Genomic DNA, 56,780 nt, shown 5'->3' with positions numbered 1-56,780 from the left:
TCCTGGCGACAGCACCTGCCGCCGACGCGGTCCGCGAGTCGCCCACCTCCCCATCTCACCCCCGAAATCGCGCTGATCACTGTTGACCAGAGCAGTAGATGGGAATAATAATTACACGCATCGTGTGGATATGTCCATATAGTTTTGATGCCTATCCGTGCATGGAGGTGCAGAACAATGCCGGACGGCGAGGCGGTACTGAAATGGGGTGTGGAGCGCCGACTCGAGTTCATCGAATTCCGCCTTTACTGGGAAGGCGGCGTGAATCGTTCGGATATTGTCGAAGCGTTCGACGTGTCCGTGCCACAGGCGTCGAAGGATTTGACGCTGTACCAGGAGCGCGCGCCGCGTAACGCCATCTACGATAAGAGCGCCAAGCGCTACATCGCGAGCACTGAGTTTCAGCCCTGTTTCCTAAAACCAGACGCCGGACAATATCTCAACCAGATTCGCTCCGTCGCCGAAGGCATTTTGGCCTCATCCGAATCCTGGATTGCTCATTCCCCTCCCTATGCAGGACCGCCCGTGCCAGCCCGCGGCGTCAACAACGATACATTGCGAACGGTACTTGCGGCGATCCGTCAAAACCAGGCGATCGAGATCAAATATCAGTCGCTCTCCAGTGATGACCCACACTGGCGATGGATCGCGCCGCATGCACTCGGCTTTGACGGATTTCGATGGCATACCCGAGCCTTCTGTGAGGTCAGCAAGTCGTTCAAGGACTTCTTGCTGTCACGGACCATCGAGGTCAGGTCAATTCGTACGAGCGTAGTGTCGCCAAAGGATGATGACGACTGGAACGAACTAGTCACGCTGGAAATAGGGCCGCATCCGGAGCTTTCAGAAAGCCAGAAACGGATCATTGCGCTTGATTACGGCATGCGAGGAGGGCGCGCGCGCATCCATGTCCGAAAAGCGCTTCGCTACTACGCTCTAAGGCGGTTGGGGCTAGACATCGACCCTGATGCGCGCAAACCGCAAGATCAACAGATAGTCCTACTCGCGGAATCTGCAACCGCGCGGGACAAATTGCAGAATGCGAAGGGGGAGATCTGATGCTCGGCCTGAATCTAAGGCAGGAATTCAAGGGGCGGCGCCTCAGAGGAACGGCGATAGAGCTTTCCAACGAGGCGAACACAGGTGCGACGCAGGTTTCTGCACAAGACTTCCTGGAGATTACGTACCCGACGCACGACCTTTTGAAAGGCATAGAGGCGGTAGGGCCGAACCAAGGCCGGCCAGTCGTCGTGATTGGCGAGCGTGGCCTCGGTAAGTCGCATTTGATGGCGACGCTGTTTCATGCTGTCCACGATCCCGCTTCGACTGGCGCATGGCTGAAGAATTGGTCGAGCACGCTTGGTGACCCAGCTATCGGAGGCATCCAGCTTCGGAGCGGCATGCTGGTCATCGGCGAAAGCCTTCATCGCCAGCGGTACAAGTTTCTATGGGACCTGCTTTTCGAGCAGCATCCTCACGGCACGTACATCAAGGGCAAATGGGAGGGCATGGGTGCGGCTAAGACCGACATTCCATCGGATCAGCTCGTCCTTGAGCTGCTACGCCACACGCCGACTATGCTGCTGCTGGACGAGTTCCAGACTTGGTACGATGGCTTGACAAACACTAAGCAGTATCCTTGGAAAAACTGGGCCTTCAATTTCATTCAGATCCTGTCTGAAATCGCCAAGGAGCACCCTGACCTGCTGGTGCTGGTGGTCTCGGTCCGCAACGGCGATACCGATGCATACCAGCAAATCCACCGCGTCAATCCCGTTCAGATCGACTTCAAGGCGGGCGGCAGCCCGGAGCGTATCCAGAATGACAGACGGCGCATGCTGCTCCATCGCCTGTTCGAGAATAGGCTTCAGATAGCCTCATCGTCGGTTGACAGCGTGGTTGCGCAGCATGTGTCGGAATACTTCCGTCTGGTGGGCACGCCCGCAGCGGAACAGGATCGAAAGCGGCGAGAGTTTACTGAGGCGTGGCCTTTTGCGCCGCACTTGCTCCAGTTGCTCGAAGACCAGGTGCTCATCGCCACCGATGCGCAAGAGACGCGCGACCTGATCCGGATTCTCGCAAACCTCTTCAAGAGCCGTGGCGAGAATGCGTGCATTTTGACCTCGGCTGATTTTCGACTCAACGACGATGCGTCGGGCATTGGCGCCTTACTGGACTCGGTGGCGAACCAACAGCACCGCACTCTCCGGGAAAAGGCGCTTCGGAACGTGACCTCGGTCGTCGAGGCTGTTCCCGATCACGTCACTAAGGTTCCACACCTGCAGGAAATCATGGGAGCGCTGTGGCTTCGTTCGATTGCCGTCGGCAATCTGGCGGGAGCGGAGCCCGCAGTGCTTCAGGTTGATGTCACGCAGGGCAAGGTCGTTGACGACAATGCCTTTCAGGTCGAGCTGGCGACCATCATCGAAAACAGTTTCAACATTCACCAGGACGGTGCGCGGCTCGTCTTCAGAGAGGAAGAGAACCCCCAGGCCAAAGTGATGGCCTCAGCGCGGAATGACAAACTCTTCACCGACGGCTCTGACCTTGCGCAGCTCGCCAAGGAGGTCCGCTATGTGATCGGCGGCTCCGAAGAGGTCGCCAAGACATTTCGCGTCATTGCGCTGCCGCGTTCGTGGATGAGTGAGCCGTGGGCCGGGCTCGATGAGAGCGAGCAACTGGAAAGGTGGGACGAGCGCCTGCCCATTCTCGTCCTGCCGGAAGAACCGGATCGCTTGAACGAGCAGCTCGGCAGATGGCTGAAGGATCACCTTCAGAAGCGCCGAAACACGGTTCGCTTCCTGCTGCCACGGGCGGGAACGTCAAACGCCTTCTATGATCGCGACCTGTTGATTCTGGCGCGTGCTGAAATGAAGGCGCAGGAATGGGGAGCGCAGAGTGCCGAGTATAGAAAGCTCCAGACCAAGTACCAGAACGAACTGCGGGACCTCCTGAAAAAACGATTCGACAGGTTCGCCGTATTGCACCGCTGGAACTTTTCTGAGCCGTCGAAATGCGAGTTCCATGTCGAAGCTCTGAAAGAACAGGGTGCAAAAATTCCGGAGGCGATCGAGCAGGCGTTGATCAACGACCTATTCGTTCCCGAGGATTTCCAGGACCTCGTGTTGGAAGCCGCCGCCGAAAATGCCTCCGTCGGCAAACTGCTTCGCGAGCTTCAGGAGCCCCGCCCCTCGGGACAGGATTGCATCCCCTGGCTTGGCGAACCCGCGATGAAAGAGCGGATCGTGCGTCTGTGCGCGCGCGGCAAGGTGGCCATCAATCTTCGTGGCCTGGAGTACCTCCAGGCGCAAGCCGGAGAGGATGAGGAGACAGCCTGGAAGCGGTTACGGCCAAAGCTGGCCTTCACGGGAAGGCAGTTGGACGAAGTATTCCTGCTTCCACCTTCGGCTGTCCCCTCGACAGGTGGTGCAGCGCCACCCGTCCCGACTCCCGGCCCCCCTGGTACTGGTGGATTGTTTGGAGGTGGCGTTTCTCCAACGCCACCGGTACCAGGTACAGGCGGCGAATCACCGGCAAACCCGACAGCGCCAGCTGCACAGCCCGGTGGCGGCATCTTTGGTGGCGGCACCGGAAGCGGGCCTCGGACGACGCTATCGAACCCCGCGACCTCGCCCCTGAACCTCATTGGCAAGCTCGAAGGCTGGGGCATCGGCCCGGCGACGCCGGTCAAAGAGGTGACGCTCAAGGTCTCGGCTGCCACGGGCGCCCAGCTCAGGGAGTTGCTCAAGAAGCTGCCCGACGGCATGACGTTCGAGCTGTCGCTCGATAAGGAGGACAGCTGATGGCGCTTGGAAGTGACCAACTGCTTCAGCTGACGACCGCTACGCCGACCGATGCTTGGCGCACAATCGTTGAAAGCACCGTCGCCATTTGTTCGTCACCGCTGTTGGCGAGCAGCGCCTCGGGTGAGGTCACGAAACGTGACCGCGCCGTGGGGACGCTGGATCATTTTCTGTCGTCGAGCGCATGGGACCTTTGGGAAGAGTTCGGAAGCGCCGTTGTGCGGAATGCCGACCGGCTCGCCAGTTGGTGGATGGAGCCCTATAGCGCCAAGGCCATCCTGATTCTTGACGGCTTGAGCCTCCGCGAACTTCCTTGGCTTCTCGAAGGTGCGAGGGATCGAGGTTTCGCCCTTCATAGCGTGACAGCCTATGGCGCAGAGATACCGAGTGAGACGAATGCCTTCGCGCACGCACTCGGCTTCAACAGCAGGAGCCAGCTTCAGAACAATGGCGGCGGATCCTCGCACAGGCTTACGCCCTGCAAGACAGAGTGCGTTGATTTGCCTTGGGTAGATTGCGCCGGCCTCATCGACGCTACCCCTAACTGGGTCTTCTGGCATCAATGGCCGGATGCCAAGCTCCATGATGGATCGGGAGCCGGTCAGGGCCTCGATGCTCTTACCCGCGATGTCGCCGTTCAGCTGACGAGCGATGATTTCTGGGGCTTTGTCGAGCGTCTGGCCACAGGCCGGCGGCTCGTCATCACCTCAGACCACGGCTACGCCGCCACCGGCCTGTTCTTCGATGCCGCGGACGAACAGGCGACCTTTCTTAAAGAGGTCCTGAAGGGCGGTCGGCTCGCGCCGGGCGAACATGACCCTGGCCCATTCGTGCCGCCCGTCGCTTTGCAGGCGACCAGCCCGCACGGCAAGCACCTGCTCGCGATCGGCCGTTGGAAATGGAAGAGCCAGGGTGGCTATCCGACCCTGGCTCATGGTGGGCTCTCGCTACTGGAGATGCTGTCGCCCTTTGTAGAAATAACGAAATAAAGGAAGACCGAACGTGGCGACAAAGAAAGAGCTTATTGCCCAGGAAGTGGCACGCGCGGTCAACGCCGGCAAAGCCGTCGCGCTGGAGACGGTGGACTTCAACGATCCCAATCGGCCGAAGACCTGTCTTGAAGTCGATTTCCCCATTCTGCCCGTCAATCAGGTGGCGGTCATCGAGGGCAACGCGGGCAAGCCGATCTATCAGATGTCCAAGTGGTGGGCTCGGCGCCGGTCGAGCGTCTTTCGCTCCATGCTCATCGCGGCAGCGACGAAGGCCCCGGAGGATCCGGCACTGGCTGCCAAGCTCGTGTGGGACAACTATTACGCCAACCACCAGAAGAAGGGCGCGTACAAGCATCTAAAGGTCGCCGACATTTTCATGGGTGGCGGTACGACGTTGGTCGAGGGATCGCGCCTCGGGATGCAGATGTCGGGTAACGACCTCAACCCCGTTGCGTGGTTCGTGGTCAAGCAGGAATTGGCCGAGGTTAACCTAGAAGAGGTGACGCGGCTTCTGGCCGACATCGAGGCTGAGGTGAAGCCTCAGATCATGCCGTTCTACTACTGCGACGGCCCGAACGGCGAGAAAGGCGCCTGGACCCACAAGCCCACCGGCAAGGTCATGGGGCCGGATTTCGACCCGCTATCCCTCAAGCCAGGGGAGCGGAAGGACTACAGCTACGAAGGACCGGAGATCATCTACACGTTCTGGGCCAAGCACGGCCCGTGTCAGGTGACGGGCTGCGGCCACCGCACGCCAATCATGACCAGCCCCGTCATGGCGGTGAAGACTTTGACAGTGAAGAGCTGGGAGCATGCGTGCGCGTCCTGCGGCACAGCGTTCGATGTTGAGGAAGCCGAGGCCCGGATGGCGCCCGACGTCCCGCTCTATGTCGCGCCCGATGAGAAGCCCTACACCATCCTCGATCCAAAGGGCCGCGTGAACTGCCCCAGCTGCGGCTACACGTCGATGGTCAAGCTTGGCAAAGGGAAGAGCAAGAAGGTAGAGCTAACCCTGCTCTTGCACCCGCAATGGCTGGCTGGCGAAGCAAAGCAAGACGCGAGTGGTCGTCCCTACGGCGGCACGGTGCAGGACGATGTGGCGGCGACCACGCGATGGAATGCAGCACGCGCCAAAAAGATTCGGTTATTGGAGGTACGCGGCGCACTTCCGGGCGCAGTGACCGATCCGGAAACGGGCGCCACGTTTGCGCCCGAGCAGGGCACAGTGCCAAAGCCAGCCAATTTTGCTTGCGCAGCATGTGGTACGGTGCAGCCGCTAGTAGACGCGATTGAGGCAACACAGAAAACTGCACCTTCAAGCATGTATGCGATCCAGGGCTACGCGCCGAAGCGTAATGCAGCGGGCAAGCCTTACAGCGGACGGTTCTTTGCTGAGGCAGGAGTGCCTACTGCCAAACAGTACGACGCCGCGCTCGCAGAGTGGGACAACCGCAAAAATATTGACCTCAAGGACTACTGGCCTCGAAGCTGCATTCCGTTTGGACACATGACTCATCAGAGACAGCCGCTTCCTCGACACGGCTACCTCAACTGGTCGGACATGTTCAATCCTCGCCAGTTGCTAGTCCACGCGCAACTATTGAAGGCGATCGTGACTGTCGGCAGCTACGACTGGAAGACCCGCGAATTTGTGCTCGGTGCGTTCCAGCAATACCTCCGCAATCAAAGTCAGTTCACGCTGTGGAACGTGCAAGGTGACAAGCTTGAGCCACAGTTCGCAAACAACAATTTCCACCCCAAGTCCACTGTTGTCGAGAACTGCGTGTTTCCTATGCTGGGGCGCGGCAATTGGGCTGCCTGCGTGGAAGGGATTGTTGAGGGGCGCGAGTGGACGCTCGCTCCGTGGGAAGCTGTCAGCGTTGAAACGCTGAGGCGGCACGACACGGCGTTGGCCGAGCAGCTTACAGGCAAGAGCGAGAAGGTCTTTCCAGGCGATCCAGTTGGCGAAGTCGATGTGTTCCAAGGGTCATCCACCGATATCACCTACGCTCCGACGGCTAGCCTCGATCTGGTTATCACCGATCCGCCATTCGGCGGCCTGCTGCACTATTCGGAGCTCTCCGATTTCTTCTACGTCTGGCTGCGGCTCGTACTGAAGGACAAGTATCCCGACTATTTCCGAACCGACTATACACCCAAATCGTTAGAAGCGGTTGCCAACCGTGCACGCGAACCAGAAGATCCGGACGGCTTTTACCAGCGGCTGCTTACACAGTGTTGGCGTGAAGCCCATCGCGCGCTCAAGCCCAGTGGCCTTCTGGCCTTCACTTTCCATCACAGCGAGGATGCGCCGTGGGTATCAGTGCTCGAATCCTTGTTCGATGCTGGCTTCTTTCTCGAAGCAACCTATCCGATTCGTTCCGATGAAACGAAAGGCGAAGGGGAGTTTGGCTCGAAGACAATTGAGTACGACATTATCCATGTCTGCCGAAAGCGCACCGAAGAGCCGAAGCCCGTGAGTTGGGGCCGGATGCGGCGCGAGGTCTTGGCGGATGTCCGTCAGCTTCAAGCCATGTTGGAGAACCATGCCCGCGCCGGCCTGCCGGCGGCCGACCTTCAGGTCATTCGGCGGGGCAAGGCGCTGGAGTATTTCTCGCGCCACTACGGCAAAGTCTATGTGGATGAGGGTCGCGCTATCTCGGTGAAAGATGCCCTCGTCGGCATCAACCAACTGATCGATGAAGACGCGAACAAGGCGGCCGAACCGCCGCCAGTGACGGCGGAGCCGATCACCCGTCAATTCCTGCGAATCTTCGATGGCAAGTATGAGCTTGCCCGTGATCAGATGCAGAAGCTCCTGCGCGGCTCGGGCATCGCGCCCGATGAATTCACCAACCGCGGCTGGGCGAGCGAAGAGAAGAAGGTCTTCCATCTGGCCGATCCGCTCACTTTCGCCCGCGACTGGCAGGGTCGCCACAAGCGACGGCTGACGGCCGATTTGGATCAGGCGCTGGTGCTGGTCGGCGCCTGCTTTGACGGCAGCGGCATCAACGCCTCGGATACCCTCAAGAACGAAAACTTCAAACCGCACCCGGCCTTGAAGGGTCTGCTCGAATGGCTGGGCCGGCGTGGTGCGACACAGCAGGTACGGAATGCCGCCTCGAGGGCGCAGACGATCTACAACAACTGGGCCGAGAGCCATAAGGCCGAAGTGGCGCAGCTGTCACTGTTTCAGGAGGAATGAGCATGAAGCGAATGCTCGACAGCGTCTGGCAGCGGCGTGGCGTTAGCTGGGTTTGGGACGACGAAGCCCTGTCCGCCGTCGCCAAGCCTTCGGAGGTCTTCAGCCTGCGCCAGCTCATGCGCGCTGCCAGGGACTGGCCGGACGACCTGCCGAGCAATAGCGGGAATACGCTGGTTGTGGCCGGGCTCGATGCCTGCCTCGATCTCTTGGCTCCTACGGATGCGGATAGCTGGCTGGGCAACGAGCTGAAGTCGGCGATCCTCTCGTTCCAGGATGAGTATTCGGGAGAAGCCGCACTGATCTTCTGGTTGCCCAAAGGCGAACGCCGCTTCCACACGGACATGGCGACCGATGCCGTCCGGTGGCGATGTTCCGCTCCTTATGCAGATCAGCAGATTGAGTTCGGCCGCATTCTCTGGGGCGAGGCTCGTGAGTACCCACAGGAGATCGTCATGTCCGAAGGGGGCAAGCCGGTCGGCTTGTTCCATTTACGGATTACGTGAGACAGCTCGATGGCCGGTGTGACCTTCTCCCCAGGCGAGCGAATAACGCATCCTGAATTCGGTGCGGGCGTGGTGCTCGATGTGCTGCACGATGGTTATCTGCGCGCCTTCTTCAGCATCGGCGAAAGGCGCGTCCCGCTGGCCAACGTCCAGCGGGAGCTTTCCCGCACGGAGCGCATCCTGCGCTCGGTCGAAGGTACACCGGAACGCTTGCGCACCGTCTGGCTCTCCTACGAAGCCCATGCCCTGCCGGTGATGGAGAGCGCCTCAGCGCTCACGTCGGCGCGGATTGACCTGTTGCCGCACCAGGTCGTGCTGACGCACCGCATCGCCACCGCATCGCCACGACGTTTCCTGATCGCGGATGAAGTCGGCCTGGGCAAGACGATCGAGACGGCGCTCATTCTTCGGGAGCTTGCGAGCCGAGGCGAGCTCGCCCGCGCGTTGATGGTCGTCCCGGCGGGTTTAGTAAACAACTGGCACCGGGAACTCAACGAGGTCTTCAATCTCGATTTCGAGGTGTTCGGTTCGGAAGGCGACATCACGGACCGCAAGACCAATGCTTTCGCCAAGCACGACCGGCTAATCGCCAGCATCGACACGTTGAAGCGCCCGGCGCGTATCAAGCGGCTGCTCGAAGCACCGCGCTGGGACTTGGTGGTGTTCGACGAAGCTCACCACCTGACCGCCTACCGGACCGGCGGAAAGGTGCGCAAGACGGAGAACTACAAGCTTGCCGAAGCGCTCAAGGGGCACACGCGCGACCTCATCCTGCTGTCGGCGACGCCGCACCAGGGCAATCACTTCCAGTTCTGGATGCTCGTCCAGCTGCTCAATCCGACCCTCTTCGGCAGTCCGGAAGAGATGGTCGAGAACCGGCATCGCCTGAACACTGTCATGTTCCGCCGCACCAAGGCAGACGCTTGCCGTCCTGACGGCGAGCCCCTCTTCGCGCGCCGCTGGGTGCATACGGAGTCCTTCCTCATGTGCGATGAGGAACGGCGCTTCTACGAGAAGCTCCGGGAGTACCTTGAGGACGGCTTTGACCTGGCCAAGCGACAGGGCAATCAAGGCCGCGCACTCGGCTTCCTGATGGCTATTTTCCAGAAGATTGCCGCGTCAAGCTTCGCCGCGGTCCGCCGGACGCTGAAACGGCGAATGCTCATGCTCACTCTGCATGAAGCCCTGCTGCGCGACCGCGACCTCGACATCGAGGGGCGGGAGCGCCTGTACGATGAAGCCCGCGAGTTGATCCAGACCGAATGGGACCTCGGCCGCGACCCCATCGGTAGGACAGAGGTCGATCGCGTCATGGCGGATCTCAAGTACCGGCTGGCCAAGAAGCTCGACGAAGAGGCTCTCGAATTGGCCGCCGACCCTTACGGCAGCGAGTTTGCGTCATCGCACATAGAAGACGTAGCCTCGGCCGCGGTGGATCTCCACTTGCCGGAAGAACGGCTGCGGATAGCGGATTTGCTGTCGATTTTTCCGGAACGGCGAGAAACCAAAGTCCAGAAGCTGCTTGATGGTCTGGGGACGCTGTGGCGCCAGAACCCCAACGAAAAAATCGTCATCTTCGCGACCTATCTCGGCACCGTCGATTTACTCGCGCGGGAAATCGAACAGGTCTATCCGGGCCAGGGCGTTGTGGTTTTGCGCGGCGGCGATCATGGGGCCAAGGTCGCCGCGGAACGTCGCTTCAAGCTGAAGGACGGCCCACGCGTGCTTGTCTGCACTGCGGCCGGCCGCGAAGGCATCAATCTCCAGTTCGCTAGGATACTGTTCAATTTCGATCTGCCGTGGAACCCGATGGACATGGAACAGCGGATTGGACGCATTCACCGCTATGGCCAGGCACACACGGCACAAGTCTATAACTTGGTCCTGTCGGACACGATCGAGGGGCGCATCTATCTGCTCCTCGATGACAAGCTCACTGAGATCGCTCGAACGCTAGGAAAGGTCGATGATCAGGGAAATGTGGCCGAGGACCTTCGCTCGCAGATTCTGGGACAGCTCTCGGAGCGGCTGAACTACGATCGCCTCTATCAGGAAGCTCTCTCCGACCCTGAGTTGAAGCGAACCGCCGTTGAGCTGGAGGCTGCTCTATCCAATGCCCGTGAGGCGCGGGAGGTGGTCTTCGACCTCTTCCAGGATTTGGACGGCTTCAGCCTCGACGACTACAAGCCGTTCTCCGACATCTCGTCGAGCATGGACAGGTTGGTCGGTTTTCTGTCCGCGGCCGTAAGTAGCCGGAACCAACGGCTCACCAAGGTGAACGATGAGACCTACGAGCTTGTCGGCGCAGACGGCCGACAGAAGAAGCGGTTCACGCTCAACCGCGACATCGCTACCTCGAGCGACAACCTCGATCTTATGGGGCTGGACCATCCCCTCGTCCAAGAGGAGCTCGGCCGGTGGCGCAGTGTTGCACCGGAAAACCTCGGTGCCGCGGCGCAAGGGGGTGGAAGCGGAATTACGCTGTTGTCCTTCTGGCTGGTCGAAATGTCAGTCGGAAATGGCGAAAGGCGCATTGCCGTTCAGCCTATAGCCGTCAACAAGGACGGCACGCGCGTTCCCGTCGTTGAGCGCCAAGCCGCACATTTCTTGCGGGCGGAGTCCAATCACCCCAAGCTATCTCAAGAGGAACGGATTTCGCTATTCGCTACATCTGTAGAACCAACCCTTCAACGGGATCTGAAGCATAAGGGCGGCGCTGCCGGTGACGGAAGCTATTCAGCGGAGTTGATCGGTTATGTTGAAATTGTTTGATGGATACGGCCGTGGGGTCGGGAATGATTTGTTGTTGGAAGACAACGACTCCTTCGCCTCTCTTGTCACGCAATGTGCGGGCATCGATGCGTCGGCCTCCTACGCAGCCAAATAAGAAACTGGGAGGATCGGGGGGATATGAGCGAAGTCGGAGAGGAGCGAAAATTCCAGTTTCTGCGGAACGGCGATGCCGAACCATCGGAACTCGACTGGAACAAGGGGATTGAGAGCGTCCGCCAGGCGATTTCCGAGGCCATGAACGCCAAGAATATCGCGTTCTTGCTCGGCGCCGGCTGTTCCTCCCTGATGAAGGACAAGAAAGAACTCGGCATTGCGACCATGGCGCCCTTGGCCAAGGAGTTTTGCGGAGAAACCCTCGATGCGCGCGCGGCGGGATTCTATGGCGATCCGCCGGTCGTCGGCGCTGCCCCTGCGCCGTGGCGGCTGACCAAGGCTGAACTCGACTATCTCGATGCGCTTGGGATCGACCTGGCGAAGGACTGCAGCCGCAATCTGGAACGCCTGATGGAGGTGCTGTTCGCGCAGCGGTTCGTGCTGCGCCAGAGCGAGAATCCCGATCTTCACCCCTTCCGCGCTATTCTCGGCGGCATCATCAAGAAGGTCCAGGATTTCCTATGGACCCGTGTCACCCAAGGGGCTTTCGCCACGGAGGGCGATACTACCGTGCGCGACCTCTACGAGCGGTTCTACAAGAAGATGGTCCTGCGAGATCGGTCCTTGCCCCGGCCGTGGGTGTTCACGACCAACTACGATCATTTCAGCGAATTGGCGATGGATCGCCTCGGCATTCCCTATGCCAACGGCTTTTCCGGCGTGGTGGAACGTCGCTTCAACCCGGCGATCTTCCGCTATGCCCTGGCCGAGCAACTCGACGTCACCAGCCGCAAGTGGACCGCCGTCGACGCCTTCGTCTATCTTTGCAAATTGCATGGTTCGGTCACTTGGACCGAGGATGATCATGGCCTGTTCCCGATTAAGGAGGTTTGGCCGCTCGAGTCCACGAACCAGATGCTGATCTATCCGACGCCGGCGAAGCAGAATTCTTCGCTCGGCTCGCCCTACGCGGACCTGTTCCGGGAATTTCAATCCCGGATCGTGCGCGAGCAGAGCGTTCTCATCACGGCAGGCTACGCCTTCAGTGATGAGCACCTGAACAACATCATCTACCAGGCGTTGACGATCCCGACGTTCCGTCTGGTGATCTTCGCGGCGCCGGATACGGCCGGTGAGATCGCCAAGCTGCGAGCGCTGCGCGACCCGCGCATTTGGATCATTGGAGGCGATGGTCCTGCCGAGGGAACGAGGGCGCACTACTTCGACATGATCGTCGAGCATTTCATGCCGCAGCGTCCCAGCGACAGGATCGATGACGCCGTTCGCAAGGTGTTGTCCGAACTGGCGCCGAAAAGGGACGACGAGACGAAGGATGGCGAGGCATGAGCCACGACGATCGCAAACGCGCGATCGGCAAGGTGGTCTCGGTCGCGGCCGACCGCTTTGTCGTGGAGATGCACGTCGGCACCGACAACTTTACGGTCGTTGGTTTCGACGGCGTGCATTATGTGGCGCGGCTGGGATCGTTCCTGATGATTCCGTCGCAGTCGGAATATGTCGTGGTCGAGGTCGTCGGCCTGCGTGAGCGCGACGCGAGCACCCCGTCCGAGCGAGGAGACTTCGATCGGGCCGGCTCCTCGAAATATTTGGACGTGGTGCCGGTCGGCATGTTGCCGATGCGCGGCGGCGCGTTCCGTTTCGGTGTGTCCGTTTTCCCGTCTCTGTATGCGGACGCACTCTATGCACTGGATGGCGAACTCGATCGCATCTTTGAGACCGAAGCGGCCGTCGAGCCGTCAGTCGGCCCGGATGGTGGCGCCTGCGAACCCGAAGGGGCCACGCGCTACCGGGTGCTGCCGATCGGCAAATCGGTGGTGTTCGAGGACTACGACATCAAGGTCCGGTTGAATGAGTTTTTCGGCGGCCATGTCGCGGTCCTCGGCAATACCGGCAGCGGTAAATCCTGCACGGTCGCATCGGTCTTACAGTCCCTTTTCAGCAAGCCAAAAGAGCATCACGCCCGCGGCGCGACCTTCGTCGTCTTCGACGTCAATGGCGAGTATCACGCCGCTCTGGCTGCTTCCGCGAAAGAGGGCGCAATCGGGGTCGAGCGCGTCGTCCTCGACGGCACGGCGGCAGGCTTCCGTATGCCGCATTGGTTCCTTGAGATGGCAGAATGGGAACTGCTCTTGCAGGCCAGCGAGCGAACACAACTGCCGGTCCTTCGCACGGCGTTGGGTCTGACAAGTCTCTTTCACGCCAACACGCCAGAAGCTCTGGCGCTGCGCGAGCACTTTGTCGCCACCTGCATCATTGAGTGCTTTCGAGGGGCGGATGGCGACTCGCCCGTATCAAAATTTCAGCGTGTCGTCTCCCTTCTCCAGAAGTATCCGACAAACCACCTGAATATGGCGCTTCTGAACCGCTTTAATCCCAATTTTCAGTATGGAAATTTTTCGGGGAACAACCAATCGGCGTTTCTGGACGAAGTGAGAAAAAAGCTCCGGGAGGACGCGCCCTTACCAGCCTATAATCGGACACCATTCTCTTTTGATGAGCTGCACGAGTGTCTCGACTTCGCGATCCTCTACGAGGAGGCTCACGGAAATCGCCAAATCCGAGACTACTGCTCGTCCATGGTCACGCGGCTCAGATCCCTCCAGGAGAGAACAGAATATGCCTTTCTGCGTCACGAAGGAGCTGACGTTGACGCGGCCGTAAGCGATCTGGAGTTTTTGACCAACATCGTCGGTCTGCAGAGGGCGGCCGGAGAATCGTTCACCAAACGCAATCAGGTCATTATTATTGATCTCAATTCCGTCGAAGATGAAATCGTTGAGCTGGTCAGTGCGGTCATCGCACGCATGCTTTTTCGGTTTCTTCGCCGTGCGGAACCGAGAAACCGCTTCCCGATACACCTGCTGCTCGAAGAGGCTCATAGATATGTCGCCTCTACGCCGTCCCGCTTTTCCATCGACGCCACCAAGATTTTCGAGCGCATCGCCAAGGAAGGACGCAAATACGGCATGTTCGTGCTTCTGGCGTCTCAGCGCCCGAGCGAGCTGTCCAAGACGGTTCTCAGCCAGTGCTCCAACTTCCTGGTTCACCGAATCCAGAATCCCGACGATCTCTCCCAGATTCGCCAGATGACGCCGTTCATCTCAGAGTCGGTCCTGAAGCGGTTGCCGTCATTGCCTCGGCAGCACGCGCTGGTGTTTGGAACGTCGGTCAATCTGCCGACGACCTTCAAGGTCAGGGAGGCATTCCCGCGGCCGCGGAGCGACGATACCGCCGTCGTTGATCTGTGGTTCCACGAAGAAGGTCGAGCCGCTGACATTCGCCTCGCGCCCCGACCGGCCGACGCCGCTGCTGCGGCGGCTGGAGGGGAGCCGATGGCGGTAAACGAAGCGCCGGGCGATGACATCTTCTGACCATCTGGAGACCCTGGCGCAGACACTGGAGGCCACGGGGGATTACCAGGTCATCCGGCGTCTCAAGCCGCGCCCTCGCATCATTCCGCCTGCTGGCACGCCGTTGCGCCTTGGCCTGGTGGTCGATGTGGAGACGACAGGGCTCGATCCTCAGCGCGACGAGATCATCGAACTCGCCATGACGCCATTCAACTACGGCTTGGATGGCACCGTTTTCAACGTGGGCGGCAGCTTCCAAGGGCTGCGCCAGCCGAGCGAGCCTATCGCCCCGGAAATCACCGCGATCACGGGCATCACCAACGAGATGGTGGCCGGCCAGATCATCGATTCCGCCGCAGTGGCCACATTCGCGGCGTCGGCTTCGCTCGTGATCGCGCACAACGCGGCGTTTGACCGCCGCTTCCTTGAACGATTCAGCGACATGTTCTCGACGAAGCCGTGGGCCTGCTCGCTCAGCCAGATCGATTGGGCGGCGGAGGGGTTCGAGGGCACAAAACTCGCCTATCTCGTTCAGGCTGCGGGTTTCTTCTACGACCGTCACCGCGCGATGCACGACTGTCTTGCTACCGTCGAGTTGCTGGCAATGCGGCTGCCCCAATCTGGCGTTACGGGGCTGAGCCGCCTCCTGGACGGCGCTCGTGCCATTTCCTGGCGCATCTGGGCGGAGAACTCGCCTTTCGACCTCAAGGATGTCCTCAAAGCGCGGGGATACCGTTGGAACGGCGATTCCGGCGCGCAGCCGCGCGCATGGTATATCGATGTTCCCGAAGCTCAGCGCGAGGCTGAGCTTCGGTTCTTGAGAACGGAAATCTATCGGTACGAGGCCGACCCTCCAGTTCGGCGGATCGATGCATATGATCGATTCTCAGATAGAATTTGACCTCGCTAGCTAAAGCGAAGCGAGGATGGATGGGCCTGACATGAACGTGGCTCCTCGAAACGAACTGCAACACGATTGTGCGTGAAACCTCGACCCGCATGAGCAGATCTGTGTGATCGATGACACGGTTGCCCAGAACGGTGGTGGACGATCAGAGGCCGCACATCCCCTCGCACTCATTGCCGAAAAGGTCGAGCTGACCGTGATCGGCGGCGGTCGACAGATCGGCAAGGTCGAGTGGCACACACGAGCGATGCAGGAACACATCGCCACGGATGCCGCGCAGACCGGAACGCAGGGCGCGATCCACCTCAACGGCATCGGCCCATGCCTCAGCATCGTGATCACGCATATCGCGCCAGCGCGCATTGTCGTGGAAGGGACAGCCGATGCACGCGCTCTTCGGCGGGATCGGATAGCCATGGCGGCGCAGCCACGCCATGCAATCCTGCCGGCACATGCGTCGCTCAATCAGGGGAAAGCGCTTGATCTGCCAGGCTTCGAAGCTCGGCTTGGCCCGGATGACTTCGTCCGTGCTGATGCCGATCCATTGCTCGACGACAGGGAAGGAGGGCGAGCGCTTACGGGCAAGGCCGGCGAGCTCGCGGACCTTGCGCCGGATCGGAACGATCTTGAACTCCGTCGTGCATTGCCGGCGGATCATGCCGATCGAGATAATGTCGGCCGCACTGCGGCGTTCGCCGATCTCGATCAGCTCGCCCTCGTCGTCGTCGTCGAGGATGGGAATGCGCGTGCCGGCCGGCCGCACCGTGCGGGTGAACGCCGGAATCGATGCCCATCGACGGCCCTCGCCGGCGGCAAGAAGATGGTCGCGGATATTGCCGGCCGACACGACGTGCACGGGAAAGGGCAGGACATTTCCTGACATGAGCCAATCGAGGTGCTCGTAGACGGCGGCAGGCTCCCAGCCGGTATCCGCAAAAATCGCGCAATCCGGCATGGGGCCGATTTCGCCATGGGCTGCGAGCAGCGCCATTGTCGTCGATTGGACGCCGGCGCCGAGCGAGAGCACGCGCAAGCGGATCGGGGAGGGCGAAAGCCCCTCCCCAGAAACAGGCGGAACGTGAAGCATCACGCTGCCTCCCGCGCTGCGGCTTCCGCCGGTTGGAGACCATGCAGGAAGGCGGCGGCGCGCTGCGCGTGTGCGGCGGCCTGGAAGACCGCGCGCTTGTCGCCCTGCAGGACCTGCAGCCACGATTCCACGTAGCTTGCGTGGTCGGGCCGCGGTTCGAGCTCGGGCACGATCCCGAGGTCGGCGCAGATCAGCGCAGATCCGATTTCGGCGACGAGCTCCTCGCGCGCGCGTTCGCTGCGATCCTTCGCATAACGGCTGAGGTCGCGCCCCACGCGGCGCGAATCCGCCGTCCAGTGGACATGCTCGTGGCTCAGCACCGCCACGTACGATGTAGCGTCGCGAAACGTCTCAAATGGCGGCATCTGGATGTGATCGGTCGACGGCGCGTAGAAGGCCCGCGTGCCGCCGTGCCGGATCACCGACCCCGTATTCGCGAAGAAGCGATCGGCATGATCGATCCGCTGGATCGGATCGATCGTCGGCGCCGGCTGCCGGTAGAAGTGGTCGGGCAGTCCGGCGATCTGCTCGACGTTGAAGACCGAATAGGTCTTCAGGAACGGGATGTCGCGCTCGACCTCGCCGCCATTGCCGTCGGTCTCCGTCCGGGTGAAACGGCTTGCATAGATGACGGTCGCACCTGACTCGCCCTTGCGGACATGAGCGTCGAGCTCGATCGCCTGCTTGAACGTCATCCAGGTCGGCGAGGTGAAACCGCGCGCGAGCGCTTCCGACCAGAGCAGCAGCACGTTCATGCCACTGTAAGGTTCGCCGTTGTGGCGCAGCGGCCGCGTGATGCGCCGTCCCGCGTGGCCGGCGCTCCATGGCTGGATCCAGGGCCGAACACCCTTCTCGAGATCTGCGACGATGCGATCGGTGATGCGCGCGTAGACGTCGGCGCGTGAGCCTTCTTTCTTCTCAGTCATTTTCATGAACCTCCGTTTGGAGGTCGCGCCCATCGCGACCTCGTCACGGCGGTCCATGGCCAGGGAATTCAGGGGAGCGGCGCACCCTTGGGCCGCAACGAAGTGGAGGGCGGCGAAGCCGCTGCGCCGGGCCCCGGCCCTGGCAGGACCAAAAGCCGGACGGGCGTCGCGACGCGCACCGCCTCATTTTCTCCATTCCATCTTCTTGAGGAGCGGCCGCATGACGGTCGTCGCCGCCGTCGTGCGCCGCGGCCGCGGCAGCGACACGAAAAAGGGGCCGGCCCATCGGGGCCAGCCCAGCGTCGTGGTATCGAAGACGGGCGAGGCCGAAGCCTCGCCCGGTGCCATCAGCCGAAGGCCGCCAGCTGCATTTCGGCCGCCTTGCGATCGAGCGTGTGGCCGGGATTTTCGACCGGGCGCTCGAAGGGCTTCCAGCGCTCGCCGACGACGTGCTCGTAGGCCGCGACGGCACCCTCGGCCGCCATGCGCAGGGCGTGCGACTGCAAGGCCATGTCAGCGGCGAACTCGCGCTTGCGCTGCGCGGTGCTGTCGAAACCGACGGGACCGTCGAGGTCCTCGTCGCGCAGGTCGTTGGACGCCTTGGCCGTCGCATCGCGGGCCTCGGTCACCGCGCGGCTGTAGAACTGGCCGGCGCCGTGCGCGGAGCCGACATAGGCGCCGACGATCCGCTGCAGATGAATCTGCATCGCTCTCTCGCCGAGGCCTTCGCTCAGGCTGTCGGCCGTCTCGACGATCATGCGCTGATGGAGATCGCGGATCCCGTCGCCGTCGAGAACGGGAAGACCGAAGCTCTCGGAGATGAGCGTCGCCTGGGCGGCGTCGGGGCAGGCAAGCCTGACCATTTCGAGCGTGGTGCTCTTGCGGAGCTGGACGACCTTCGCGGGCTGACGTTGGGTGCGAGCGGCTTTGGTCATGAGAACTTCCTTTCTTTCGGTTCGCCTGAAGGCCCGGATCGGCTCCTGCCGGTCCTCCCTTCGGGTGCGATCGACCGAAACCGGCGGAATGACGGGCGCTTCAGGGTCCGGGGCGGCCGGATCGAGCGCAGTGGGTTTGCGCGCAAGCAGGGCTTCCAGCCCTCGCGCGGCGCGCGGGCCCGCTGTGCCGAGATCGGCAGCTCCGGCCGCAACGCGGCGCGGCACGCGGCCTTGAAGCGACCGGCCGCCGGTTTAAGAGCGCAACAAAACCCGAGGGGAGGACGGCGGGCCGGAACGGCCAACAACAAGCGAAACCGACAGGCAAGGACCTCATGTCCCCCCGCCGCACCCCATCACCAGGCCGCCGGCCGCGACGCATGACACCCGCCGGACCGTCCGGCCGGTTTCGCAACGTCCTGGCACTTCATCGCAGACGGCCGGTTATCTGTCCCGCCTGCGCCTGCGAGCGCGCGTGCGACACCAGCGCCTGTCGTCTCGCCGGGTGCCTGATTGGAGGTTTCCACGAGGCGGATGCATTCCATCATCGGCAAGGTCGCCGCCGGTGTTGGAGCCGCCGGCGTAGGATGTTCTCGGCCGCGGACCAGACGCCGGCGCAGGCCAGTTGATTCCAACCTTGCCCAGGCGTCGACCGGATAGCGTCAGGGAGCGACAGCCCGCGCTCCCTCGTGCGCCGTTGACAATGGCCGGAGCGCGCCGTGCTGGCGGCGTGGGCTCTCTGCTCGACCCGCACGCCGTCGGATGCCGATCACCGTGAGATCGACGCGCCGGTTTCCGGCCACAGCGCCGATGCCGGGCCGGCATCATGATGATCCACCGTCGTGCTGATGCACGCGTGGCGGCCAGCGGGTCGGCCGTCTTCGATACCAAGGCGCCGCCGCAGCGCCTCGATTGCATGCTCCTGCCGCGCGAGCTTTCGCGCCAAGGCGTCGATTTCCGGTTGGCGCTCCGCCGTGAGCGCCGCCAGGCTCGCACGATAGCGCTCGAGAAAAGCACCCGGATCCGGCGGCTTGCCGCGACGATACCCGGACTGCTTGCGGCCGAGCGACGGGATCAGCGCGGTCATCCTCCGCGTGATCTGCCGATCGATCATGTCGAGCTGGCGCTGCGTCTGTCGCCGTGCTTCCTCCATGCGGTGGAGAAGATGACGACGATTGGAGGAGGGGGTCATGCCGCCCTCCCTGGCTGCCAGCCGATAAAGTCCGACTCGCCGCCATAGACGTGGTGGCGAGCGGGATCGACCACGAAGCCGAAGCGGCCGACGCGATATTCGTCCGAGGGCACGAGGAAGCGGCGCTCCTCGGTCCCAAAGCCCCGCTTGCCGCCCGGCGTCGCGACGACCTCGACAAAGCCCGCGACCTGCTTCGACGTGATCGCCGAGATCACGATCCAGTCGTGGGCATGGGCCGCTTCGAAGGCGCGGCGATCCTTCTCGTGCGATTCGCCCGGCATCAGGATCGTGCCGAAGATCGTCTCCCAGGCGTCGGGCCAGCTGTCCTTGATGGTCCGCTCTGCACAGCGACGCTCGAAGGCGGTGAAGAGATGCGGAAAGGTGATCGCGACGATCGCCCATTCGGCATCTTCCTCGTACCATCCGCCGGCCGAGCGCAGCATGCGATGGACCTTGCGGTTTCGCTCGGCCGAGAGCTTGAACCCGCCGTGCCCGGCGGTCGAGTGCGACGTGACGCCCTCGGCGTAGATCGTCGCACCCTGCGAGGTGCCCCACGGCGTGTTGGCACGCGAATATTCCTCGACACGGCCGAGCATCTTGCGCTCACGCTGATGTTCGGCATTTTCGAGCACGCGCGCGCGAAACGCCGCCTCGTCGGCGAGTTCACCGGAGTGCCCGTAGAAATCGCCGCGCGTCCACTCGCCCATCGGACGCGCAAGGCGCCAGGCGGTAACGAGATAGTGCCGATCGTCGCGCGCCAGCGCCATGGCGAACGCCGTGTCGCCGACGAGCGCGACGGGCATGCCGTCGGCGCTTCGGCCGAAAGAAACCCCCGGACATCCGGGGGTCTCGGTCTGAGGACGAGCAGGAGAGGGGGCGTTCATGCCGCGGTCCTCCCCTCGACGATGTCGGCGCCGACCTCGTCGGCCGTCACCTCCTGGAGCACGGCACGCGGATAGCCGTGGCGCGTCAGCCACTCACGGGCGTCGGTCTCGTGTGCTGCGAGATAGACCAGTTCGGCGTCGTCGCCAGCGCGATCGAGGACGCGAACCGATCCGATCGCCGGGCGCTCGACGATGGTGAAGTCCAGTCGCGAGTCGAGAGAGAACGTCCGATGGACGCGGATCGCAATCACCCCGCCGGCGCCATGGTCGGCCTCGTGCAGGGTGAAGCATGCCGAGAGCGATAGGTTGCCGACGCCGCGCGCCCCCTGCTTGCGGATCAGCCGGCCACGACTGTTGCTGGTCTGCCAGGTGGCCAGCTTCTTGTTGAAGCGCGCCGGCGGCTGCGGCGTTCCGTCGGACCAGGCGACGATGGACCCGATCGGTACGTTGTCGAAGATTGTGTGCGCGGACATGGTGTCCTCCTTGGATTGCGCGGGTGCGGAAGCGAAACCGCCGCCGGAGACCGGCGGCGGCGAACCATTCGAAACGGTGGGGGGCGGCGCTACTCGGCCGCTTCGCGGAAGGCCTCGGCGTCCTCGCCGAAACCGCCCTCGCCGATGTCGGCGATATCCTCGTCGGCCTCGTCCTCGTCAGCCGCGACCGCGCGGGAGGACAGCCAGTCGGAGAGCTTCGCCGGATCGGGGGCGAAGAGTGCGGAGGGATGGACGAAATGCCCCTCCTTGTAATGCTCGACGAGAGCGGCGCGCGTGTCCTTCACGCGCTGGCGCGGCAGGACCGGCGTATCCTTGCACGAGCCTTCGAGCGCCGGCCGCGACAGACACGAGAGGAAATCCTCCGTGCCCATGTTCGGCAGGAATGCGTCGGCGCCGATCATCTCGCCGGCAATGCGCGCGGCGATGCCGCTGTTGGTGGCGTTTTCCCGGCACGAGAAAACGTCAACCAGCATGGTGCGGGCCGCAACACGCAGCGTGTCCATGTCGAAGGCGAGCTTGCCGTCGGCGTCGAACAGCACCGCCGCGTTCTTCGCCAGCCGGCTGTGGCCGTGATAAACACCGCCGCTCCCCGTCGTCACCGAGACGTTCTGGCCGGCGAAGGCGAGGATCAGCAGCGCCATCAGCGCATCGTCCTCGATCGGCGCGCGGCCGAGCGCTTCGCGCAGCGCGTCGGTTCGGTAGTCGCCGATCATCTCGACGCCCTTGCGCGTCACGTCGGGACGCGGCCTCGACACTTCACCGACGTCCTCCGGGGCGTTATCGGTGCCGCCCGCGTCCTTGCCGGCTTTCGGCTTCTTGGCTTCAGGCATGCGGTAATGCACGCTCTGGACGCGACCCTCGCGGTCGAGGTACATCGCGGTGCAATCGGACTTGGTCGGCTTGCCGTAGACGCGCTCGGCCTTCGGCGGCAGCTTCACCTCGCCCCAGTTCGTGGTCTCGGCGATCACGCCCTTCTTGGGCAGGTTCGCCGTCATCCACTCCTGCTGCGCGCCGAGGAAGCCCTCGACATTCGTGGTGTAGCGGCTGTCCTCGTCGGCCGGAGCGAACAGGTCCTCGACCCACTGGATGCCGTAAGCCTGCGCGAGATCGTCGCCGAAGCTTGCATGACGCGCATACATGCGGGTCTTCTGCAGCCCCTGCGCCACGCTCCACCAGGAGACCTGCGGATCGCCCTTCGACGGCTTGTGCTTCTTCCAGACCTCCTTCTGCTCGTCGAGCGAAGCCGCCGCGATGGTGCGCAGTTGCTGCTCGTTCGGCATGTCGCCCTTGGCCATGTGATCGAGCATCGCCGGCAGGACGTTGGCGAGCAGCCGCAGCTTCTTGATCTGGCGCACGGGGAGCGCGAGCGCCACGCCTATCGCCTCCTCGGTCCAGCCGAGCGCGACCAGGCGCTCGATCGCACGCCATTGGTCGACCGGGTTCATGGGATCGAAGGCGATGTTCGTGACCATCGATCGCATGGCGCCGTTGTCGTTCGACGCCTCGTCGACGAGCACGTCGATTTCCTCAAGACCCGCTGCGATCGCCTGCTTCACGCGGCGATGTCCGGCATTGATGATGTAGCCGTTGCCGCCGCCGGCTTCGGGCGTGATGACAGGCGGCTGGACGATGCCGACCGCCTTGATCGTGGCGAGCAGCAGCGCGTCGGCCTGCGGCGTCGATTTCGTCTGGCGCAGGGGGTCGGGATTCTCCTTCAGCGCACGCGGATCGACCTTGATGAGTTGCATGGGAATGCTCCTTTTGGGGTTGCGGACCGGCTTCCCGGCCCTTTCTCGTCTTCTTCCCGAAGACATCCCCCGGCCCGCGGAGCGGACGGGCCGGTGCAACTGCGGCCGAGCATCCCTGCCCGGCAGGACCAGCAGGGCTGAAGCCCTGCGCAGGACGACGGGCCGGGATCGCGCAGGCGGCGGTTGAGCTTCAGCGTCGCCGGCCCGCCCGATCTGCGAGCGGGCTTTTCTCCCGCTCTTCTTCTTTTCTTTTTCCTTTCAGGCCGCTTCCTGCATCCCGCCGGCGCTTCCGTCGTCCTCTGCCAGCGCCTTCTCGACCTCCGCGAGCTGCCGGCGCTTGTCGGCGAGCTCGCCCGCGAACGCGAATTCACCGCCGTCACGCGATGCATAGGACGCCAACCGCCGCCGGGCATCGCCAAGGCGCTGGGACATGCGCTCGCGCTCGCCCTCGAAGTCGTCGATCGCGTGCTCAAGGCGGGCGATCGCGCCGAGCGGCGTCACCGTCACCGGCAGCTCGATCTCGTAGTCGGCGCCGGTCCGCTGCAGCATCGTGGTGTAGCGGTAGCCATCGCGGCCGAAGCGCTCGCCGCTATATTCAAGGACGAAGCCGCCGATCGATGCGATCACGCTCTCGCCCTCCTGCTGAAGCTGAACCAGCGTCAGAATCTCCTTCAGGAGCGCCCGGCCTGCGAGCTTGCGCTCTGCGTGCGTGTCGCCCGTCACCGTCATGGTGAAGGCGTCGCCCGAGGTCGGGATGCGACGCGCGATGTCCTGGCCGATCTCACCGATGCGGCGCGTCGAATATTCGATGTCGCGTTCGGCGTCGCGAGTCTGGCGGCGCACCGCATGCTGGTCGTCGATATGGGCAGCGCGCAACCGCTCGAGCCGTGCGATATCGGCTTCGAGGCCGGCCTTCTGCATCAGGCGCGGATCACCCGACGCGATCGCCTTGGCCATCGCGAACTGATTGGCCTGGCTCTCGCCCATATCCTCGAGCCTGCGGATCGAGGTGTCGCCGGAAAGGGCCGCTGCGATGAAGCGGGCCTTACGCTCGTTGTTCTGCCACATCTGCGCGTCGAGCGAGCCCTCGGTCGCATAGGCGAAGATATCGACCTCGTCGTGCTGGTTGCCCTGGCGCACGATGCGGCCCTCGCGCTGCTCGATCTGCGACGGCAGCCACGGCACATCGAGGTGATGCAAGGCCTTCAGGCGCAGCTGCGCGTTGACGCCGGTCCCCATCGTGTCCGAGCTGCCGATCAGGAAGCGGACCTTGCCGGCGCGCACGTCGCCAAACAGGCGTTGCTTCGCCTCGGACTTCTTGAAATCCTGCATGAAGGCGATTTCGGACGCCGGTACGCCCATGCGGACGAGCTCGTCGCGGATCCAGCGGTAGGCCGAGAAGCCGCGCGACTTCTCGACACTGATGGTGCCAAGGTCGGAGAAGATCATCTGTGCCGCGCCGGGCAGTTCGAACGGCTTGCCGTCGGTGCGCACGTAAGTGCTCTCGGCGGTTTCGTTCCAGATGCGGAAGGCGTTGCCGACGAGCTGGTTCAGCTTGTTTTCGGCTTCGTTGTCATTGTCCGGGTCGACCAGGCGCAGATCGATCGCCGCATGCCGGCCATCGGTGATGACTGACAGGAGAATGTCGTCGCCAGGCTCGGGTGCGCGGTCGCGTTCCTCGATCGCCTTGATGCGTTCGCCCAGCAACGTCTGGTAGCGTTTGAACGCCGCCGACGGCTTCGCGGTGAGGATCTGCCGCTTGCCGGTCGAGATCGCCGGCACCTTGACGTATTGGCGGAGGTCCTCCGGCATGACGACGTCCGCGAAGGAGCGGAACATCGCGATCAGCTCCGGCACGTTGACGAAGGTCGCGAAGCGCGTGACCGGCTTGTATTTGCCAGAAGGCTGCAATTCGAGCTCGGTCGTCACGTCGCCGAAGGTCGACGCCCAAGCATCGAACTCGTGCAGGCCGCGCTCGCTCAGCGCCGCGTAGCCGAGGTAGCGCTGCACCGAGAACATCTCGCCGAGTGTGTTGGTGATCGGGGTGCCGGACGCGAGCACGAGCGCACGGCCCGGATTCTTCATCTCGACGTAGCGCGACTTGACGAACAGATCCCAAGCGCGCTGCGAGCCGTTCGGATCGACGCCCTTCAACGTCGACATGTTGGTCGCGAAGGAAAGCTTGCGGAACTCCTGCGCCTCGTCGACGATGATCTGGTCGATGCCGATCTCGGAGATGGTGAGCAGGTCGTCCTTGCGCGTCGACAGCGCCTCGAGCCTCTCCTTCAGGCCCTCCTTGAGCCTTTCGAGCCGCTTGCGCGAGACGCGATCGTCGCTCTCGACCTTGGTCAGCAGCGTCTCGTAGAGCTCCAGCTCGTCCTGAATCATCTGTTGCTCGAATGCCGATGGCACCGAGATGAAGCGGAAAGCCGAATGGGTGATGATGATCGCGTCCCAGGTCGCGGTCGCCGCGCGCGACAGGAAGCGGTGGCGCTTGTCCTTGCTGAAATTGGTCTCGTCCGCGACCAGGATCCGTGCGTTCGGATAAAGTGCGAGGAATTCGCGCGCCGCCTGCGCGAGGCAATGGCCCGGCACGACGAGCATCGCCTTGGCGATGAGCCCGAGCCGGCGCTGCTCCATGACGGCGGAGGCCATCGTCATGGTCTTGCCGGCGCCGACGGCGTGCGCGAGATAGGTCGAGCCCGCCGATATGATCCGCCAGATGCCGCGTTTCTGATGCCCGTAAAGAGAAAAGGCGCCAGAGGCGCCCGGTAGCTTCAAGTGCGAACCGTCGAAGGCGCGTGGAGCGATGTTGTTGAAGCGGTCGTTGTAGACCCGCGCCAGACGGTCAGTGCGGTCCGGATCGGACCAGATCCAGCGCTGGAATTCGTCCTTGATCTTTTGCAGCTTCGTCTTCGCCGCCTCGGTGTCGACGACGTTGAGGACCCGCCGTTCGCTGTCGCCGTCCTTCACGGTGTCGAAGATCTGCGGCACGCGGCTGTTCAGCGCGTCGGCGACGAGCTCGCCCCCGTGGCGCCGATCGGTGCCCCATTCGGATGTGCCGGCCGCCATCCAGCCGAGCTGGCGCGCCTCCACCGTCCACGAGGCGAGCTCGGGCATGTGGTGGATCTTGATGTCGGCGCCCATCGTTTCCTTGACGAAAGCGACGACGTCGGCGGCCGGAATCCACGGCGCGCCGAGCCGCGCCGTGATGTCGGACGGACTGAGATCGGCGGGCTGGACGCCTTGCAGCGCAGTGACATTGCGCTCGTACTCAGCGTCGAGCGCGGCCGCCGCCTCGGCCGTCTTGAGCTTGTCGCGCACAGGACCCGACAGATAAGCATCCGCTGTCTGCCATGAACCGTCGGCCGGATCGCGGAAGATGGCGCTGCCGAGCTCGGCAACGACGTCCTCGCATTCGCGATGCAGCAGTTCGGCGATATGTTCGAGATCGACGCGGCCACGCTCGTTCAACACCACGGCGAGCGCATCCGCCGCGCTGCCGATCACCGGCGGCGCCGGCGGCGCAATCACGCGCTCGGTGAAGATCGGCCCGGGTTTGGCGGTGTTTGTCTCGATGTCGTAGTCCTCGATCGAGGCCACCAGCCAGCAATCGGGATCATCAAGGAACGGCTGCAGGTTCGGCCGGCGATGTGTCTCGCGGACCTCGCCGGTCTCGTGGTCCTCGGTCATCGAGACGGTCGTGAAGTTGATTGGGCCGAAATCGCGCACGAAGTTCGACCAGGCAATGCGAAGACGAACCTGCGCATCCTTCCACGGCCGGTCGGTTTCCTGGCATTTGAGCACCTCACGCACCGCATCGCGGATCGGGATCAGCTTGCCGATGATCCGCACATGCTTTTCGGGCACGCCCTCGGCGCTGCGGCCCTTGCGAACCTTGACCGCGACGGGCCTGCCGTCGAGGACCTGCATGATGCCGTGGACCTTGTCAGCGAAATAGCTGCCTTCGCGCACATGGCGATCGGAGGGAGAAGCAAGATCCGCCAGCTCGCCGTCTTCGTCGAGATCAGGATCGATGACGTCGGGCTCGCCGTCGTAGATCGCCTGCGGGAGAAGAGCGATCGCGCCGGGAAGAAGACCCTCGAGCGCCTCGCCGGCGCGCGGCAGGCAGGTATAGGTCTCGCCGAAGGGACCGGATGTCAGCGCATGCGTCCCGAGCACGAAGGCGGGGTGCTGCACGAACCAGCGGTTCACGCGGATCGCGCTCTCGTCTTCGCCTGCCGGGCGTACCTCCTCGGTGTCGAGCCAGGATGGATCGCCTGCGGCTTCGCCGATCTTGCGCTTGCGGAAGAAGAGGAGGTCGACCACGACGTCGGTGCCGGCGGCCTCGCGGAAGCTGCCTTCGGGCAGGCGGATGGCCGCGACGAGATCGGCCGATCCGGCGATGTGCTCGCGCGCGGCGAAATCCGCCTTGTCCATCGTCCCGTGCGAGGTCACGAATGCGGCAAGCGCGCCGGGCTTCAGGAGATCAATCGCACGCGCGATGAAGTAATCGTGCAGGCGAAAACCCTTGGAGCGATAGGCCCGGTCCGATCGGACGGTTCGGTCGGAAAAGGGCGGATTGCCGATCGCGAGATCGAAGGCGGCCGGCAGCTCGGTCCGTGCGAAATCGCCGGTGAAGATGCGCGCTCGCGGCTGGAGCAGGCGGGCGATCCGCGCCGTGACCGGATCGAGTTCGATGCCGGTGACATGCGAGATGTCGCGCAGTTCCTCCGGCATCAGCGCCGGGAAGAGCCCGGTGCCGATACCGGGCTCGAGCACGCGGCCGCCGCGCCAGCCGAGACGCTGCAACGCCGTCCAGATCGCGCGAACGATCAGCTCGGGCGTGAAATGGGCATACTGCGTGCAGCGGGCGAGCGAGGCATAGTCGAGTTCGCCGACCGCATCCTCAAGCGAAGAGCCGAGCTCCTGCCAGCCTTCGCGGAAATCCGGCTCGCCGGGCCGGCGAAAGACGCCGTTTGCGAGATCGGAAGCGCCGAAGCCGGTGAACCGGATCAGTTGCGCCTGCTCCTGCGGCGTGGCCGGGCGTTGATCGGCCTCGATCTCGGCCGCGAGCTGGATGACGGCAATGTTGTCGCGCGCGCGGCTCCTCCAGCCCTTCGCGAGGGCGCGGTCGCCGGCGAGACGGAAGTTCGCGCCTCTCGCCCGGTGCGCGGGCGAGATTGAACGGCCGACGGCCGCAGTCGGACGCGCAGGGGGTGGCGTCGACGGATCGGGGTCGTCATCGTCCGGCTCGACGGCCATGTCACCGGCGAACGCAGTGACGCCGAGGCCGAGGCCCGACGAGAGGGGAGTGTTGTTGAAGAGATCGAGGGTGAAGGGATCGTCATGCGCCATTGGAATGTCTCCTTGTGGTGAGGGCGAGCGCCATCGGCCCGCTGGAGTGCTCCAGCCGGCTGGACGTGCGCGGATTTTGGGAACGGGTCGGGCACGGCCGCCGAGCGGCGACCGTCGTCGGATCGCTAGTCTCGAGCGATCACGTAGAGCTGCATCGAATTCGGGAGGAAGACGATCCGCAGATGCGTGCAGCCGGGGCTGCCCGCGATCAGCTTCACAAGCATCTCGGCGTCGATAAACTCGATCCCGTCATCGCCGCCGAAATGCTGGCGCTTGTAGTGCCAGTAGTCGGCGTTGGTCTTCGGGTCGCATTCTTCGGCGTAGACGACGAACGGGCGCTGCCCGTTCTTGAGCTTGCCGTTCGAGAGGATGTACACGCCCTCGTCGCCGACCAGCCAGATGCCGGGTTTCTCATCTCGGCCGGGATGCAGGCCATAATGGGGATTACGGAAACCCCCGTTGAGGTAAGCGTCGAGCCGTCCACGCATGAGGACGGCACGGACGTCCGTGACGGAGAAGGTGAACATCGCCGCCTCCCGTCACGCTGCGATCGCGTCAGGGAGGTAGCGCAAGTGCACGGGCAGCTTCGCCGAGACCTCCGCGTCGGTCAGGCGGTCAAGCAGCTTCGCGACCGTGCCCTGCTTTCCACCGTAGACCAGCACCATGCGCAGTCCGCGCAGATGCGCGGGCCAATTTTCGCCTGCGTATCCTCGGTAGTCGCCGTGCGTGCTCGACCAGATGTGCTCAAGCCGTTCCTCGCGTGTCATCGCCTTCACCGGCCGCGACTCGCGGTCGACGATGACGGCGCGCATCCGGTCGGGGGAGGCGCGGTCCGCGAGATCGCAGTAGCCGTGGAAAAACCGCAGCCGGCCATCGATCACTAGGGCGAAGAAGACGCCGGTGATGCTGCCGGTGAGGAATTCGCGCATCGCGAACATTTCGGCGCGCATCCACAGCGGCGGCAGGATCTCGAGCATGTAGTCGTACTCGGCCTGGCCGACTTCGAACCACTCGCCGCAGTGAAGGGCGCTGTTGTCGTTCTGCCAGCGGGTCGGCCGCTGCGCGTGGCGGTCGAACATGCTGAACATCTGCCGGCGGTCGGCTATGCCTTGGTACACCTTGCGAATGGACGAGAGGGTCATGAGCGGGCTCCTTTCAGCCTCGTCGGGCTGGAGCGCGGCTCGCCTGCTTCGGCTCGCCATCCTCTTCAGCCCTTCTGACCCTCCTTCACGGCCGCCTCTCCGGTCCGGCGGGTCAAGGGCCGCGGCACGCGGGCGAAGCCTCCCTTGACGCGCCGGCCGGGCATGCGGCAGGTCACTCCTCCTTTTCCCTTCCCCGTCTTTCTCCCTCCTTCACTCTCCCAAGCCGCTGCTCAGCGCTCCGGACGGCGGCGAGCGCAGCCCTGAACAGCGCAGAGCCGCGCTCCTCCGAAAGGTCCGACGCGGCCGCTACAGCGACGCAGGCGGCGTGGACGTCCGAGTCGGCGACGGAAGCCGGCGACAGCGTGACGGCGTCGTCGTTCGCGATGACCTCCTCGACGGCCGCGCGCGCCTCCTGCTCGTCGAAGGACAGGAGGATGTGCGCGCGGGGCCGGGTCGCGTCGGCGTCGGGGTCCCGCGCGCCGGCGAGGATCGCGTCGGACAGAAGCGAGATCGTGAAGACGACGAAGGCGGCCCCGAGCAGGGCGCCGAGTATTTTGTTGATCTCGAACGAATCCATGAACCGCTTCCTCCATCGCACAGAGCAAGGTTCGCGCTGCAGTCGTCGCGACGCCCTCTCTGCTCGCCGGTTCGGTCTGGATTCTCCTTGTGAGCGACGGTCGCCAGGCGCGGAGGGGCCCCAAAAAACAATCAAGGAACCCCTACTGCACAATGAGAGCGCGCGGGCCTAGCGGAAGCGTCGCCGCGTGGACGCGCGGCACCGTCTTTTGGACTTCTCGCCGCGCGCTCCGCCGATGCCGCTATCCCGCCTTGGCCAGGGGCTCGCTGTCGACGCGCGCGAGAAGCGCCTTCAGGTCTTCGTTCCAGTCGCCGGCGCGCGGCCGCGAGCGCGCGTAGGCCGCGCCAGCCTCGGACGCGATCAGGCGGATGCGGTCGGCGTAGACGTCGCCCTGGCGGTTGTTGTCCGTCGCGGCGACGAGCCGGGTGTCCGGCCGGTCGGCGAGCCGGCGGATGCCGCGCTCGCTCGCCGGCGACCAGCCGCCGCCCGTGCTGACGTAGAGGGTGTCGGGGCGCAGCACCTGGATCGCGGCGAGGCTCATCGCGTCGATGGCCGCCTCGGTGACGCAGACCCGCGCTGCCGCCGCGGGGCCGAGCCGGAACAATTCCTTGGCGCCGCCGGTGGAAAAACCGCGCCACTGCGGCCCGCGCTCCTCCCACCCCAGGAGCAAGCCGCCGCCGTCGCGGTGCGCCGCCCACATGCTGCCGTGCGGCCCTTCCCGCAGCAGGTCCTGCTGGACCGCAACGGCGACGACCGACGCCGGGATTCGGCGCTCCTCTGTCAGGTAGCGCCACGTCGCCGACCCCGCCCGCGGCTTTGCGCGGCGGGACCAGCGCTCGGCGACGGCGTGCACGGGCACCGGGCGGCTCGGCCGCTCCCATGCCGGCGCAGCGGGGACGAACCCCACGAGAGCCGCGACGCGGGCCGACGCTTCCGGGAAGCCGTGGGCGCCCAAGTGCTCGGCCAGGTCGAACACGTCGCCCTTCGCCGTCGACAGCGGGTCGAACCAGCCGCGGCCGTCGTGGATCACGATGACGATCCTGGCGTCGCGGCGGTACTTCACGGCGCGGCGCGTGCTCTCCTTCACGTCGACCTTCCAGCCGTCGTGTTCCAGCAGGGCGGCGCAGCCGACCCTGCCTCTCAACTCCTCTATTTCGCTCTTCTCCATGGTCTTCACAACGCGGGATTCCACCCCGCTCCTTTCTTCGGTTGACGCCCGTCTCCACACCGACGGCACGCCGCCCGCCTGCCGCGAAGCGTGCCGGATGCAAGGGCGCGATGGCAACCCTTTGCGCTGGTTGGCAGTCGACCGCGGCGCAGCCTCCCTTGCATCGGGCGCAGCGCCAGCGGCACCGGATTCCCGGCTCAGTGAGCCGGGGACCACGGGTCGTACTCGTGCACGATGGTGTCCTCGTCGCCGTCGTACTCGCTCGAGACCATCACGCCGAAGGCGTCGTCGACCTGGAAGAGCACCACGGGGACCATCAGGGTGCGGGCGAGGTTGAAGGCGTTCTCCTGGGCGAGGTTGAGGTTCTGCGACATCGTTGGGCTCCCGTCTTGGGGCGGGGACCATCCCCGCTCGACAGGCGCCGACGTGTCCGGGCGCGGCCGCGGTCACCTCGCAGGCGCAGCCGGAGAGGTCGCACGCTTGCGTAGCGAACCCCTCGCGGGTTGATCGTGGAAGGCCGTGGCCGGACCAAGGAAAGCCCATTCGAGAGCGGGGTGGTCTTTCCCCCCGGAAGCCTGGAGATCCGTCGTCGCGGTGCCGACCTGGACGATCGCCGCCGCCTCGCTTCCGCGGCGCCGCGCGTGCCTCACTCCCATGCGTCGACGATAGCTGTCGATCGATGTCGTGATGGCCGGCGGGATAACGCGAGGCCCGCTCGCCACACCTTGGGGAGCTTGTTCATCCCGTTCGCACGGCCCGTTGGCCGCGGCTCGCTCAACGAAGCAGGGCGCGAACGCGCCCGGAACGTCATCGCCAATGTCGCCGGAGTGTGGAGCTGTTCGGCCGTCGCCCCTTCGGGACTTCAAGCCGCGTCAGGGATGGCAGCCCACGTGGGGGAAGACCCGCGACGCGGGGCTTCAGCGTAGCCGCCAGCCCGGCCCCGAAGGGGCGACGCCCAGTCCCCTCCATCTTTGTGCAACCGGAGCTCGCGCTCGCAAATACCCACGACCACGACATCGGCGGTGTCCGAGAAGCGCCACAGCTCTTTCGGGCTTTTCCACTGTGGCGTTTCAGCCTGCCTGCATCTACAAGGTATTGGCGCCCGCCTGTTGGTCACTGCGGCGCCTGAGCCCTCGCGGGAGGAAGTCCGACCCGGGAGCACGCCATGACCGATCCGCACGAGCAGAGTAGTCCGCACGGCCTTCCGGGCCAGAAAGCCGACCAGCGGCAGGTGGAGGCGGCCGCCTGGCTCGCCGCCGTCGTCGAGAACTCAGACGACGCCATCCTGAGCAAGACGCTCGACGGCGTCATCATGACGTGGAACCGCGGCGCGGAGCGTATGTTCGGCTTCAGCGCGGACGAGGTGGTCGGCCGCTCGATCACGATGATCATCCCCGAGGACCGGCTGCCGGAGGAGACGGAAATTCTGCGGCGCCTGCGCGCGGGCGAACGCATCGAGCACTTCGAGACGGTCCGCCGCCGAAAAGACGGCGAGCTCGTCGACATCTCGCTCACCGTCTCGCCGGTGAGGAACGCTGCAGGCGAGATCCTCGGCGCCTCAAAGATCGCGCGCGATGTCAGCGCGCAGAAGCGCGCCTACGCCCAGCAGAACCTGCTGCTGCGCGAGATGAACCACCGCATCAAGAACCTGTTCAGCCTGACGGCCGCGCTGGTGGGGCTGAGCGCGCGCGCGACGACAGGCGGGGAAGCGCTCGCGGCCGACCTTTCCGAGCGCCTGCGCGCGCTCGCGCGGGCCCACGCCCTGACGATGCCGGAGCTCTCCGACGACGCGTCCGGCGCGGGAACCACGACGTTCGTCGCGCTGCTCGAAGCGGTCCTCGCGCCGCACGCGAGCGACGGCACGCCGCACTTCACGATCAGCGGGGCCGACGCGCCGCTCTCGGGCAACGCCCTCACGTCCGCGGCGCTGCTGCTGCACGAGCTGGCCACCAATGCCACCAAGTACGGGGCGCTCTCCGTGCCGGAGGGGCGGCTGAGCGTCGAACTGAGCATGGAGGACGACAGCCTGCGCATGCAGTGGCGCGAAAGCGGGATTCCGACCCCGCCTGAAGCGAGCCGGACCCAGGGTTTCGGTTCAACGCTCGAGCGCGCCGCGCTGGCCGGCCTGCAAGGTAGTCTGACGCGGGACTGGGAGCCCCACAGCCTGACGATCCGCCTCGAGCTGCCGCTGGCCCGATTGGCAGCCTGAAAGCAAAGGCGCGAAGCGCCTCGGCGCTCCCCCGCGCCTCTCTCCGGCGACAGGCCGCTTTAACGAATCTGTCTGGAACGCGGCCCCCCGAGGGGCTATGAGTCGTGCGGGGCGGTACGCGCTGCCCTGGGGCGTCGAAACCCCTACGAGCGGTTTGGTGCCGGCCGTTACGGCGCCGCACTCCTTGACCTATGGTCGGGGAGCCTGTGGCGTATGCAACAGGTTCACCCGAACTAAAGGCCATAGGGCCGTCTCGTACGGTTTCGAACTCCCCGATCACCAGTCAGCGAGGGTTCGTTTGCGGGGGCGTACCGCAGACACGACCCGCCGGGAGAGATCGGGTGGCCAGCACCGAGGAGCGACACGACACCCCGCTGGAGTCGCGGGCGGCCGCCGCCCACCGGGCCTACCTCGATGCGCTGGGCGCGTGGGAGCGCGCCTTCGAGGCCGCGAGCCACCGCGCCCGAGGCGTGGACGACGTCACGCACCACCAGCGCGCGCTCCTTTGCGCAGCCGCCGAGGCGGAGAAGGAGCGCCGGCGCGTCGTCTTCCGCGATTTGTGCGACGAGCTCGGCTACGTGCCCCGAAGGGAGGGGGTCGCCCAACAGTGATCAGCTGCGGCTCGCGGAAGCCTTAGCTGGCGGAACGCACCGCTCCCTGCATTCCGCCCTCGCGTTGCGTCATCACCCCGTCACGGCGCGTGTGTACGAAGGTCGCACCCGCCGACTGCCGGCCCGCCTCTACTGGGCGGCGCGCGCGGCGCTCGGGCAAAACAGACCGAATCCAAGACTTGCTGCGGCAATGGTCTTTTCTGACCATACCGGCACTGCGCCCTGCGTGGCCAACTCGGCGCGTCAAGCAAGCCGAGGAGACGCCCATGCTCATGGTCATTCCTGGCTCGGAGGTCAGCCGCCACGCCGAGCTGATGGACCGGGCCTTCCGCTTCCGCCACGCGGTGTTCGTCGGGGAGAAGGGCTGGGAGGACCTGCGCCAGCCTGACGGGCTCGAGCGCGACAGGTTCGACGACGGCCACGCGGTCCACCAGCTCTGCATGCGCGGCGACGAGATCGTCGGCTATCAGAGACTGCTGCCGACGACGCGCCCGCACCTGCTGACGGACGTCCTGGGAGACTTGTGCAGGCGCCGGCCGCCGCGCGGCGCCCGCGTGTTCGAGTGGACGCGCTTCTGCGTCGCGCGAGGACACCGCGAGATGCGCCCTTGCGGCGACAGCCCCTTCCTCGAGCTCGCGCAAGGCGTCGTGGAGTGGGGTATGGCGAGCAAGGTCGACACCGTCACGGTCGCGATCGACTGGCGGCTGATGGTGATCGCGATGCAGCTCCGCTTCTTCGTCCGGCCGCTCGGCTTCCCGAAGCGCATCGGCCGCGACGAGGTCGTCGCGCTGCGCATGTCCTTCAGCCGCGAGACGCTCGACGCAATCCAGGCCGCGCGCGGCACGGGCGCGCCCGTCCTCGCGGTTGCCGCCTGACTAAACGACACGAACGGAGGAGTCGCCCGTGATCCGGACTGCCGACACAAAGATCGTGGCCCACGAGCTCCACGCCCGCTACGACCACCTCAGGGCCGTCACGCTGATCGGCAGGACGATGCAGAAGGCGCTGTTCGCCGGCCGCTCGGACGAGGTCGTGTTCTGGGCGCTCGTGCACGCGCACTACTGCGGAGGCGAGCTCTGCGAATCCACCGAGGAGCAGCTGAGTTATTTCGCGGCGTTCATCGTCCGTGACCCCTCCGAGGTGAACTGATTTCCGCCGAGTGGGCCGACGTGAGGACGGGATGGCGGCCGAGCGCCTACCGATCGCGATCAACGAACTCCGCGGGATAGCCTCGCGCAAGCGCAGTGAAGTTCGGCTCGCCCTCTGTGTGGATGTCCAGCACTGCGCCGGGGCCGAGCGGGCTCGTCGCATACAGGTCGAACGCCGGCCATTCCGGCTCGCAGCCAGGTGATCGCACAAAAGTGGCGACGACCGCCTTGGCCGCCGAGTAGCTGTGGGACGTGATCTGCAGTGGCACGGCGAGCTCGATGACTCGCGGCCGTCCGAAACTCTTCACCAATTCGACGAGCTCCGGCTCTTTGAGCCAGAAATACACGCCTTCGCCGCCCCAGTGCTCCAGCAAGAGCTCAACGAGGCTATTCTCTGGAGACATGGGATGCGAGGTCATCCAGAACTTGCCCGCACGCGAGCCGTTCTGGTGGTGGAAGGGGCTCGCGGCATACAACGCGTCGGCATGCTCGGCCGACAGCGCCCCCGCGGAAACCTGCACGTCGAGCCTTTGACGAATAGTCTCCAGGTTCGAGGTGTAGACGCCGCCCGATCGCAGCAGCGAAGTTTCATCGTCCGTCAGCCGCGTGTAATGCCACGCTCGAATCGAGCGCTCTGCCATTGCAGACATGATGACACGCTCGACGAAATCGTTTCGAGCCTCGGCATGGGGATTGGTCGCGTACGGCGCCCAGCCTGTCGCCGCCTGGCGTTCGAGAAAGTGCTGCCGTTCGGTGAGGACGTAGTCGCGGAGCAAGTCGCGCTCTGAATTCAGCTCGGCCAAAAGCGCGGCGTCGAACGTCTCTGTGTTCCAGACGTCGATCGGTGCTCTTTGACTGTGTCCGCCCATCAGCGACGCTGGAACCATTGCACGGTCAGCTCCTCATGCTTTCCATCGTCCTCCCAGCTCAGTGTCATCCAATTGGTTGATGCAGGATAAGAGACAAGGATACGGCTCGGCCGGTACTTTGCGTCGACGAGGAATGGAAATTGGACCGGATCCGGCGCCTCGAGCAACAGCACGAACCGAAATCCCATGATGTTGATCGCCATGGCCCTGATGTCGTCGCGCTCGTCCGTGAGAGGCTGGAGCTGAAAGCGTGGGGTGTTCTCGGTCATGTCGCCAGCGTTCATGGTGCAGTAAAGCCCCGCGCCCTCGGGCCAGTGGCGAGGATCGTCGAGCATGTCGAGGACAGCCTCGTCCCTCGAGAACGCACCGGACAGCCTCTCCCGTCCGCGCGCCAAGTTCCGTGAGACGGCCGCCGCTTTGGCGGTCTTCAAAATCCAGCGTTCGAGGTCATGGCCGGATACGATCGCGTGTCTCGAGCCGTCATCATCTTCGAGATACAACTTGAGCGATGCGAAGAAGTAACGCGCGGCATCGTCGAGCGGGCTTAGCGCACTGTTGTGCTTCGTGCAGAGGCAGTTTGCTTGCGGCGGCGGGATTATCTTCGTCTCGCCGGCTTCCAGCCAGGGAACGCCTGAGATGGAAAACTCACCGCCGCCCGTCAGCACGCGGCAGACAGAATCGGATATGATGTGCTCGCCCGAGATCGGAGCGATGCACGATCCCAGCTCCTTCATGTAGCATTTTTCGACGCGCTCCCGCGCGGGCAGCGCCTTGAGACCGAGGACTGTTGGCGGTTTGTGCCAACGGTGGCCATCGAAGCAACAAGTGCGCGCGGGCTTCATCGAGCCGCAAGGACACGGCCCGCTCAAGACGGCTTCCCGTTTTCGTTTCGCCTCGCCCATCGTCGCGCATTTGAAACTGAAGTGTGATTGCGCACACCCGGAGTTCTCCAAGCTCTCGCGCAGGCGTTCGTAACAGGAGCCGGCGCGTGGTTACAAGCGGCTCGAGGAAATGGGCGCGGTTGCCCTGTCTCAATACTTGACGAAAAAGGGAGGCATCGCTGCCGCACGACACGGCAGCAAGGTTGTGTCAGGCCGGTCCGCCTAAACGTCGGTCGGGTTGACGACGATCGACGCGCTCGAGGCGGTCGGCGGGTTAGCGGCGATGCCGGTCGAGGTCGGGAAGTCGCCCGGCCCGCTCGGGCTCTCCTGGCACACCGCGGACTGGTCGCCGGTGAAGCAGGACGCATCGTAGCCGGCGCCGCGGATGAGGTAGCTGCAGACGCTGACGCCGTTGCCGTCCTTCACGTTGCGTGCGTTGCAGTCGCCGCTCGCGGCGTAGTTCGCGAGCTTGCCGTTCTTGCCGCAGCCGAACTGGCAGGCCATCAGGATCGCCGACTGGTCGATCGTGGCGCAGCGGCCGCCCGAGCAGACCTGCTGCCCGACCAGCGAGGTGAGGCCGTTCTTCTGCGCCTGCGACCAGGAGTTCTGCTCGTACTGCGTCCAGGCGACCGTCTGCGCCTGCGGGTTGGAGAGGAAGCTTTGCGCGCTGCCGCTGTAGTAGCGCTCGAACGTGCCAGGGCAGAACTGGAAGGCCCCGAGGCAGCCGGCCTGGTTGACCGACCCGAAATTCCCCTCGCTGCTCGACACCTTCGCGGCGAAGTCGGCGCAGTTCGCGGGGATGCCCGCCGACGTCAGGCTCGCGGCCGACTCGCCCGCGAGCGCGAGCGTCGCCGACAGGCAGAGCGCGATGCCTGCGTTGAACAAAACCGATTTGACGGCGCGGCTCATGGCTTGCCCGCCCCCACCTCGAACTTGAAGTCGCCGTTGACCAGGGTCTTGCCGTCGGCGCTGAGGAGGAAGGGGTGCTCGGCGAACGCCGCAGCCGGCCCCGTCTTCGACAGGCCGGCGAAGCGCGGGTCGTCCGGCGGGATGACCTGGTGCATCATGTCGTCGACGAGCACCGTGCGGCGGCCACCCGGCCCGACGCGCACGAGGCGCGTCGGGCAGGTGCTCGACGAGCAGTCGTCGTTCCAGACCTGCGAGACGAGGAGGTCGCCTTTGGCGCTGCGCAGCTCGTACTCGTGGATCGTCGCGCCGCCGGGACCGTCCGCGAGCGCGTCGTCCGCCCAGACCTTGTCGGGGTCGTGCTCCACGTTCCGGTAGGTGGTCTTGTAGGCGAAGGCGGCGTCGGCGGCGCAAGCCGGGGCGACGGCGCCGGCGGTAAGGAATGCAGCCGCCAGCAGCGGGATGGCGTGGTTTCGCATGGGCGGTCTCCTTCTCATTGCGGACTCGCGGCGTGCGCGGTCGGCGCAAGCGGCACAGCGAGCGAGCAGCCGTCCACCGCCTTGTGGTTCACGATCATCCCGATCCTCAGTGTCCGGGTCTGCACGTCGTAGGAAGCGTACGCCGCGGACGCGGCCGGGTCGGGCGGCGCGCCGGGGGCGAGCTCGAGGAAGCAGGCGCGGCCTCCGTCCATGGTGCGCACCTGCAGGCCCTCGTACACCGCGATGCGCAGCGGGCAGAGCTTCACCGTCGCGCGCGCGTCGGGCGCGACCGACTTCACCGTGCAGCCGATCGCGGTGTCGAGGACGGTGAGGACGACGGAGCGCCGGCTGCTCCAGACCACGAAGTGCGCCTCGGTGACGGGCGCGTTGCCGCCGGCGAAGCGGCGGTCGCCGCGCGCGCGGTAGCCTTCGTTGTTGCGCTCGATTGCTTCTTTCCAGATGTCGGCGTAGGTGGCGGTCGCAGGGGAGGGGCGCTGCAGGTCGGCGTAGGACATCGGCCGCCAGGCGCCCGGGTCGGGCGTCACCGATTGCGCGAGAGATGCAACGTCCGACATAGCGAGCCCAGCCAGCAAGAACGAGGCGAGCGCAGCCTTCCGCGCAAACGCCTGTCGTACCTTACAACATCTAATATACTGTCTCAACCCCGACCCCGTCCGCATGGCACAGCCCGCTACTCGTAGCGGTCGCGGCCCGGGACCCACCACCAGAAGTCCTTCGGCGAGCGCTCGCGGTTGCGCCACGGCACCGCGGTGCGCGGCGGGTACGCCGGCTGCATGTTCCACACGCCCGCGTAGTAGTAGAAGTTCGCCGTCTCGCGCCGCACCCGGCGGCCGCCCGCGTCGAGGAAGTCGGTGGCGCAGTGCACGACGGGGCCGCCGTAGCGGGTTACGCGCGCCGTCTGCGCGTCGAGCGCGCCGGGCTTGCAGCCGAACAGCCAGACCGACGCGGGGTACGCGCGGTCGGGCGGAGCCGAGGCGAGCAGGCGGCGGTACGCCGCGTTCGCCTCGGGCTGGGTCGGGTAGGGGAAGCGCTCGGTCAGGATGGGCGCGAAAGTCGAGCGGTCGGGGGCGTACTCGAGGCGGCCGGGCTTCACCTGCGCCGGCGCGTACATCGGCTCCGGCAGGGGCGGCCCGGAGTCGGCTGCCGGCGGGCGCGGCCCGGCGCAGGCGCAGAGCGACAGTGCCATGGGAACGAAGAGGGCGAGGGGTGCGCGGCTCATCGCGTCGCCTCGCTGCGCGCGGGGGACGATGCCGGGTGGCTGGCGCGCCAGTCCCACGGCATCTGGAAGGTGCTGGACCAAAGGCCGCGGTAGGCCTTGCGCGCGTCCTGCTCCGCCAGCGCGTAGGCGCGGATGGCCGGGTCCGCGTCGGTGCCGGGCTTGGCGACGGCGACGCCGGCGCGCAGCATGTCCGCTGCGAGGTCGGGGTGGCCCGCCGTCGCGCAGCGAACGAGGCGCTCGCCCGCCTCCTCGCGCAGAGTCGCGCAGGCGAGCCACGCGTTGAGCGTCGCGGTGACGAGCCACGCTGTCGCCATCGTCCCGCACGGCCACGGCTGGCGGCCGAGGCGCGCCGTCTGGCCCGGCGCGCAGGTGTCGATGCCGTAGAGCTGGTAGGCCTGGCCCGTCTCGATGTCGCGGAAGCGCTGGCCGTCGACGACCTCGACGCGCAGCGGCGGCGACTGCGGCGGGATCTTCGGGGCGTAGATGCCGGCGTCGCGCTCGGCCGGCTGAGACGCGGCAACGCCGCCGCCCATCGCGCCCAGGAGGAGGGCTGCCGCCAGCACGCAGTCACGCCGCCGCATCATCGCGGGCGCCGAGGTCGAGCTTGTGGAAGACGCTGGCGATGATGTCGGTCGTGTAGACGGTCTCGCCGTCCTTTTTGTACGACCCGTCGGCGATCCGGCACTCCGCGTAGACGGGGTCCCCCTTCGCGACGTTGGCGATGACCCACGCGGCGGCCTTCTCGTTGAGGATGCTGACGGTGACCCAGTCCGTCTCCTCGTGGCGCTCGCCCTTGCCGTCGGTCCACGCCCGGTCGGTGGCGATGTTGACCTTGGCCGACTTGTTGAAGGCCTTCGGCGACTGGCCGACGAAGCCGCGGACGATGAAAAGGTTTGTGGTTCGCATGCTCGCTCCTGTTTTTGGAAGTGGTGGCTCAAGGCTTTTTCGCCGCATCCGGCGGCGTTGCGGGCAAGGCGCCCGATTGCTCCTGACGCAGCGCGCGCAGGATGATCGCGTTCGGGTCGGGCACGTCGGCGAAGGCCCAGAAGCCGGCCTTGGCGCGCTGGGCGACGAGCTGCGCGACGAAGTAGGGCGTATGGACCGGCTGGCCGTCGGGCTTCAGCGCGGCGAAGGCGAAGCCCGTCGAGATCAGCGCCGTGCCGAGGTCGATGCGCGAGCCTGCGGCGGCACCCTTGGTCGGACTCGCGAGGCAGAAGACGAAGACGGTCCGGAGCCGGCGCGACTCGGCCGCGTCGTAGCACTGCGGGCGCAGGTCGCGGGCGAGCGCCGCGAGCATGGCGAGCGAGGCCTCGCCGCAGTCGCGCTTGAGGCCGTGGGCGTTGGTGAAGTCGGTGCCCCTGAGGCAGGCCTGCACGCCGTAGAGGCGGTAGGTGACGCCCGAAGACGACCAGCTGTCGCCGGTCAGGTAGACGGCGTCGTCCGGAATCGGAAACCAGGGCGACGCCCCCTGCGCGGCCGCCGGCGCGGCGAAGAGGACCGCCGCGAGGATTGCCGCCGAGGCCGTTGCGCGCGCCACCCTAGTAGCCCTGCAGCGAGAAGTAGAACCGCTGGACCCCGTTCGCGGTGCTGATGTCCACGAAGTAGGGGTCGGTGCGGCGCTCCCGCGGCGTCGCCGGATAGGTTGTGGTGCAGCCGCCGTCGCCGCCCCCGCAGGCGTTTTGCGGCTTGGACAGGTCGGCGCAGAGCTCGCCGTCCGGCGAGGGCGTCACCGCGCCGCCCGCAGTGCCCGTGGCGGCCGTCAGCCCGGCCGGGCAGGCCTGGTAGGGCTCGTAGCCCGGCCCGCTCGCGTGGCCCTCCGAACACGACGGCCAGCCGCCGCCGTGCGCGAGCCGGTGAAACAGCTCCTGCATCACGGGAACGCAGTAGGGGATGCCGGACCAGCCCGGGCTGCTCGCCGCCGCGCACAGCAGGACCTTGCAGCCGAACGACGCGTCCTGCGCCGCGGCCGGCGGGGCGGCGGCGGGCGCGAGGCCGAGGCAAAGCACGGCCGACAAGGCTGCGAAGCGGTTCATCCATCCCTCCCGATCGAATTGGGGACGTCGGGCAACAAGCTGTTGCCAAGGTAACAACATCTAATATATTGTCTATTGAAAAGTGGAGGCTGGCATGCGCGTGGGGGTGGCTTCAATCGGGTTGGGCGTTCTCGCCGTCTGCGCCGGCGCGCGGGCGCAGGACTTGCCGAAGCAGCCGCGCCTCGCAGCCGTCGACGCCTCGGGCCGCGTCGTGCCTCTCGACGCACCCGGACTTGTGGCCGCTCCGGCGGCGGCAGGACCGTGTCCGTCCGCGAGCGCGATGGCGCCCGGCGACGCGAGGGCGCTTGTCGCGCGGATCGCCGGGGAGGAGGGGTTCTACCCCGACCTCGTCCAGGCGGTGGCCAAGAGCGAGAGCCACTACGACTCCGTCGCGCTCTCCGACAAGGGCGCATTCGGGCTGATGCAGCTTCTCCCGCAGACCGCAGACCGCTTCAAGGTCGACCTGTGCGACCCCGCCGGCAACGTCCGCGGCGGCGTCCGCTTCCTGCGCAGCCTGCTCGACAAGTACAAGAACCCGTTCTTCGTCCTCGCTGCCTACAACGCAGGCGAGGAGGCAGTCGCGAAAAGCCGTGGCGTGCCGCCCTACCCCGAGACCGTCCGCTTCGTCGCCCAAGTCGTCAACGACGTCTACGGCTGGCCCGGCCCCGGCGCGCCGCAGCGCGGCGCACCCGGCGCGCTCGCGGCTGCGCAGCCCGACGTGGTCGAGATCGCGCCGAAGGACGAGCGGCCGCGCCCGGCCGCAACCAAGCCGCCAGGAAAAGGGGAGTGGAGCGATGGCTTCGTCATGCACGTCGACTGAGAGGGAGGACTATATGAGGCGACTGGTTTCGCGCGGGCCCGCTGCGCTCGCACTGCTGGCGCTGAGCGTCGTCGACGCCGCGGCGCAGTCGGGCGGCACGCTCCAGCCGGTGCAGTCAACGCTCACGCAGCTCGTTCAGGCGCTCACGGGGCCGATCGCGACCGCGCTCGCGACACTGGCTGTGATCGCCTGCGGCCTCTTCGCCTGGTCGGGACGGCTGACCTGGGGCATCGCCGGCAGCGTCATCTTCGGCATCGTGCTGGTGTTCGGCTCGGCGCAGATCGTGCAGTTCTTCCAGTCGGCGGTCGGCCAATGACGGGGGAGGAACTCGACGACCCGCTCATCACGCCGCTGGTCAAGGCGCTGACGCGCGCGCCGACGCTGATGGGCGTGCCGTACATGTACTTCATGTTCAACGGCGTGGTGTCGAGCGTCTGCTTCCTCGTCACGCACAACCTCCTCATGCTGCTGGTCGCGATCCCGCTGCACCTGTTCGGCTACGTTATGACACTGAGGGACGACAGGATCTTCGAGATCCTGTTCGTGCGCTCGACGAAGTGCCCGCCGCGCACGCGCGCCTTCTGGGGCGCCGATAGCTACTCTACGTGAGGCAAGGATGGTTGCGCGCGCGCTCCTCGACGAACTGACTTTCGGCGCCGTGTCGCGGCGGGAGCGGCCGGTCGCGTCGCATATCCCCTACACGCGGCACGTCGACGACAACATCATCAAGACGCGCGACGGCCTGGTCCTCACCATCCTGAAACTCGACGGCTACTCGTTCGAGACCTCCGACATGAGCGAGGTCAACGCCCGGCTCCTCGGCCGCAACGACATCGTGCGCACACTCGCCAACTCCCGCTTCGCGCTCGTCTCCCACATCGTCCGCCGCGAAGTGCAGCCGCGCATCGCCTCAACCTTCGACAATGCGCTCTGCCGCGAGATCGACGAGCGCTACGACGCCGCGCTGTCGAAGCGGCGGATGTTCGTCAACGACATCTACCTCACGATCGTGCGCCGCCCCCTGCAGGGGCAGGCGGGCACCTTCGACGCGCTGATGACGAAGGCGCTGGGCCGCAGGGACGCCGCGGGCGAGTCGGTCGCCATGCAGACCGCGCTCAACGAGCTCAGGGACGCCGCGACCGCGCTGCGCGAGAACCTCGCCGCCTACGGCGCGCGCCAGCTCGGCGTGGTGCGGCGCGACGGCGTTTGGTTCTCCGAGCCGCTCGAGTTCCTGGTGCAGGTCGTCGACGGCGGCCTCCCGCGCCCGATGCACCTGCCGCGCATGAACCTCGCCGACGCTCTGTCGCTGAAGCGCATCTTCTTCGGGCGCAACGCCATCGAGGTCCGCGGCGCAGGCCCGGAGGACACGCGCTTCGCGGCGATGATCTCAATCCGCGAGTACCCGGCGCAGAGTGGGCCGGGCTCGTTCGACAATTTGCTGCGCGTCCCGCACGAGTTCATCGCGACGCAGACCTTCGCCATCGTCGACCGCCCCGTCGCCGCCAAGCAGATCGACCGCGTGTCACGGCAGGTCGACATGTCCGACGAGGCGGGCTCGATTGTGGCCGAGCACCTCGACGAGGCGCGCGACGAGCTGCTTGCGTCGGAGGCGATCTACGGCGAGCACCACATGACGGTGATGTGCCTCGGCCGCGACCTCGCCGAGGTCGGCGCCGCCGTGACGGCGGCAGGCGCCGCCTTGACTGACCGCTCGGTGATCTGGGTGCGGGAGGACCTGAACTGCGAGCCGGCGTTCTGGGCGCAGCTACCTGGCAACTTCGCCTACATCGCGCGCAAGGGTGTCATCTCGTCGAAGAACTTCGCCGGCTTCGCGTCGCTGCACAACTACCCGAGCGGGAAGCCGGACGGCAACCACTGGGGGCCTGCGATCTCGGTGTTCGAGACGACGTCGCAGACGGCCTACTACTACAACCACCACGTCCGCGACATCGGCAACTTCACCGTCGTCGGGCCGACCGGGTCGGGCAAGACGGTGTTCCTCTCGTTCATCGCGGCGCAGACGCAGCGCATCGAGCCACGTCCGAAGGTCGTCTTCGTCGACAAGGACCGCGGCGCCGAGATCTTCATCCGGGCGCTGGGCGGCCAGTACGAGGCGCTCGTCCCCGGCGAGCCGACTGGCTTCAACCCGCTGTCGCTGCCGGACTCGGCTGCGAACCGGGAATTCCTCTACCAGCTCTTCGCCTTCATGCTGCGGCCGGCGAAGGGCGGCGACCTCTCGGCTTCGGAGGAGCAGGTCATCCGCAACGCCATCGCCGCCGCGCTCTCGGCGGGGCCTGAGGGGCGGACGCTCAAGGCGTTCTCGACCTTGCTGCGCGGGCGCATCCGCGCCGGGGAGGGCGACCTGCTGGCGCGGCTCGAGAGCTGGATGCGGCCCGACCAGCGCGGCTGGCTGTTCAACAACGACGAAGACCAGTTCTCGATCTCCAGCATCTTCGGCTTCGACATGACGCGCGTGCTCGACGATCCCGTCATCCGCACGGCTGCGCTGATGTACATCTTCCACCGCACCGACGAGCTGCTGACCGGCGACCCCGTCATGATCTTCCTCGACGAGGGCTGGCGTCTGCTCGACGACGAGGTGTTCGCGTTCTTCATCCGCGACAAGCTGAAGACGATCCGCAAGCAGAACGGGATCATCGGGTTCGGCACGCAGTCGGCCGCCGACATCGTGCGCTCGCACGCCTCCAACACGCTGATCGAACAGACCAGCACGAACATCTTCTTCCCCAACCCGAAGGCCGACGACGAGAGCTACCGGCAGGCTTTCCGCCTCTCCGGCCGCGAGGTGGACTGGATCCGTAGCACCGTCCCGGAGAGCCGGTCGTTCCTGATCAAGCACGGCCGCGACAGCGTCGTCGCACGCCTCAACCTGTCGAGCATGCCCGACCTGATCAAGGTCCTGTCGGGCAGGACGGAGACCGTCGCCGAACTCGACGCGCTCCGCGCGCGCGTCGGCGACGACCCGGCTGCGTGGCTGCCGATCTTCCTGGGGAGGGAGCAACCGTGAGACGAGCTGTCTTCGCCTTCGCCGTGCTGACGGCGTTCGCCACCCAGGCCCACGCCTCGATCCCCGTCGACGACGCAGCGCAGCTGACGCAGCACTCGGTGACGGCGAGCACGACGGTCAAGTTGGTGCCCGTGACGACGCAGCGCAAGGACGCCAACAACGGCGTCAAGTGCGCGGTGACGACCGGCAAGAAGGCCAACGTCACCGACCCGACGGTGAAGCCGCAGGACGGCGCTGGGAGCCAGGAGATCCACGCCTACGCCCCGGACCTGCCGGCGACGCCCGATCCGGCGGCGCAGGGCGCCACGCTGAGCAGCCAGACCTTGTTCAAGTCGACCGGCGACGTCGTCGCGGGCGTCGACGCCAGCCGCTCGACGCTCTCCACCGCGCAGTCGGGCTTCAAGTCGGCGGGCCAGCAGGTCGGCACCGCGACGACCGTGATGGCGGCGATCGACATGAACAGCGCGGCGCGGCTGCAGAACGACTTCGCCTGGAACGGTGTCACCGGCTCCACCAACCTCTGGGTCACCGCGCTCAACGCGCTGAACCTCGCCATGGCGAGCGACACAAGCCGAGCGGCCGGCGGGATGAGGGCGGCCGTCGCCGGGAGCACGCAACCGAAGGGGCCGTCCTGCCCGGCCGGCATGGCCGGCAGCGGCACGGCGTCAGACCCGTGCAGGACGCCGAACGGATGCTCGACGACGCCGCCGGGGACGCCGCCGGACCCTGGCTGCGTCAGCGCCCGCTACGTCGATACGGACGGCAACGTCGTCTTCTACCTCGCGCGGGCGCAGGAGAGCGCCCCTGCAGCGGACGCTGCGCTCACTGTGGCCGACGTCGCCGCCGCGCTCGCCGCCATCAACGCAAACAGCCGCTAGGGAGGACCTCATGCGGACCATGCTGTCATTCGCCGCCGCGCTCGCCATCGCCGCCTACGCCTCGCAGGCATTGGCCCAGGTGCCCGTCATCGACAACGCCAACCTGCAGAAGGCCCAGGAGATCGCGACCAGCACGCAGAAGATCCTGACCGCCGACCAGCAGATCATGCAGTTCACGCAGAAGACCTTGCAGGCCGTCACCGGCGACCGGTCGTCGCAGGCGCAGGGCACGCTGGCCCAAATGGCGCTCGGCGGCGGCTTCTCGATGGCGCAGGCCCCCTCGCTCGGGTCGGTGATCTCGGGCGGCGCGCTCTCCTTCGCCGGCATGGGGTCGAACTCGCAGAACATCGTGTCGACGCTGATCAACGGCCTGCAGCTGGTGCAGACGATCACCGGCCTCGCCAGCGGCCAGACCCACCCGGCCGACACGGCCTACAAGAATTCGGTCAACGTCGCCGCCACCCTGTCGGGCCTCATCAACTCGACGCAGGGCGCGGTGCAGCAACGCTCTAGCGCCTTCAAGCAAGGCGGCCAGCAGATCGGGCAGGCGCAGGACCTGAAGGGGAGCATCGACCAGAACACGCAGGTCCAGGTCCAGACGGGGTTGACGATCAACGAGCTTAACGGCGTCGTCAACAACGCCGCGGCGGCCGCGAACCAGGCCAACCTCGACCGCATCGCGTCGGAGTCGGCCGCTGCGCGCGCGATGAAGTTCTCGCAGTGAGCGGGAGCCCGCAACAGGGGAGTGAGGGGCAATGTCGAAGACCACAGTCATCGCGATCGCGGTCCTGGCGGCCGTCGCCGGCATCGCGATCGGCCGATACGCGTTGCGCGCCGAGGCTCCGCCCACCGCAACGGCGAGCCAGCCGAGCCCGCAGGACAGCGCCGCAGAGTCGGCTTCGCGCGCGATGACGTTCACGCAGCCGAAGGCACCGGCGAAGTGAGGGCCGCACTCGCCCTCCTCGCGAGCCTCGCGGCAGCGCTCACGCTCGGCGGCTGCGCCTACAAGCCGCTCAAGGCGCCGTGCTCGGCCGACGAGGGCGGCACGCCGCTCGCCTACACGGACCTGCCGCCGCCGTCGCCCGCCGCCGTCGCGATCCGCGCAGTGGACGCCTGCGGCCCGATGCGGCCGATCTGAGGGCGGCAATGGCGAACAGCTTCAACATCACATCGCTCCTCCAGTCCGTCGACCAGCTCGGCCAGAACTACGTCTCGACCGCCTACCAGGCGCTCGCCAACGCCGCGACCTCGGGCGGCGCGACCGGCGTCGCCGGGCTGCTGTTGACGCTCTACGTCATCTTCTGGGGCGTCGGCATCTGGCAGGGCACCGCGACGGGCGGCCCGGCCGACCACGCCTTCCGACTGTTCCGCGCCGTGATGATCTACGTGCTCGCGACGCAGTGGGGCGACTTCCAGACCCTCGTCTACACCGCGCTCAACGACGGCCCGTCCGCGATCGGCAACGCGCTCCTGAGCGCCGTCACCTCGGCCAACAGCACCGGCACGTCGGCCAACCTCACCTCCGTCAACGGCGTCCAGACGGCGCTGCAGAACATGTGGGACACGACGAACACCGCGACCGAGGCGTTCCTGCAGAACGCCGGCATCACCAACTGGGGGCCGTACATCTTCGCGGCAGTGTTCTACGTCGTCATGGCGATCCTGATCGGATTCGCGATCTTCCTGATCGTGCTGTCGAAGATGTTCATGTGGCTGCTGCTCGCGCTCGCGCCGCTCTTCATCATCCTGCTGCTCTTCGGCGTGACGTCGCGTTTCTTCAGCGGCTGGATGAGCTCGCTGGCGCAGTACTTCCTGGTGCAGGTGCTCGTCTACGCGTTCCTCGCCTTCTACGTCTCGCTGATCCAGCAGTCGATCGACACGCTCAACGGCGTCGCCAACTCCAAGTCCGCGACCTGGGCGACCATCGGCCCGGTGGTGCTTCTCGCCATCATCGGCATCCTGCTTCTCAGCCAGATCAACAACATGGCGGCTGCGATCGCCGGCGGCGTGCCGATCTTCTCGCCGCGCATCGGCTCGGTGCTGGCCACGGCGTCGGGCTACAGGCTCGGCGCCGCCGCGAACCGCGCGCGCCTCGCGTTCCGCAACCCGCTCAACCCCGCCTCGGTGTCGCGCCGCGAGGAGCTGGCGTCGCGGCAGCGCGCGCGCGTCGGCCTGCGCGCGGCGAGTTGGGCGCAGTCCGCGGAGTTCAGGCGCCTCGCTGACCAGTTGCGCAACCCCGGCACGCCGCCGGCGCAAAACGGAGGACGGCGGCCGTGACGGAGAGCACTGCAGGGGAGGGGCGCGTCGACGCGCGCTACTACGCCGAGGGAGCGACCTGGGAGCGCGACATAGCGCGCCGCAACCGCAACTCCCGGGCGCTCGCCTGGATCGTCGCCGCGGCGATGACGGTCGTCGCCGTCACCGCGCTCGGCGTCCTCGCGCTCCTCGTGCCACTGAAGACCTACGAGCCCTACATGGTCGTCGTCGACAAGACGACCGGCTTCGTCGAGGTCAAGCGGCCGATGGCCGAGGGCCCGCTGACGCAGGACGAGGCCGTTACCATGTTCAACGTCGTGCGCTACATCAAGGCGCGCGAGACGTACGACCCGAAAGCGCTGAAGGACAATTTCGACCTCGCGCAGCTGCTCGCCGCCGGGGACGCGGCGCGGGAGCTCACGGAGATCTACTCGCCGGCGAACCCGGGCAACCCGGTGAAGCTCTACGGCACCAACACGGAGGTCAGCGTCGACATCAAGTCGGTGACGTTCCCGAACAACCGCACGGCGCTTGTGCGCTTCTCGACCGACGAGAAGTCCGCGACGAACATCGTCACCCGGCACTGGGTGTCGCTCGTGCGCTTCCGCTACACCTCCGCGCCGATGCGCAACGAGTGGCGCTTCGACAACCCCCTCGGCTTCCAGGTGCTCGAGTATCGCCGCGACCAGGAGTCGGCGCCGACGCCCCGCACGGTCGGGGCGCAGCAATGAAGCGTTTCGTGGTCGCGATCGCGCTCATGGTGGCGCTCCAGTCCGGCGCGGCCCTCGCCGAGTCCACGCCGCGGCCGGGCCGCCTCGACTCGCGCATCCGCAACGTCGTCTACAGCCCGGACAACGTCACGGCGATCGACGCGTCCTACGGGACGTCGACCATGATCGAGCTGCAGCCGGACGAGAAGATCGAGACGCTCGCGCTCGGCGACTCCATCGCCTGGAGGGTGGAGCCGAACCGGAAGGGCGACATCATCTTCGTCAAACCGGTGGAGAAGAACGCGCAGTCGAACCTGAACGTCGTGACCGACAAGCGCATCTACACCTTCCTGCTGCGGTCGAACACGCGCCCGGCGGCCGGCCAGATCTACGCGGTGCGCTTCCGCTTCCCCGACGACGAGGCCAATGCGAGACTGCTCGCGGAAGCCAAGGAGCGCGCGGCCAACCCGAACCTGAAGGCGCTCAACATCGCCAACGCCAACAGCGACTACGGCTACAAGGGGTCGTCGGCGAACAAGCCGGTCGCCGTGTTCGACGACGGGACGAAGACCTGGTTCCGCTTCGAGGGGGAGACGCCTGCGATCTACATCGTCGACGCCGACCGCAACGAGAGCCTCGTCAACTACCGCACCGAAGGGCCCTACGTCGTGGTCGACAAGGTGTCGCCGCAGTGGACGCTGCGCAACGGCAAGGAGTCGACCTGCATCTTCAACCGCCGCCTGACGAACGTGCACGAGCCGAACGGGCTCGAGCCCTACGCGCCCCAGCGCGTCGGCGCGGCGACGACTTCGGGAGGCTGAGCGCCGATGCCGACCGCCGACGAATACCGATCGCTGGAGATGGACGCCGCCGCCGCGACCTCCGTCGCGCGAGGCCGCACCGCGCTCGGGCGCTTCCTGAAGGTGGCGGTCCCGCTCGGCGCGCTCGCCGTCGCCGGCTGGCTCGTCTGGGGCACGCTGTCGCGGCGCACCTCGACGATGACGACGCCGGACAAGGAGGAGTTCACCACCACGCAGTTTCCGGCGCCGTCGCTGTCGACGCCCCGGCCGCAGACCGACCAGGGAACGATCGTCATCCCGCCGGCCCCGCCCGAGCAGCCGCCGCCGGCTCCCCCGGTCGCGCCTCCGCTCGCGCTGCCGCCCGCGCCGGCGCCGGAGCCGCCGCTGGCGGCAGCGGCGCCCAACGACGACGAGGCGCGCCGCCTCGCCGAGCTCGAGCGCCAGCGCCAGGAGGAGGAGCGCAGGCGCTGGGAGCGGCTGCGCGCGCCGCAGGTCATCGACGACAACGCCGCGGCGGCCGCGGCGGCGCCCCACGGAGACGAGAGCGGCCGGACCGCAGCCGGCGCCGACGACGACCCGAACCGGCGCTTCCTCGCGTCGGTGTCTTCGGCAGGTGTCGAGGTCGCCCGCGCGACGAAGAACAACCGGATCGACGCGCTCGTCGCGCAGGGCACGTTCATCCGCGGGGTGCTGGAGACGGCCGTGCAGAGCGACCTGCCGGGAATGGTGCGCGCCGTGGTGACGGAGAACGTGTGGTCCTTCGACGGCCGCCGCGTGCTGATCCCGGCCGGCAGCCGCCTCGTCGGCGAGTACAAGTCCGGGATCGCGCAAGGCCAGACGCGGGTGTTCATCGTCTGGACCCGCATGCTGCGCTCGGACGGGGTGTCGGTGCAGCTCGGCTCGAACGGCGCCGACGACCTGGGGCGGGCCGGCAACGCCGGCTTCGTCGACAACCACTACCTCGAGCGGTTCGGCTCCGCGGTGATGCTGTCGCTGGTCGGCGGCGCGGCGCAGTTCCTCAGCGCCTACGGCCAGAACACCAACGGCTACGGCAACGGCACGGTGATCACGTCGACCGACCCAGTCACCGGCGTGGTGACGCAGACCCAGACGGGCGTGAACCAGAACCAGTTGTCGCTGCAGGCGCGCGAGATCGCCGCGCAGAACATCTCGCAGACCCTGACCAACATCGCGCAGGAGGCGCTCCGCAACTCGATCAACATCCCGCCGACGATCTACCTCGACCAGGGCACGCGCATCATCGTCTTCGTGCGCCGCGACCTCGACTTCTCGGCGCTCTACCCGGACCCGGTCAAGGAAGCACTGAGGGAGCTCAAGCGTGAACGCGCCGGCGCGAAGCCTGACGGTCTTCATTGACCGCGCGCTCGAGCCGGTGCGGCCCTGGCTCGAGGACGACCAGGTCGTCGAGATATGCGCCAACGGCCCCGGCGAGGTCTGGGTCGAGCGCTTCGGCCAGTCCGCCATGGAGCGCCACGAGGTGCCGGCCCTGACCGAGCACGCGATCCGCCACCTCGCCGAGCGCGTCGCCGGCCACTCCGGGCAGAGCGTCAACGAGGAGCACCCGCTGCTGTCGGCGGCGCTGCCGACCGGCGAGCGCTTCCAGGGCGTGATCCCGCCAGCGACGACCGCCGGTGGTGCCTTCGCCATCCGCAAGCAGGTGATCAAGGAGATGCGGCTCGACGACTACAGGCGGCTCGGCTCCTTCGCGAAGGTGAGGGCCGCGGAGGAGGGCGCCCTGTCCGACGTCGACCGCGCACTGTGCGAGCACCTCGACGCGGGCCGCATCGAGGAGTTCATTCGCCTCGCCGTGGTCAACCGCTACTCCATCCTGCTCTCGGGCGGGACGAGCTCAGGCAAGACCACGTTCCTGAACGCGATCCTGAAGGAGGTGCCGGCGGAGGAGCGCATCATCACCATCGAGGACACGCGCGAGGTCAACCCGATCCAGAGGAACTACCTGCCGCTCGTCGCCTCGAAAGGCGACCAGGGCGAGGCGAGGGTCACGGTCGAGACGCTGCTGCAGGCCTCGATGCGGCTGCGGCCCGACCGCATCTTCCTCGGCGAGATCCGCGGCGCCGAGGCCTACTCGTTCCTGCGCGCCATCAACACCGGCCACCCCGGCAGCATCACCACGGTGCACGCCGACAGCTCGGCCGGCGCGTTCGAGCAGCTCGCGCTGATGGTGATGCAGGCCGCGCTCGGCCTGCGGCGCGACGAGATCATCGCCTACATCAAGTCCGTGCTGCCGATCGTCGTCCAGCAGACGAAAGTCGGCGGCTGGCGCGGCACGTCGGAAGTGTACTTCTCGCGGATGGCGGACTGGCGGCGCGAGCGCGTGCAGCGGGGGACATCGTCGTGAGCCGCGTCGTCGCCTACCGCGTCGGCGTCGGGCTCCTCTGCGCACTCGCGTTCTGGCTGCTGTGGAGCCTCGCCTACGAGGTTGTGGTGGCGCTGCGCTGGGCGCCGCACCGCTTCCCGAGCGAGGGCGCCTCGCGCTGGGCGCTGTTCGCGATGCAGAACGCCGACCGATCGGCCGACTTCTTCCTGGTGGCATGGCGGCATTTCCACGACCGACTCCACTACGCGCCGACGCGGGCCGAGGCGCTCATCCGGGGCGCCTACGCAGCGGCGGCTGTCGTCGCACTCGGCCTCGGCGGCGCACTGTTCGCCTACGTCAACCGACGCCAGATGCCCTACGGGGCGGCGCGCTTCGGCAGCGTCATGGAGGCCGCGAAGCAAGGCCTGACCTCCAGGCGCGGCATCGTGCTCGGCACGCTCAGCGGCGCAACGCTGCGCTCCGACGAGCCGGCGCACGTCCTCGTCGTGGGGCCGTCGCGGTCCGGCAAGGGCACCGGCTTCGTGCTGCCGAACGGCTACCTGTGGGAGGGCTCGGCCGTCTTCTTCGATCCGAAGCGCGAGAACTTCGACGCGCTCGCGAACCACCGCGCGGCGATAGGCAACAAAGTCTTCATGTTCTCGCCGGGCTCGAACGACACGCACCGCTACAACCCGCTCGACTTCGTGCGCCGCGACGAGCGCATGGCGACCGACTGCCTCGTCGTCGCGTCCTTCGTCATCCCCGAGAAAGCCGACGACACCTGGGCCGGGGCAGGGCGCCTGCTCCTGTCGGCGCTGATCGGCTACGTGCTCGCGTCGCCGCTGATCGCCGGCGCGCAGCACATGCGAACGGTCGCGCGGATGACCACGACAGGCAAGGACATCTCGTCGGTGCTGCGCGCGATCGTCAAGACGGAGCGCCAGCACCTGCCGACCTGGGTCGTCGACAGCTTCAACCAGTACATCGCGCTCGAGCCCGAGACGCGCAACAGCGCCGTCTTCAACGTCAACATGGCGATGTCGCTGTGGAACAACGGACTGATCTCGGCGGCGACGGAGACGTCGGACTTCGACATCCGCGAGCTGCGGCGCACGCCGATGACGATCTTCATCGGCTGCACGATCGCCGAGCTCTCGATCTTCCGGCCGCTGATCCGCATCCTCTTCCAGCAGATTCACGACTTGCTGATGGTGAAGATTCCCGGCGACGACGAGCCGCACCAGGTCCTGCTGATGCTCGACGAGTTCTACCACGTCGGTCGCATGGACTCGCTGATCTCGAAGATCACGATCAGCGCCGGCTATGGCTTCCGCATGGCGATCGTCATGCAGGACCTCGCGCAGCTCGACGAGCTCTACGGCAAGAACACGCGCATCACGACGGTGTCGGGCTCGCAGATCAAGCTGTTCATCCAGATCAACGACCTCGAGACGTCGGAGTTCGTCTCGGAGATGCTGGGCGAGACGACGCAGGTCTACAAGACGCCGATCCAGCGGCCGGGGCAGGGGATCTTCGCGCCGCGCGTCTGGGCGCCGCACTACACGCCGCGGCCGCTGCGCAGCCCGCTCGAGCTGCGCGAGATGTCGTCGCGCCTCTCGATCCTGATGGTGAAGAACTCGCCGTCCTTCGAGCTCACGAAGATCAGGCACTACCTCGACAAGCCGTACCGCGGCTACTTCGAGCGCGCCAAGGGCTCGCCTCCGGTCCTGCCGCGGCTGCGCCCCTGGCAGGACGAGTCGCTGCAAGGGGCGATCAACCCCGCGCCGGAGCAGCAGGAAGCGCAAGAGGGATTCGCGACTGCATCGCGGCCGCGCAAGCCCCCCGCGCGGCGACAGCCGCAGCGCCCGGCCGCGAAGGCCAAGAGCGCGCCCGCCGCGCGAGAGGACGCAGCGCCGCTGGCGCTCGCGCCGCGGCGGCCTGGCGCTCCTCCGCCCAAGCCAGAGCCGCGCAAGACGCTCAGCCTCGGCGCGCAGCCAGCCGCCCCCCCGGGAGAGAGCTGCGACGTGCGCGAAATCCTGGCCGCCGCGGCGGAAGCGCAGGACGACGGCTTCAAGGCGATGGCGGCCGTGCTCCGCGGCGAGCAGGGGCCGAAGGTCCGGCAGGCCGTCGAGACGCTCGACGCGCTGAACCGGTCGTTCGGCGACGACCGAAAATAAGCCGCGGCGGCAAGGGATGCTGGAAGGACGCGCACAGGACTCGCCGATCGACGAGGGCCGGGGCGGCGAAGCCATTACAGTGCCGGCAATTTCAGCGGACGCATCAAACGTCGGCACCGCGAACTTGCCAATGCGCCGAGGGTCGCCGGCGCACCAAGAGTGCAATCCTTGCGTCCAGAGGTGCGAGGGAACGAGCTCGGCAGCGGTGCGCAAGGCGGCGCAAGCCAACTGTGACAGCGCCTCGCCGAGTCAGATTGCGCACGGGCGAGGGAGCGAGCCGATAGGGCCACCCATCGCTTCGGTTGCTGTTCACGCCCGCGCGGCCGCCTGACGAGCCGTGCAGCTCTACCCCTGCATTCGATCGAAGCGAGCGAGGCTCGAATAGTTTTTCCGCGGGCCTACGACACGCCAGAACTCGACCCACCGGCACGCATCCTTGAAGAAGAAGGATCCATGGTAAGAGTCCGAGCCGCAGCGGTGCGATACCGTCTGGCGTGCACACAGGCCGAGCACTATGAAATCCGCCCCGTTCGAGAATCGCAGCGACAGCCGCCACCCCTGCCGGAACAGCAGATAGGATCGCCGCGCAACGAAGGTACTCGAGCCCGCAACGACTTCGCCCTCTTCCGTGAACCGATCGGCTTCCACCAACGCCGTGCCCTCGAACCGTTGGACCGCCCCAGTCAGGCGGTCGATGACCTTGCGCCTCACCGCCCATCGGCCGGCAAAGGCCGGAAGCGCGTCGTGGGACAGGCTGTCGGTAACAGGAGCAACACTTCCTCGTGAGCGCACGCCGCGATCCCCTTCGTCCGTGTGATTTGATCTCGCAGAGCGACTATATCCCACTGAGTTCGACGAGCTCTCGCTTTCGCAACGTTGGCGCGAACGGCGGAGCCGTAGGCGACGCAGTGGGGCTCAACCTGGAGTGGTTTTCGTTGTATCCCTTCGGATATCACGCACGGCCGCCAAGCGAGTTTTCGCAAACGAGACAGCCATGACACATCCGAAACCATCACGTTGTTTCAGGCTTGCGTCTTCTTCGTCGAGAGGTGCCGCGGCGTGACCCTGTTTGTCCTTGCTTATGTCGCCGGTGTGCTCACCATTGTCAGCCCTTGCATCCTCCCGGTGCTGCCGTTCGTGTTCGCAAGAGCCGACCGCTCCTTCCTGCGGAGCGGTCTTCCCATGTTGGCGGGCATGGCGCTTACGTTTGCGGTCGTCGCCAGCCTCGCTGCAGTGGCTGGCGGCTGGGCAGTCGAGGCGAACCATTGGGGGCGGCTCGCGGCCATTGTGCTTCTGGCGCTGTTCGGCCTGACGCTCCTGTTCCCCGAGTTTGCCGACCGCCTCACGCAGCCATTGGTGAAGCTCGGCGCGCGGCTGTCGCAATCCGCCGACAGGAGTGCTGCGAGGAGCATATCGAGCGTCTGGCCATCTCTTCTTCTCGGGGTCGCGACCGGCCTCTTGTGGGCGCCCTGCGCCGGCCCCGTGCTGGGACTGATCCTGACCGGAGCGGCGCTGAACGGTGCCAGCGTCGGCACCAGCCTCCTGCTTCTCGCCTACGCTGCGGGCGCGGCGACGTCGCTCGCCTTGGCTGTCCTCGTCGGCGGCAGGGTCTTCGCAGTGATGAAGCGCTCCCTCGGCGTCGGCCAGTGGATCCGACGTGCGCTCGGAGTTGCCGTGCTCGCGGGCGTAGCGGCGATAGCGCTTGGGCTCGACACGGGGTTCCTGACGCAGGTCTCGATCGCTGGCACCAATTCGCTGGAGCAAGGACTGCTCGATCGCCTCCGTCCCTCAAAAAAGGGAGCGAGCGCTGCCGCGAACGGCGCGCCGACGATGGCCATGACGCCGAAGGCGGCGCCCGCGGCGGAGGTGTTACCGGTCGAAGGCTCGCTGCCATCGCTCTCCGGCGCCGTCGACTGGCTGAACTCGAAGCCGCTGACCGCCGCGTCGCTGCGCGGCAAGGTGGTGCTGGTCGATTTCTGGACCTACTCCTGCATCAACTGCCTGCGGGCGCTGCCCTATGTTGAAGCGTGGGCAAAGAAATACAAGGATCAGGGGCTGGTGGTGATCGGCGTGCACACGCCCGAATTCGCCTTCGAGAAGAACGTCGACAACGTGACGAAGGCCGTGGCAAGGCTCGGCGTCACCTATCCTGTCGCCATCGACAATGACTACGCGATCTGGAAAGCCTTCAACAACGAATACTGGCCGGCGCACTATTTCAT

General features: G+C 65.9%; 52 protein-coding genes. 28 read left to right on the top strand and 24 right to left on the bottom strand.

Going from position 1 to position 56,780, the window contains the following annotated elements; translation table 11 throughout:
* Positions 1-177: 177 nt before the first annotated feature.
* From ACFOHJ_RS15150 to ACFOHJ_RS15110, 9 genes are all read left to right on the top strand, one after another.
* Positions 178-1,059 (top strand): WYL domain-containing protein, encoded by an 882-nt coding sequence (locus ACFOHJ_RS15150; RefSeq protein ID WP_349016052.1) that lies wholly within the window; start codon positions 178-180, stop codon positions 1,057-1,059.
* Positions 1,059-3,803 carry a DUF499 domain-containing protein gene (locus tag ACFOHJ_RS15145; protein ID WP_349016053.1) on the top strand — a complete coding sequence of 915 codons (2,745 nt, stop codon included), beginning with the start codon at positions 1,059-1,061 and terminating at the stop codon, positions 3,801-3,803. Before ACFOHJ_RS15150 ends, ACFOHJ_RS15145 begins: the two co-directional genes overlap by 1 nt.
* Entirely contained in the window at positions 3,803-4,792 is a 990-nt protein-coding gene (locus tag ACFOHJ_RS15140) for a hypothetical protein (protein ID WP_378221876.1), read from the top strand. The genes ACFOHJ_RS15145 and ACFOHJ_RS15140 overlap by 1 nt, the downstream gene beginning before the upstream one ends.
* A gap of 13 nt (positions 4,793-4,805) precedes the next feature.
* On the top strand, positions 4,806-8,000 hold the full coding sequence (locus tag ACFOHJ_RS15135; RefSeq protein ID WP_349016055.1) for a DUF1156 domain-containing protein: 3,195 nt from the start codon (positions 4,806-4,808) through the stop codon (positions 7,998-8,000).
* Positions 8,001-8,002: 2 nt separating this feature from the next.
* Complete coding sequence (locus ACFOHJ_RS15130) at positions 8,003-8,503, top strand: hypothetical protein (protein ID WP_349016056.1); 501 nt, start codon at positions 8,003-8,005, stop codon at positions 8,501-8,503.
* Positions 8,504-8,512: 9 nt separating this feature from the next.
* Complete coding sequence (locus ACFOHJ_RS15125) at positions 8,513-11,275, top strand: DEAD/DEAH box helicase (RefSeq protein ID WP_378221873.1); 2,763 nt, start codon at positions 8,513-8,515, stop codon at positions 11,273-11,275.
* 138 nt (positions 11,276-11,413) lie between these two features.
* Positions 11,414-12,736 carry an SIR2 family protein gene (locus ACFOHJ_RS15120; protein WP_378221871.1) on the top strand — a complete coding sequence of 441 codons (1,323 nt, stop codon included), beginning with the start codon at positions 11,414-11,416 and terminating at the stop codon, positions 12,734-12,736.
* Complete coding sequence (locus tag ACFOHJ_RS15115; RefSeq protein ID WP_349016059.1) at positions 12,733-14,781, top strand: ATP-binding protein; 2,049 nt, start codon at positions 12,733-12,735, stop codon at positions 14,779-14,781. Before ACFOHJ_RS15120 ends, ACFOHJ_RS15115 begins: the two co-directional genes overlap by 4 nt.
* Positions 14,768-15,661, top strand: a complete 894-nt coding sequence (locus ACFOHJ_RS15110) for a 3'-5' exonuclease (RefSeq protein ID WP_349016060.1) — start codon at positions 14,768-14,770, stop codon at positions 15,659-15,661. Before ACFOHJ_RS15115 ends, ACFOHJ_RS15110 begins: the two co-directional genes overlap by 14 nt.
* A 151-nt stretch (positions 15,662-15,812) precedes the next feature.
* Here the strand turns inward: ACFOHJ_RS15110 and ACFOHJ_RS15105 are convergent, their stop codons facing one another.
* From ACFOHJ_RS15105 to ACFOHJ_RS15045, 13 genes are all read right to left on the bottom strand, one after another.
* Entirely contained in the window at positions 15,813-16,754 is a 942-nt protein-coding gene (locus tag ACFOHJ_RS15105; RefSeq protein ID WP_378221869.1) for a hypothetical protein, read from the bottom strand.
* Positions 16,754-17,680: an ArdC family protein gene (locus ACFOHJ_RS15100; RefSeq protein WP_378221867.1), complete on the bottom strand. Its 927-nt coding sequence runs from the start codon at positions 17,678-17,680 to the stop codon at positions 16,754-16,756. The genes ACFOHJ_RS15105 and ACFOHJ_RS15100 overlap by 1 nt, the downstream gene beginning before the upstream one ends.
* A 347-nt stretch (positions 17,681-18,027) precedes the next feature.
* On the bottom strand, positions 18,028-18,615 hold the full coding sequence (locus ACFOHJ_RS15095; RefSeq protein ID WP_034462748.1) for a hypothetical protein: 588 nt from the start codon (positions 18,613-18,615) through the stop codon (positions 18,028-18,030).
* 766 nt (positions 18,616-19,381) lie between these two features.
* Complete coding sequence (locus tag ACFOHJ_RS15090; protein ID WP_378221865.1) at positions 19,382-19,804, bottom strand: hypothetical protein; 423 nt, start codon at positions 19,802-19,804, stop codon at positions 19,382-19,384.
* The gene (locus ACFOHJ_RS15085; RefSeq protein WP_378221863.1) at positions 19,801-20,688 is read right to left on the bottom strand and encodes a DUF7007 domain-containing protein; all 888 of its coding nucleotides are present in this window, start codon (positions 20,686-20,688) and stop codon (positions 19,801-19,803) included. Before ACFOHJ_RS15085 ends, ACFOHJ_RS15090 begins: the two co-directional genes overlap by 4 nt.
* Positions 20,685-21,161 (bottom strand): hypothetical protein, encoded by a 477-nt coding sequence (locus ACFOHJ_RS15080; RefSeq protein WP_378221862.1) that lies wholly within the window; start codon positions 21,159-21,161, stop codon positions 20,685-20,687. The genes ACFOHJ_RS15085 and ACFOHJ_RS15080 overlap by 4 nt, the downstream gene beginning before the upstream one ends.
* Positions 21,162-21,250: 89 nt before the next feature.
* A complete protein-coding gene (locus tag ACFOHJ_RS15075) occupies positions 21,251-22,930 on the bottom strand; it encodes a ParB N-terminal domain-containing protein (RefSeq protein WP_378221860.1) in 1,680 nt (559 codons plus the stop codon).
* A 258-nt stretch (positions 22,931-23,188) separates the two neighbouring features.
* The gene (locus ACFOHJ_RS15070; RefSeq protein ID WP_378221858.1) at positions 23,189-28,288 is read right to left on the bottom strand and encodes an Eco57I restriction-modification methylase domain-containing protein; all 5,100 of its coding nucleotides are present in this window, start codon (positions 28,286-28,288) and stop codon (positions 23,189-23,191) included.
* Positions 28,289-28,413: 125 nt separating this feature from the next.
* Positions 28,414-28,815, bottom strand: coding sequence for a DUF3085 domain-containing protein (locus ACFOHJ_RS15065; protein WP_378221857.1), 402 nt, complete (start codon positions 28,813-28,815; stop codon positions 28,414-28,416).
* A 12-nt stretch (positions 28,816-28,827) separates the two neighbouring features.
* Positions 28,828-29,430, bottom strand: coding sequence for a DUF1419 domain-containing protein (locus tag ACFOHJ_RS15060; protein ID WP_378221855.1), 603 nt, complete (start codon positions 29,428-29,430; stop codon positions 28,828-28,830).
* Positions 29,431-29,602: 172 nt separating this feature from the next.
* The gene (locus tag ACFOHJ_RS15055; RefSeq protein WP_378221853.1) at positions 29,603-30,007 is read right to left on the bottom strand and encodes a hypothetical protein; all 405 of its coding nucleotides are present in this window, start codon (positions 30,005-30,007) and stop codon (positions 29,603-29,605) included.
* Between the two features lie 241 nt (positions 30,008-30,248).
* Positions 30,249-31,175 (bottom strand): DUF3991 and toprim domain-containing protein, encoded by a 927-nt coding sequence (locus ACFOHJ_RS15050; protein ID WP_378221967.1) that lies wholly within the window; start codon positions 31,173-31,175, stop codon positions 30,249-30,251.
* Between the two features lie 197 nt (positions 31,176-31,372).
* Positions 31,373-31,549: a hypothetical protein gene (locus tag ACFOHJ_RS15045; protein ID WP_012564801.1), complete on the bottom strand. Its 177-nt coding sequence runs from the start codon at positions 31,547-31,549 to the stop codon at positions 31,373-31,375.
* Between the two features lie 791 nt (positions 31,550-32,340).
* Here ACFOHJ_RS15045 and ACFOHJ_RS15040 point away from each other — a divergent pair.
* The 4 genes from ACFOHJ_RS15040 (at position 32,341) to ACFOHJ_RS15025 (ending at position 35,144) form a co-directional block, all read left to right on the top strand.
* Positions 32,341-33,384: a PAS domain S-box protein gene (locus tag ACFOHJ_RS15040; RefSeq protein WP_378221851.1), complete on the top strand. Its 1,044-nt coding sequence runs from the start codon at positions 32,341-32,343 to the stop codon at positions 33,382-33,384.
* Between the two features lie 341 nt (positions 33,385-33,725).
* Positions 33,726-33,995 carry a hypothetical protein gene (locus ACFOHJ_RS15035; protein WP_378221849.1) on the top strand — a complete coding sequence of 90 codons (270 nt, stop codon included), beginning with the start codon at positions 33,726-33,728 and terminating at the stop codon, positions 33,993-33,995.
* A gap of 266 nt (positions 33,996-34,261) precedes the next feature.
* Positions 34,262-34,870 carry an acyl-homoserine-lactone synthase gene (locus tag ACFOHJ_RS15030; RefSeq protein WP_378221847.1) on the top strand — a complete coding sequence of 203 codons (609 nt, stop codon included), beginning with the start codon at positions 34,262-34,264 and terminating at the stop codon, positions 34,868-34,870.
* 28 nt (positions 34,871-34,898) lie between these two features.
* On the top strand, positions 34,899-35,144 hold the full coding sequence (locus ACFOHJ_RS15025; RefSeq protein ID WP_378221846.1) for a hypothetical protein: 246 nt from the start codon (positions 34,899-34,901) through the stop codon (positions 35,142-35,144).
* Positions 35,145-35,190: 46 nt separating this feature from the next.
* Here the strand turns inward: ACFOHJ_RS15025 and ACFOHJ_RS15020 are convergent, their stop codons facing one another.
* The 10 genes from ACFOHJ_RS15020 to ACFOHJ_RS14975 form a co-directional block, all read right to left on the bottom strand.
* Positions 35,191-36,030 (bottom strand): hypothetical protein, encoded by an 840-nt coding sequence (locus ACFOHJ_RS15020; protein WP_378221845.1) that lies wholly within the window; start codon positions 36,028-36,030, stop codon positions 35,191-35,193.
* Positions 36,012-36,746 carry a hypothetical protein gene (locus ACFOHJ_RS15015; RefSeq protein ID WP_378221844.1) on the bottom strand — a complete coding sequence of 245 codons (735 nt, stop codon included), beginning with the start codon at positions 36,744-36,746 and terminating at the stop codon, positions 36,012-36,014. The genes ACFOHJ_RS15020 and ACFOHJ_RS15015 overlap by 19 nt, the downstream gene beginning before the upstream one ends.
* 369 nt (positions 36,747-37,115) lie before the next feature.
* Positions 37,116-37,802 carry an acyltransferase gene (locus tag ACFOHJ_RS15010; protein ID WP_378221843.1) on the bottom strand — a complete coding sequence of 229 codons (687 nt, stop codon included), beginning with the start codon at positions 37,800-37,802 and terminating at the stop codon, positions 37,116-37,118.
* The gene (locus ACFOHJ_RS15005) at positions 37,799-38,296 is read right to left on the bottom strand and encodes a hypothetical protein (RefSeq protein WP_378221842.1); all 498 of its coding nucleotides are present in this window, start codon (positions 38,294-38,296) and stop codon (positions 37,799-37,801) included. The genes ACFOHJ_RS15010 and ACFOHJ_RS15005 overlap by 4 nt, the downstream gene beginning before the upstream one ends.
* Positions 38,293-38,793 carry a hypothetical protein gene (locus tag ACFOHJ_RS15000; RefSeq protein WP_378221841.1) on the bottom strand — a complete coding sequence of 167 codons (501 nt, stop codon included), beginning with the start codon at positions 38,791-38,793 and terminating at the stop codon, positions 38,293-38,295. The genes ACFOHJ_RS15005 and ACFOHJ_RS15000 overlap by 4 nt, the downstream gene beginning before the upstream one ends.
* Positions 38,794-38,969: 176 nt before the next feature.
* Positions 38,970-39,518 carry a hypothetical protein gene (locus ACFOHJ_RS14995; RefSeq protein WP_378221840.1) on the bottom strand — a complete coding sequence of 183 codons (549 nt, stop codon included), beginning with the start codon at positions 39,516-39,518 and terminating at the stop codon, positions 38,970-38,972.
* Positions 39,515-40,102 carry a thermonuclease family protein gene (locus ACFOHJ_RS14990; protein WP_378221839.1) on the bottom strand — a complete coding sequence of 196 codons (588 nt, stop codon included), beginning with the start codon at positions 40,100-40,102 and terminating at the stop codon, positions 39,515-39,517. Before ACFOHJ_RS14990 ends, ACFOHJ_RS14995 begins: the two co-directional genes overlap by 4 nt.
* Positions 40,086-40,424, bottom strand: coding sequence for a single-stranded DNA-binding protein (locus ACFOHJ_RS14985; protein ID WP_378221837.1), 339 nt, complete (start codon positions 40,422-40,424; stop codon positions 40,086-40,088). Before ACFOHJ_RS14985 ends, ACFOHJ_RS14990 begins: the two co-directional genes overlap by 17 nt.
* Before the next feature lie 28 nt (positions 40,425-40,452).
* A complete protein-coding gene (locus ACFOHJ_RS14980) occupies positions 40,453-41,055 on the bottom strand; it encodes a thermonuclease family protein (protein WP_378221836.1) in 603 nt (200 codons plus the stop codon).
* Between the two features lies 1 nt (position 41,056).
* On the bottom strand, positions 41,057-41,551 hold the full coding sequence (locus ACFOHJ_RS14975) for a hypothetical protein (protein WP_378221834.1): 495 nt from the start codon (positions 41,549-41,551) through the stop codon (positions 41,057-41,059).
* Between the two features lie 94 nt (positions 41,552-41,645).
* Between ACFOHJ_RS14975 and ACFOHJ_RS14970 the strand changes: the two genes are divergently transcribed.
* The 14 genes from ACFOHJ_RS14970 to ACFOHJ_RS14905 are packed head-to-tail and all read left to right on the top strand — an operon-like array spanning position 41,646 to position 54,558.
* Positions 41,646-42,371, top strand: coding sequence for a lytic transglycosylase domain-containing protein (locus ACFOHJ_RS14970; protein ID WP_378221833.1), 726 nt, complete (start codon positions 41,646-41,648; stop codon positions 42,369-42,371).
* A 13-nt stretch (positions 42,372-42,384) separates the two neighbouring features.
* The gene (locus ACFOHJ_RS14965; RefSeq protein WP_378221831.1) at positions 42,385-42,687 is read left to right on the top strand and encodes a TrbC/VirB2 family protein; all 303 of its coding nucleotides are present in this window, start codon (positions 42,385-42,387) and stop codon (positions 42,685-42,687) included.
* Positions 42,684-42,980: a type IV secretion system protein VirB3 gene (locus ACFOHJ_RS14960; protein WP_378221830.1), complete on the top strand. Its 297-nt coding sequence runs from the start codon at positions 42,684-42,686 to the stop codon at positions 42,978-42,980. The genes ACFOHJ_RS14965 and ACFOHJ_RS14960 overlap by 4 nt, the downstream gene beginning before the upstream one ends.
* Positions 42,981-42,987: 7 nt before the next feature.
* Positions 42,988-45,399, top strand: a complete 2,412-nt coding sequence (locus tag ACFOHJ_RS14955; RefSeq protein WP_378221829.1) for a VirB4 family type IV secretion/conjugal transfer ATPase — start codon at positions 42,988-42,990, stop codon at positions 45,397-45,399.
* Positions 45,396-46,277 (top strand): hypothetical protein, encoded by an 882-nt coding sequence (locus ACFOHJ_RS14950; protein ID WP_378221827.1) that lies wholly within the window; start codon positions 45,396-45,398, stop codon positions 46,275-46,277. The genes ACFOHJ_RS14955 and ACFOHJ_RS14950 overlap by 4 nt, the downstream gene beginning before the upstream one ends.
* Positions 46,278-46,287: 10 nt before the next feature.
* Positions 46,288-47,001: a type IV secretion system protein gene (locus tag ACFOHJ_RS14945; protein ID WP_378221825.1), complete on the top strand. Its 714-nt coding sequence runs from the start codon at positions 46,288-46,290 to the stop codon at positions 46,999-47,001.
* 31 nt (positions 47,002-47,032) lie between these two features.
* A complete protein-coding gene (locus ACFOHJ_RS14940) occupies positions 47,033-47,221 on the top strand; it encodes a hypothetical protein (protein WP_378221824.1) in 189 nt (62 codons plus the stop codon).
* On the top strand, positions 47,218-47,415 hold the full coding sequence (locus tag ACFOHJ_RS14935; RefSeq protein ID WP_378221822.1) for a hypothetical protein: 198 nt from the start codon (positions 47,218-47,220) through the stop codon (positions 47,413-47,415). The genes ACFOHJ_RS14940 and ACFOHJ_RS14935 overlap by 4 nt, the downstream gene beginning before the upstream one ends.
* Positions 47,416-47,423: 8 nt before the next feature.
* Positions 47,424-48,554, top strand: a complete 1,131-nt coding sequence (locus ACFOHJ_RS14930) for a type IV secretion system protein (protein WP_378221820.1) — start codon at positions 47,424-47,426, stop codon at positions 48,552-48,554.
* Positions 48,551-49,264, top strand: a complete 714-nt coding sequence (locus ACFOHJ_RS14925) for a virB8 family protein (RefSeq protein ID WP_378221819.1) — start codon at positions 48,551-48,553, stop codon at positions 49,262-49,264. The genes ACFOHJ_RS14930 and ACFOHJ_RS14925 overlap by 4 nt, the downstream gene beginning before the upstream one ends.
* Positions 49,261-50,064: a P-type conjugative transfer protein VirB9 gene (gene virB9, locus ACFOHJ_RS14920; protein WP_378221818.1), complete on the top strand. Its 804-nt coding sequence runs from the start codon at positions 49,261-49,263 to the stop codon at positions 50,062-50,064. The genes ACFOHJ_RS14925 and virB9 overlap by 4 nt, the downstream gene beginning before the upstream one ends.
* A 6-nt stretch (positions 50,065-50,070) precedes the next feature.
* Positions 50,071-51,420: a type IV secretion system protein VirB10 gene (virB10, locus tag ACFOHJ_RS14915; RefSeq protein ID WP_378221816.1), complete on the top strand. Its 1,350-nt coding sequence runs from the start codon at positions 50,071-50,073 to the stop codon at positions 51,418-51,420.
* Positions 51,421-51,436: 16 nt separating this feature from the next.
* Positions 51,437-52,423 carry a P-type DNA transfer ATPase VirB11 gene (gene virB11, locus ACFOHJ_RS14910; RefSeq protein ID WP_378221814.1) on the top strand — a complete coding sequence of 329 codons (987 nt, stop codon included), beginning with the start codon at positions 51,437-51,439 and terminating at the stop codon, positions 52,421-52,423.
* Positions 52,420-54,558, top strand: coding sequence for a type IV secretory system conjugative DNA transfer family protein (locus ACFOHJ_RS14905; protein WP_378221812.1), 2,139 nt, complete (start codon positions 52,420-52,422; stop codon positions 54,556-54,558). Before virB11 ends, ACFOHJ_RS14905 begins: the two co-directional genes overlap by 4 nt.
* Before the next feature lie 345 nt (positions 54,559-54,903).
* Here ACFOHJ_RS14905 and ACFOHJ_RS14900 read toward each other — a convergent pair whose 3' ends face one another.
* A complete protein-coding gene (locus tag ACFOHJ_RS14900; RefSeq protein ID WP_378221808.1) occupies positions 54,904-55,350 on the bottom strand; it encodes a DUF6314 family protein in 447 nt (148 codons plus the stop codon).
* Positions 55,351-55,617: 267 nt separating this feature from the next.
* Between ACFOHJ_RS14900 and ACFOHJ_RS14895 the strand changes: the two genes are divergently transcribed.
* Positions 55,618-56,780, top strand: a 1,163-nt coding sequence (locus ACFOHJ_RS14895; RefSeq protein ID WP_378221806.1) for a cytochrome c biogenesis protein DipZ, incomplete at its 3' end; no start/stop codon positions are given.

Origin of the sequence: Aquamicrobium soli, assembly GCF_042646345.1 — a bacterium.
Lineage (GTDB): Bacteria > Pseudomonadota > Alphaproteobacteria > Rhizobiales > Rhizobiaceae > Mesorhizobium > Mesorhizobium soli_A.
This window is presented reverse-complemented; position numbering and strand designations above follow the sequence as displayed.

Excerpts from the sequence above, each read along its gene's own strand:
- ACFOHJ_RS15150 (WP_349016052.1), top strand. The coding sequence starts at position 178 with ATGCCGGACGGCGAGGCGGTACTGAAATGGGGTGTGGAGCGCCGACTC.
- ACFOHJ_RS15145 (WP_349016053.1), top strand. The coding sequence starts at position 1,059 with ATGCTCGGCCTGAATCTAAGGCAGGAATTCAAGGGGCGGCGCCTCAGA.
- ACFOHJ_RS15140 (WP_378221876.1), top strand. The coding sequence starts at position 3,803 with ATGGCGCTTGGAAGTGACCAACTGCTTCAGCTGACGACCGCTACGCCG.
- ACFOHJ_RS15130 (WP_349016056.1), top strand. The coding sequence starts at position 8,003 with ATGAAGCGAATGCTCGACAGCGTCTGGCAGCGGCGTGGCGTTAGCTGG.
- ACFOHJ_RS15125 (WP_378221873.1), top strand. The coding sequence starts at position 8,513 with ATGGCCGGTGTGACCTTCTCCCCAGGCGAGCGAATAACGCATCCTGAA.
- ACFOHJ_RS15120 (WP_378221871.1), top strand. The coding sequence starts at position 11,414 with ATGAGCGAAGTCGGAGAGGAGCGAAAATTCCAGTTTCTGCGGAACGGC.
- ACFOHJ_RS15115 (WP_349016059.1), top strand. The coding sequence starts at position 12,733 with ATGAGCCACGACGATCGCAAACGCGCGATCGGCAAGGTGGTCTCGGTC.
- ACFOHJ_RS15110 (WP_349016060.1), top strand. The coding sequence starts at position 14,768 with ATGACATCTTCTGACCATCTGGAGACCCTGGCGCAGACACTGGAGGCC.
- ACFOHJ_RS15105 (WP_378221869.1), bottom strand. The coding sequence starts at position 16,754 with ATGCTTCACGTTCCGCCTGTTTCTGGGGAGGGGCTTTCGCCCTCCCCG.
- ACFOHJ_RS15100 (WP_378221867.1), bottom strand. The coding sequence starts at position 17,680 with ATGACTGAGAAGAAAGAAGGCTCACGCGCCGACGTCTACGCGCGCATC.
- ACFOHJ_RS15095 (WP_034462748.1), bottom strand. The coding sequence starts at position 18,615 with ATGACCAAAGCCGCTCGCACCCAACGTCAGCCCGCGAAGGTCGTCCAG.
- ACFOHJ_RS15090 (WP_378221865.1), bottom strand. The coding sequence starts at position 19,804 with ATGACCCCCTCCTCCAATCGTCGTCATCTTCTCCACCGCATGGAGGAA.
- ACFOHJ_RS15085 (WP_378221863.1), bottom strand. The coding sequence starts at position 20,688 with ATGAACGCCCCCTCTCCTGCTCGTCCTCAGACCGAGACCCCCGGATGT.
- ACFOHJ_RS15080 (WP_378221862.1), bottom strand. The coding sequence starts at position 21,161 with ATGTCCGCGCACACAATCTTCGACAACGTACCGATCGGGTCCATCGTC.
- ACFOHJ_RS15075 (WP_378221860.1), bottom strand. The coding sequence starts at position 22,930 with ATGCAACTCATCAAGGTCGATCCGCGTGCGCTGAAGGAGAATCCCGAC.
- ACFOHJ_RS15070 (WP_378221858.1), bottom strand. The coding sequence starts at position 28,288 with ATGGCGCATGACGATCCCTTCACCCTCGATCTCTTCAACAACACTCCC.
- ACFOHJ_RS15065 (WP_378221857.1), bottom strand. The coding sequence starts at position 28,815 with ATGTTCACCTTCTCCGTCACGGACGTCCGTGCCGTCCTCATGCGTGGA.
- ACFOHJ_RS15060 (WP_378221855.1), bottom strand. The coding sequence starts at position 29,430 with ATGACCCTCTCGTCCATTCGCAAGGTGTACCAAGGCATAGCCGACCGC.
- ACFOHJ_RS15055 (WP_378221853.1), bottom strand. The coding sequence starts at position 30,007 with ATGGATTCGTTCGAGATCAACAAAATACTCGGCGCCCTGCTCGGGGCC.
- ACFOHJ_RS15050 (WP_378221967.1), bottom strand. The coding sequence starts at position 31,175 with ATGGAGAAGAGCGAAATAGAGGAGTTGAGAGGCAGGGTCGGCTGCGCC.
- ACFOHJ_RS15045 (WP_012564801.1), bottom strand. The coding sequence starts at position 31,549 with ATGTCGCAGAACCTCAACCTCGCCCAGGAGAACGCCTTCAACCTCGCC.
- ACFOHJ_RS15040 (WP_378221851.1), top strand. The coding sequence starts at position 32,341 with ATGACCGATCCGCACGAGCAGAGTAGTCCGCACGGCCTTCCGGGCCAG.
- ACFOHJ_RS15030 (WP_378221847.1), top strand. The coding sequence starts at position 34,262 with ATGCTCATGGTCATTCCTGGCTCGGAGGTCAGCCGCCACGCCGAGCTG.
- ACFOHJ_RS15020 (WP_378221845.1), bottom strand. The coding sequence starts at position 36,030 with ATGGTTCCAGCGTCGCTGATGGGCGGACACAGTCAAAGAGCACCGATC.
- ACFOHJ_RS15015 (WP_378221844.1), bottom strand. The coding sequence starts at position 36,746 with ATGAAGGAGCTGGGATCGTGCATCGCTCCGATCTCGGGCGAGCACATC.
- ACFOHJ_RS15010 (WP_378221843.1), bottom strand. The coding sequence starts at position 37,802 with ATGAGCCGCGCCGTCAAATCGGTTTTGTTCAACGCAGGCATCGCGCTC.
- ACFOHJ_RS15005 (WP_378221842.1), bottom strand. The coding sequence starts at position 38,296 with ATGAGAAGGAGACCGCCCATGCGAAACCACGCCATCCCGCTGCTGGCG.
- ACFOHJ_RS15000 (WP_378221841.1), bottom strand. The coding sequence starts at position 38,793 with ATGTCCTACGCCGACCTGCAGCGCCCCTCCCCTGCGACCGCCACCTAC.
- ACFOHJ_RS14995 (WP_378221840.1), bottom strand. The coding sequence starts at position 39,518 with ATGAGCCGCGCACCCCTCGCCCTCTTCGTTCCCATGGCACTGTCGCTC.
- ACFOHJ_RS14990 (WP_378221839.1), bottom strand. The coding sequence starts at position 40,102 with ATGATGCGGCGGCGTGACTGCGTGCTGGCGGCAGCCCTCCTCCTGGGC.
- ACFOHJ_RS14985 (WP_378221837.1), bottom strand. The coding sequence starts at position 40,424 with ATGCGAACCACAAACCTTTTCATCGTCCGCGGCTTCGTCGGCCAGTCG.
- ACFOHJ_RS14975 (WP_378221834.1), bottom strand. The coding sequence starts at position 41,551 with ATGAACCGCTTCGCAGCCTTGTCGGCCGTGCTTTGCCTCGGCCTCGCG.
- ACFOHJ_RS14970 (WP_378221833.1), top strand. The coding sequence starts at position 41,646 with ATGCGCGTGGGGGTGGCTTCAATCGGGTTGGGCGTTCTCGCCGTCTGC.
- ACFOHJ_RS14965 (WP_378221831.1), top strand. The coding sequence starts at position 42,385 with ATGAGGCGACTGGTTTCGCGCGGGCCCGCTGCGCTCGCACTGCTGGCG.
- ACFOHJ_RS14960 (WP_378221830.1), top strand. The coding sequence starts at position 42,684 with ATGACGGGGGAGGAACTCGACGACCCGCTCATCACGCCGCTGGTCAAG.
- ACFOHJ_RS14955 (WP_378221829.1), top strand. The coding sequence starts at position 42,988 with ATGGTTGCGCGCGCGCTCCTCGACGAACTGACTTTCGGCGCCGTGTCG.
- ACFOHJ_RS14945 (WP_378221825.1), top strand. The coding sequence starts at position 46,288 with ATGCGGACCATGCTGTCATTCGCCGCCGCGCTCGCCATCGCCGCCTAC.
- ACFOHJ_RS14940 (WP_378221824.1), top strand. The coding sequence starts at position 47,033 with ATGTCGAAGACCACAGTCATCGCGATCGCGGTCCTGGCGGCCGTCGCC.
- ACFOHJ_RS14930 (WP_378221820.1), top strand. The coding sequence starts at position 47,424 with ATGGCGAACAGCTTCAACATCACATCGCTCCTCCAGTCCGTCGACCAG.
- virB9 (WP_378221818.1), top strand. The coding sequence starts at position 49,261 with ATGAAGCGTTTCGTGGTCGCGATCGCGCTCATGGTGGCGCTCCAGTCC.
- virB10 (WP_378221816.1), top strand. The coding sequence starts at position 50,071 with ATGCCGACCGCCGACGAATACCGATCGCTGGAGATGGACGCCGCCGCC.